50 protein-coding genes and 2 pseudogenes (2 of these 52 cut by a window edge) are annotated in these 57,671 nt (G+C 62.0%); 19 read left to right on the forward strand and 33 right to left on the reverse strand.

What is annotated here, in order from left to right:
* From A0257_02315 to A0257_02355, 9 genes are all read right to left on the reverse strand, one after another.
* Window positions 1–253, reverse strand: partial view of a hypothetical protein gene (locus A0257_02315; GenBank protein AMR29589.1) — the 5' portion only. The gene continues 206 nt to the left of window position 1, outside the view; the window shows 253 of its 459 coding nt (coding positions 1–253); its start codon is at window positions 251–253; its stop codon lies off the left edge, out of view.
* A gap of 70 nt (window positions 254–323) precedes the next feature.
* Window positions 324–1,649 (reverse strand): sigma-54-dependent Fis family transcriptional regulator, encoded by a 1,326-nt coding sequence (locus A0257_02320; GenBank protein ID AMR26046.1) that lies wholly within the window; start codon window positions 1,647–1,649, stop codon window positions 324–326.
* Window positions 1,650–1,664: 15 nt separating this feature from the next.
* The gene (locus A0257_02325; GenBank protein ID AMR26047.1) at window positions 1,665–1,886 is read right to left on the reverse strand and encodes a hypothetical protein; all 222 of its coding nucleotides are present in this window, start codon (window positions 1,884–1,886) and stop codon (window positions 1,665–1,667) included.
* A gap of 276 nt (window positions 1,887–2,162) precedes the next feature.
* A complete protein-coding gene (locus A0257_02330; GenBank protein AMR26048.1) occupies window positions 2,163–3,596 on the reverse strand; it encodes a tRNA-2-methylthio-N(6)-dimethylallyladenosine synthase MiaB in 1,434 nt (477 codons plus the stop codon).
* A gap of 147 nt (window positions 3,597–3,743) precedes the next feature.
* The gene (locus A0257_02335) at window positions 3,744–5,018 is read right to left on the reverse strand and encodes a hypothetical protein (GenBank protein ID AMR26049.1); all 1,275 of its coding nucleotides are present in this window, start codon (window positions 5,016–5,018) and stop codon (window positions 3,744–3,746) included.
* A 9-nt stretch (window positions 5,019–5,027) separates the two neighbouring features.
* Window positions 5,028–6,422, reverse strand: a complete 1,395-nt coding sequence (locus tag A0257_02340) for a hypothetical protein (GenBank protein ID AMR29590.1) — start codon at window positions 6,420–6,422, stop codon at window positions 5,028–5,030.
* Window positions 6,423–6,638: 216 nt separating this feature from the next.
* Window positions 6,639–7,409 (reverse strand): hypothetical protein, encoded by a 771-nt coding sequence (locus A0257_02345; GenBank protein AMR26050.1) that lies wholly within the window; start codon window positions 7,407–7,409, stop codon window positions 6,639–6,641.
* Window positions 7,399–8,514, reverse strand: a complete 1,116-nt coding sequence (locus A0257_02350) for a Nif3-like dinuclear metal center hexameric protein (protein ID AMR26051.1) — start codon at window positions 8,512–8,514, stop codon at window positions 7,399–7,401. The genes A0257_02345 and A0257_02350 overlap by 11 nt, the downstream gene beginning before the upstream one ends.
* Before the next feature lie 69 nt (window positions 8,515–8,583).
* Window positions 8,584–9,270 carry a hypothetical protein gene (locus A0257_02355; protein ID AMR26052.1) on the reverse strand — a complete coding sequence of 229 codons (687 nt, stop codon included), beginning with the start codon at window positions 9,268–9,270 and terminating at the stop codon, window positions 8,584–8,586.
* Window positions 9,271–9,351: 81 nt separating this feature from the next.
* On the opposite strand from A0257_02355, the gene A0257_02360 reads away from it, so the two are divergent.
* The 6 genes from A0257_02360 (at window position 9,352) to A0257_02385 (ending at window position 18,541) form a co-directional block, all read left to right on the forward strand.
* Window positions 9,352–10,449 carry a hypothetical protein gene (locus tag A0257_02360; GenBank protein AMR26053.1) on the forward strand — a complete coding sequence of 366 codons (1,098 nt, stop codon included), beginning with the start codon at window positions 9,352–9,354 and terminating at the stop codon, window positions 10,447–10,449.
* 60 nt (window positions 10,450–10,509) lie between these two features.
* Window positions 10,510–12,558: a hypothetical protein gene (locus A0257_02365; protein AMR26054.1), complete on the forward strand. Its 2,049-nt coding sequence runs from the start codon at window positions 10,510–10,512 to the stop codon at window positions 12,556–12,558.
* Between the two features lie 215 nt (window positions 12,559–12,773).
* Window positions 12,774–13,370 (forward strand): tRNA hydroxylase, encoded by a 597-nt coding sequence (locus tag A0257_02370; protein ID AMR26055.1) that lies wholly within the window; start codon window positions 12,774–12,776, stop codon window positions 13,368–13,370.
* 74 nt (window positions 13,371–13,444) lie between these two features.
* Window positions 13,445–13,882 carry a tRNA threonylcarbamoyladenosine biosynthesis protein TsaE gene (locus tag A0257_02375; GenBank protein AMR26056.1) on the forward strand — a complete coding sequence of 146 codons (438 nt, stop codon included), beginning with the start codon at window positions 13,445–13,447 and terminating at the stop codon, window positions 13,880–13,882.
* A gap of 103 nt (window positions 13,883–13,985) precedes the next feature.
* The gene (locus tag A0257_02380; protein ID AMR26057.1) at window positions 13,986–15,212 is read left to right on the forward strand and encodes an alanine dehydrogenase; all 1,227 of its coding nucleotides are present in this window, start codon (window positions 13,986–13,988) and stop codon (window positions 15,210–15,212) included.
* Between the two features lie 467 nt (window positions 15,213–15,679).
* On the forward strand, window positions 15,680–18,541 hold the full coding sequence (locus A0257_02385; GenBank protein AMR26058.1) for a hypothetical protein: 2,862 nt from the start codon (window positions 15,680–15,682) through the stop codon (window positions 18,539–18,541).
* A 179-nt stretch (window positions 18,542–18,720) separates the two neighbouring features.
* Here the strand turns inward: A0257_02385 and A0257_02390 are convergent, their stop codons facing one another.
* Window positions 18,721–19,644, reverse strand: a complete 924-nt coding sequence (locus A0257_02390; GenBank protein AMR26059.1) for a flavin reductase — start codon at window positions 19,642–19,644, stop codon at window positions 18,721–18,723.
* Window positions 19,645–19,995: 351 nt separating this feature from the next.
* On the opposite strand from A0257_02390, the gene A0257_02395 reads away from it, so the two are divergent.
* The 7 genes from A0257_02395 to A0257_02425 all read left to right on the forward strand — a co-directional run bounded on the left by A0257_02395 (window position 19,996) and on the right by A0257_02425 (window position 29,432).
* Window positions 19,996–20,418, forward strand: coding sequence for a transposase (locus A0257_02395; protein AMR26060.1), 423 nt, complete (start codon window positions 19,996–19,998; stop codon window positions 20,416–20,418).
* A gap of 161 nt (window positions 20,419–20,579) precedes the next feature.
* The gene (locus tag A0257_02400; GenBank protein AMR29591.1) at window positions 20,580–22,070 is read left to right on the forward strand and encodes a hypothetical protein; all 1,491 of its coding nucleotides are present in this window, start codon (window positions 20,580–20,582) and stop codon (window positions 22,068–22,070) included.
* A 131-nt stretch (window positions 22,071–22,201) separates the two neighbouring features.
* Window positions 22,202–23,641 carry an MFS transporter gene (locus tag A0257_02405; GenBank protein AMR26061.1) on the forward strand — a complete coding sequence of 480 codons (1,440 nt, stop codon included), beginning with the start codon at window positions 22,202–22,204 and terminating at the stop codon, window positions 23,639–23,641.
* A 129-nt stretch (window positions 23,642–23,770) separates the two neighbouring features.
* Window positions 23,771–24,004, forward strand: coding sequence for a hypothetical protein (locus A0257_02410; protein ID AMR26062.1), 234 nt, complete (start codon window positions 23,771–23,773; stop codon window positions 24,002–24,004).
* A 124-nt stretch (window positions 24,005–24,128) separates the two neighbouring features.
* Window positions 24,129–26,972 (forward strand): histidine kinase, encoded by a 2,844-nt coding sequence (locus tag A0257_02415; GenBank protein ID AMR26063.1) that lies wholly within the window; start codon window positions 24,129–24,131, stop codon window positions 26,970–26,972.
* Between the two features lie 12 nt (window positions 26,973–26,984).
* Window positions 26,985–27,356: a transcriptional regulator gene (locus tag A0257_02420; protein ID AMR26064.1), complete on the forward strand. Its 372-nt coding sequence runs from the start codon at window positions 26,985–26,987 to the stop codon at window positions 27,354–27,356.
* 162 nt (window positions 27,357–27,518) lie between these two features.
* Entirely contained in the window at window positions 27,519–29,432 is a 1,914-nt protein-coding gene (locus A0257_02425) for an acetyl-coenzyme A synthetase (GenBank protein ID AMR26065.1), read from the forward strand.
* 324 nt (window positions 29,433–29,756) lie between these two features.
* Here A0257_02425 and A0257_02430 read toward each other — a convergent pair whose 3' ends face one another.
* The 7 genes from A0257_02430 to A0257_02460 all read right to left on the reverse strand — a co-directional run bounded on the left by A0257_02430 (window position 29,757) and on the right by A0257_02460 (window position 35,449).
* Entirely contained in the window at window positions 29,757–31,043 is a 1,287-nt protein-coding gene (locus A0257_02430; GenBank protein AMR26066.1) for a hypothetical protein, read from the reverse strand.
* Between the two features lie 136 nt (window positions 31,044–31,179).
* Window positions 31,180–32,097: a cytochrome C gene (locus tag A0257_02435; protein AMR29592.1), complete on the reverse strand. Its 918-nt coding sequence runs from the start codon at window positions 32,095–32,097 to the stop codon at window positions 31,180–31,182.
* 169 nt (window positions 32,098–32,266) lie between these two features.
* The gene (locus tag A0257_02440) at window positions 32,267–32,677 is read right to left on the reverse strand and encodes a transporter (GenBank protein AMR29593.1); all 411 of its coding nucleotides are present in this window, start codon (window positions 32,675–32,677) and stop codon (window positions 32,267–32,269) included.
* Between the two features lie 17 nt (window positions 32,678–32,694).
* On the reverse strand, window positions 32,695–33,255 hold the full coding sequence (locus tag A0257_02445; protein AMR26067.1) for a hypothetical protein: 561 nt from the start codon (window positions 33,253–33,255) through the stop codon (window positions 32,695–32,697).
* Between the two features lie 254 nt (window positions 33,256–33,509).
* Entirely contained in the window at window positions 33,510–34,328 is an 819-nt protein-coding gene (locus A0257_02450) for a permease (GenBank protein AMR26068.1), read from the reverse strand.
* Between the two features lie 68 nt (window positions 34,329–34,396).
* Complete coding sequence (locus A0257_02455; protein ID AMR29594.1) at window positions 34,397–34,666, reverse strand: transcriptional regulator; 270 nt, start codon at window positions 34,664–34,666, stop codon at window positions 34,397–34,399.
* A 501-nt stretch (window positions 34,667–35,167) separates the two neighbouring features.
* Window positions 35,168–35,449 carry a hypothetical protein gene (locus A0257_02460; protein AMR26069.1) on the reverse strand — a complete coding sequence of 94 codons (282 nt, stop codon included), beginning with the start codon at window positions 35,447–35,449 and terminating at the stop codon, window positions 35,168–35,170.
* A gap of 362 nt (window positions 35,450–35,811) precedes the next feature.
* On the opposite strand from A0257_02460, the gene A0257_02465 reads away from it, so the two are divergent.
* The 4 genes from A0257_02465 (at window position 35,812) to A0257_02480 (ending at window position 40,281) form a co-directional block, all read left to right on the forward strand.
* Window positions 35,812–36,921, forward strand: a complete 1,110-nt coding sequence (locus A0257_02465; GenBank protein AMR26070.1) for a hypothetical protein — start codon at window positions 35,812–35,814, stop codon at window positions 36,919–36,921.
* Between the two features lie 133 nt (window positions 36,922–37,054).
* A complete protein-coding gene (locus A0257_02470) occupies window positions 37,055–38,572 on the forward strand; it encodes a magnesium chelatase (GenBank protein ID AMR26071.1) in 1,518 nt (505 codons plus the stop codon).
* A 727-nt stretch (window positions 38,573–39,299) separates the two neighbouring features.
* On the forward strand, window positions 39,300–39,710 hold the full coding sequence (locus A0257_02475) for a hypothetical protein (GenBank protein AMR26072.1): 411 nt from the start codon (window positions 39,300–39,302) through the stop codon (window positions 39,708–39,710).
* Entirely contained in the window at window positions 39,694–40,281 is a 588-nt protein-coding gene (locus A0257_02480; GenBank protein AMR26073.1) for a hypothetical protein, read from the forward strand. The genes A0257_02475 and A0257_02480 overlap by 17 nt, the downstream gene beginning before the upstream one ends.
* 84 nt (window positions 40,282–40,365) lie before the next feature.
* Here the strand turns inward: A0257_02480 and A0257_02485 are convergent, their stop codons facing one another.
* The 12 genes and pseudogenes from A0257_02485 to A0257_02540 form a co-directional block, all read right to left on the reverse strand.
* The gene (locus A0257_02485; protein ID AMR26074.1) at window positions 40,366–41,805 is read right to left on the reverse strand and encodes a bifunctional metallophosphatase/5'-nucleotidase; all 1,440 of its coding nucleotides are present in this window, start codon (window positions 41,803–41,805) and stop codon (window positions 40,366–40,368) included.
* Between the two features lie 179 nt (window positions 41,806–41,984).
* A complete protein-coding gene (locus A0257_02490) occupies window positions 41,985–42,758 on the reverse strand; it encodes a 7-alpha-hydroxysteroid dehydrogenase (GenBank protein AMR26075.1) in 774 nt (257 codons plus the stop codon).
* A 186-nt stretch (window positions 42,759–42,944) separates the two neighbouring features.
* A pseudogene (locus A0257_02495) lies at window positions 42,945–44,291 on the reverse strand (6-aminohexanoate hydrolase).
* A gap of 230 nt (window positions 44,292–44,521) precedes the next feature.
* Window positions 44,522–44,983 carry a hypothetical protein gene (locus tag A0257_02500; GenBank protein AMR26076.1) on the reverse strand — a complete coding sequence of 154 codons (462 nt, stop codon included), beginning with the start codon at window positions 44,981–44,983 and terminating at the stop codon, window positions 44,522–44,524.
* Window positions 44,984–45,163: 180 nt separating this feature from the next.
* Window positions 45,164–45,583: a 5-hydroxyisourate hydrolase gene (locus A0257_02505; GenBank protein AMR26077.1), complete on the reverse strand. Its 420-nt coding sequence runs from the start codon at window positions 45,581–45,583 to the stop codon at window positions 45,164–45,166.
* Between the two features lie 94 nt (window positions 45,584–45,677).
* Window positions 45,678–46,214 carry a hypothetical protein gene (locus A0257_02510; GenBank protein ID AMR26078.1) on the reverse strand — a complete coding sequence of 179 codons (537 nt, stop codon included), beginning with the start codon at window positions 46,212–46,214 and terminating at the stop codon, window positions 45,678–45,680.
* Window positions 46,215–46,264: 50 nt separating this feature from the next.
* Entirely contained in the window at window positions 46,265–46,669 is a 405-nt protein-coding gene (locus A0257_02515) for a transcription elongation factor GreAB (GenBank protein AMR26079.1), read from the reverse strand.
* Window positions 46,670–46,792: 123 nt separating this feature from the next.
* On the reverse strand, window positions 46,793–47,215 hold the full coding sequence (locus A0257_02520; GenBank protein ID AMR26080.1) for a transcription elongation factor GreAB: 423 nt from the start codon (window positions 47,213–47,215) through the stop codon (window positions 46,793–46,795).
* Window positions 47,216–47,286: 71 nt separating this feature from the next.
* A pseudogene (locus tag A0257_02525) lies at window positions 47,287–48,720 on the reverse strand (glutamate synthase).
* A gap of 210 nt (window positions 48,721–48,930) precedes the next feature.
* Entirely contained in the window at window positions 48,931–50,295 is a 1,365-nt protein-coding gene (locus tag A0257_02530; GenBank protein ID AMR26081.1) for a hypothetical protein, read from the reverse strand.
* A gap of 69 nt (window positions 50,296–50,364) precedes the next feature.
* Window positions 50,365–51,039: a DNA-binding response regulator gene (locus A0257_02535; GenBank protein AMR29595.1), complete on the reverse strand. Its 675-nt coding sequence runs from the start codon at window positions 51,037–51,039 to the stop codon at window positions 50,365–50,367.
* A 171-nt stretch (window positions 51,040–51,210) separates the two neighbouring features.
* Window positions 51,211–51,669, reverse strand: coding sequence for a cyclophilin (locus tag A0257_02540; GenBank protein ID AMR26082.1), 459 nt, complete (start codon window positions 51,667–51,669; stop codon window positions 51,211–51,213).
* Between the two features lie 168 nt (window positions 51,670–51,837).
* Between A0257_02540 and A0257_02545 the strand changes: the two genes are divergently transcribed.
* On the forward strand, window positions 51,838–52,491 hold the full coding sequence (locus A0257_02545; GenBank protein ID AMR26083.1) for a hypothetical protein: 654 nt from the start codon (window positions 51,838–51,840) through the stop codon (window positions 52,489–52,491).
* Window positions 52,492–52,614: 123 nt separating this feature from the next.
* On the opposite strand, the gene A0257_02550 is transcribed toward A0257_02545, so the two are convergent.
* The 4 genes from A0257_02550 to A0257_02565 all read right to left on the reverse strand — a co-directional run bounded on the left by A0257_02550 (window position 52,615) and on the right by A0257_02565 (window position 56,788).
* Complete coding sequence (locus tag A0257_02550; protein ID AMR26084.1) at window positions 52,615–53,499, reverse strand: 6-phosphogluconate dehydrogenase; 885 nt, start codon at window positions 53,497–53,499, stop codon at window positions 52,615–52,617.
* A 147-nt stretch (window positions 53,500–53,646) separates the two neighbouring features.
* On the reverse strand, window positions 53,647–54,573 hold the full coding sequence (locus A0257_02555) for a ribosome small subunit-dependent GTPase A (protein ID AMR26085.1): 927 nt from the start codon (window positions 54,571–54,573) through the stop codon (window positions 53,647–53,649).
* 244 nt (window positions 54,574–54,817) lie between these two features.
* Complete coding sequence (locus A0257_02560) at window positions 54,818–56,071, reverse strand: 3-deoxy-D-manno-octulosonic acid transferase (GenBank protein AMR26086.1); 1,254 nt, start codon at window positions 56,069–56,071, stop codon at window positions 54,818–54,820.
* Between the two features lie 138 nt (window positions 56,072–56,209).
* Window positions 56,210–56,788 (reverse strand): alkyl hydroperoxide reductase, encoded by a 579-nt coding sequence (locus A0257_02565; GenBank protein ID AMR26087.1) that lies wholly within the window; start codon window positions 56,786–56,788, stop codon window positions 56,210–56,212.
* Window positions 56,789–57,166: 378 nt separating this feature from the next.
* Here A0257_02565 and A0257_02570 point away from each other — a divergent pair, with 378 nt between their 5' ends.
* Window positions 57,167–57,671 carry the 5' portion of a transposase gene (locus tag A0257_02570; protein AMR29596.1) on the forward strand. Its footprint extends 395 nt past the window's final position, so the window shows 505 of its 900 coding nt (coding positions 1–505); the start codon lies at window positions 57,167–57,169; the stop codon falls past the right edge of the window.

Below are 57,671 nucleotides of genomic sequence, written 5' to 3' on the forward strand. Positions count from 1 at the left end.
CCGCCCCCGGCAGCCCACCGGCCTGCTGAATGGCCGCCGGCGCAAAATCATACGCCGCGATGGTGCCCTCAAACTGCAAATCGCCGTCGCGCGGCACCAGCTTCAGCGTCGTGTTGCGCTGAAAATAGTCCTTGATATCCTCCGTAAACCGCTGCGAGAGGTAGGCCGGCGCGTTGGGCGCGGTATTTTGAAAGGTCTGGATGGAGAGCGTCTTCACGGCCGGGTCAATGTTGGTGCCGTTGAACGAGTACACGCCGCAGCCGCTCGTCAGCAGCGACAGCAGGGGTAGGGCCAGCAGGCCCAACGCGCGCCGCCGCCCCTGGTTAAGCCGATTCGAGGTCATATTGCTTGAGCTTGCGGTACAGGGTGCGCTCCGAAATGCCCAGGTCCTGAGCGGCGTATTTGCGCTTGTTGTGGTGCTTCTTCAATGCTTTCATAATCATCTCTTTCTCAATGGCATCGAGCGAAAGCGTCTCTTCCTCCGTTTCGTGCGAGATGTCTTCGGTCTGGTCGCTGTCGTCGTCATCGGCGTAGTTGGCCGAGGCCATGTCCACGCGCAGCGGCGCGGCCGGGCCGCCGGGCAGGTAGTAGCCGTTGGGCTCGGGTGGGCCGTCGGTGGGGGGGTAGGCCGAGGCTTCCCCTAAGTTATTGAACAGGTGGCTGTTCTGGCGCAGCAGCTCCTGGGTTTCGGCCGGGGCCGGGCGGTTGCCGGTGGCCAGCTCCAGCACCACTTTCTTGAGGTCCGTCATGTCGCGGCGCATGTCAAACAGCAGCCGGTACAGAATATCGCGCTCCGAATACGAGCCGAATTCACCGCCCGCGCCGTGGCCCGGCAGCAGGGCCGGCAACAGCGACGCTTGGGCCGTGGGCAGGTAGGTAGTAAGGCGAGCCGCATCGACCTCGCGGTCCATCTCCAGCACCGAAATCTGCTCGGCTAAGTTCTTGAGCTGGCGAATATTACCCGGAAACCGAAACCGCGTCAGCAGCCGCACCGCGTCGGGCGTCAGGCTGATGGGCTTTACCCGGTGCTTCTCCGAAAAATCGGCGGTAAACTTCCTGAACAGCAAGTAAATATCATCGCCCCGGTCGCGCAGCGGCGGCACCGTAATCGGCACCGTATTGAGGCGGTAGTACAGGTCTTCGCGAAACTTGCCGGCCTGCACCCGGTCGAGCAGGTTCACGTTGGTAGCGGCCACCACGCGCACGTCGGTTTTCTGCACCTTGCTGCTACCCACCCGGATAAACTCGCCGTTTTCCAGCACGCGCAGCAGGCGGGCCTGCGTTCCCAGCGGCATTTCGGCAATCTCATCCAGAAAGATGGTGCCGCCGTCGGTCACTTCAAAGTAGCCCTTGCGCGCCTCATTAGCGCCCGTAAACGCGCCTTTCTCGTGGCCAAACAGCTCCGAGTCAATCGTGCCTTCCGGGATAGCGCCGCAGTTGATGGCAATGAACTGCCCGTGCTTGCGCGGAGACAGCGCGTGGATAATCTTGGAAAACGACTCCTTACCCGACCCGCTTTCGCCGGTGATAAGCACCGTCATGTCAGTCGGCGCAACCTGCGCCGCCACCTGAATGGCGTAGTTCAGCGCCGGCGCATTGCCAATGATGCCAAAGCGCTGCTTGATGGATTGTATTTCTTGGTTGGTCAAGTTCGTAGTCGATGGTTAAGCGGCCAGGCGCAGCCGTTCGCTGGGGGCCGGAATGGGATTGCCCAGCTCTTGGGAAAAGTCGAGCCATTCCTGAATAATAACGCGGGCATTAGCAATAGCTTCGGCCTGGGTGGGGCCATCAGCCATGCAACCAGGCAAGTCAGGTACTTCCACTAAATAGGATTGGTCTTCTTCACTCCAATATACTATGACCGGATAACGAGCTGGATTATACATAATTACTGGCTTATTGGGTAATGGTCAGGTTCAGTACGGCTCGATATTTAAGTAGAAATGCGCGAACTTGTTTGACTTGGTAAGGCTTGGCAGACCCACCTGAGCCAGGTTGTAAATTCAGGGCTTCTGGAATACCCATAAGGCCGAATATATGGTGGCTGCCTCGAATGCGCTGCTGAAGACCAAGTGATACCAGAAATTTACATAACGCCAAAAATTCTACGTTTTGCGCACTGGAAGTGGTCAACAGTAATTGCAAAAACTTTTGCCGCTGGCTCATACCGCCTCGCCAATGAGCGAGCCGCCCGTATTGGTATGCACCAGCACGTTAACGTAGTCGCCTTTCTGGAAATTTTGCTTTGGGAAAATGACCACCTGATTCTGGCTATTACGGCCGCTCAAGTCGTCTTTCGAGCGCTTCGAGAAATTCTCGACCAGCACCTGATGTACGCGCCCTACCCCCCGCTCGTAGCGCAAGCGGCTGTGGGCCTGCTGGCGGTCGATGATTTCCTGGAGGCGGCGCTTCTTGGTTTCCAGCGGGATATCGTCGGTGAGCTTGCGGGCGGCCAGCGTGCCGGGGCGCTCCGAGTAGAAGAACATGTAGGCCATGTCGTAGCGCACGTAGTCGAGCAGGCTCAGCGTATCCTGGTGCTCCGCCTCGGTTTCGGAGCAGAAGCCGGCAATCATATCGGTCGAGATGGCGCAGTCGTCGCCCAGAATGCGGCGCACGGCCGCCACGCGGTCCTCGTACCAGGCGCGGTCGTAGGTGCGGTTCATCAGCTCCAGCACCCGCGAGTTGCCGCTTTGGGCGGGCAGGTGCAAGTACTTGCAGATGTTGTCGTAGCGCGCCATCGTGTGCAGCACCTCGTCGGTAATATCCTTGGGGTGCGAGGTCGAAAAGCGGACGCGTAGTTCGGGGCTGATAAGCGCCACGCGCTCCAGCAGCTGCGCGAAGTTGACGCGCTCGGCACCGTCTTCGCTACCCCACTTGTAGGAGTCCACGTTCTGGCCCAGCAGCGTAACTTCCTTGTAGCCAGCGGCCACCAGGTCGCGGGCTTCCTGCACAATGCTGATGGCATCGCGGCTGCGCTCGCGGCCGCGGGTGAAGGGCACCACGCAAAACGAGCACATATTGTCGCAGCCCCGCATGATGCTGATAAAGGCCGACACGCCGTTCGAGTTGAGGCGCACGGGCGTGATGTCGGCGTAGGTTTCCTCGCGGCTCAGCAGCACGTTCACGGCCTTCTGGCCGCCATCGACCTGCGCAATGAGCTGCGGCAGGTCGCGGTACGCATCGGGACCCACCACGAGGTCCACGATTTTTTCTTCCTCCAAAAACTTGCTTTTCAGGCGCTCGGCCATGCAGCCGAGCACGCCCACCAGCATGCCCGGCCGGCGCTTTTTGTGCGAGTTAATCTGCTTGAGCCGCATGCGCACCGTTTGCTCGGCCTTCTCGCGGATGGAGCACGTGTTGAGCAGCACCAGGTCGGCGGTGGCCAGGTCCTCGGTCGTGTCGAAGCCCTCGCCGGCCAGAATACTGGACACGATTTCAGAATCCGAGAAATTCATCTGGCAGCCGTAGCTCTCTATATAAAGCTTGCGGGCACCGCCGGTGCCGTTGGCCGCACTCACGCGCACCTCGGTGGGTAGGGCCGCCTCGGCAGCGGGCGCTTTATCGAGAAAATCTAACGTAATGAGCGGTTGAGACATAGCAGGCAAAGTGGCCAGGCTAGCCGCCGGGCTGGAAACAAAGATACGAATTAGGGTTGGGAAATGACAGAATGGCAGCCTCCCACTTAGCAGTTAACCTTTAGCAATCTCTATTTTACTTCTCATTGCTTGCTAATCGACGAAGGGTTAACCGATACTGGTCGCCAGCGCCTCTAGCACGCCCTGGGCTTTCAGCAGGCACTCCTGATATTCCTGCTCGGGCACCGAGTCGTAGGTGATGGCCGAGCCCACTTGCAGGCTGAGGTAGCCGGTATCGGCGCGGTAGTTCAGGCTGCGAATCACCACGTTAAACTCAAACTCGCCGTTGGGCCGCACGAAGCCGAACGTGCCACTATATAGCCCGCGCCGGCTGGCTTCGTACTGCTCAATGAGCTGCATGGCCCTGATTTTGGGCGCGCCCGTCATGGAGCCCATTGGGAAGGTGGCGCGCAGAATATCAGCCAGGTCCACATCAGGCCGCAGGTCGGCCGCCACGGTCGAAATCAATTGCCAGACGTGCTTAAAGCCGTAGGTGCCAAATAGTTCGGGCACGCGCACGGTGCCCGTTTCGGCGATGCGGGCCAGGTCGTTGCGCACGAGGTCCACTATCATCAGGTTTTCGGCGCGCTCCTTTTCGTCGCGCAGCAAGGCCAGGCGCTGTTGCTCGTCCTCCGGGGGGGTAGGGCCGCGCCGCCGCGTACCCTTAATTGGTTGCGAGGTGATAACTCCCTGCTGCCGTGTAAGAAAGCACTCCGGCGAGGCGCACAGCAAATAATGGTCGTGGTGGCGCAAAAACCCCGCATAAGGCGCTGGCGACGCCTCATTGAGCCGCCAAAAGGTGGCAACCGGGTCCAGCGCCACGCCTTCGGCATAAAATTCCTGGCAGAGGTTCAGCTCATATACTTCCCCATTAAGAATGTCTTCGCGCACGCTTTCAACGGCTTGCAGATAGTCGGCGCGGGGCATTCGCGCCCGCAGCGGCGGCACGGCGGGGGGTAGGGCCGCCGGCACGGCCGTGGCCAGGATGGCGGCCAGCACATTGGTGGTTCGACCCTGAATAACCAGCGCATCGGCCCGCCAATACAGGCAGGTTTCGGGCAGGAAGAAATGCAGCGCCGGCCAATCAAGCCCCGAAAAATTATCGCTGCTCAGCGCTTCCATCTCATTTTTAACCTCATAGGTGATAAAGCCGCAATGGGGCAGCTGCGAGGTTGAAGCACTCAGGCAAGCGGGCACTTCGGCCAGCGTGCGGGGGGTAGGGGCCGTCGTGCTGGCCACGGCCAGCAGCCGCGTAAACGCGCCGGCCGCCGACGCCTGCAAGTCATTCGGCTCATAATAAGCGCAGTGTGGAAACCGCGCGGCCCATTGCAAGGCGCGAACGCGAAAATCGGCGGGCAGGTCGGCGAGCGGAATCGTTAGCATAAATCGCCTTTACAACCCACGCAGGGCCAGTTTGGCTTTCTGGTCGGTGCTGTTTTTATACTCGTGCCGGGGGTAGGCCAGCGCCTGCTCGAAATAGCCTTTGGCCGCCGCCCGCTGGCCCGCCGCCAGCGCCAGGTAACCGAGTTGCAAAGCTGCCTGCGGCGCGAAATAATAGGCCGGCTCGCCCAGCGCGGCCGAGCGGCGCAGCGTACGCTGGTAGTCGGCGCGGGCCGAGTCGAGGCGGCCCAGGCCCTGCCACACGCGGGCCCGGCGGTAGGGCGCTTCGAGACGGTCGCGGGGGGGGGTAACGGCCACTAGCCGAAACTGCTGCAACACCCCGAGCGCCGGCTCATAATAGCCGCCATCGGTGAGCAGGCGGGCGCGGGTGAGGATGGGGTTGAGCAGCTGCGCATCGTGGTAAAACCGCTGGGCATACCCATCTTCCTCAATCGCGAGCGGGCCGGCGAGGTTGATTTGCTGGCGGTAGCGCTCGGCGGTGGCGGCCGGCGCGCCGCCCAGCCACGCGGCCAGGTAGAGCTTAAAAGCGGCGTCCTTGCGGTAATACTCACCCCGGTAATCGCGCAAAAACTGCTGGTTTTCGGCCGTCGAGCCGGCGTAGTCGCCCCGATACAGCAGCAGGTCGGCCTCCAGGTGGTGCAGGTAGGCCAGCGGCAGGTAGGCCGGGCCGGTGGGCCGGGCGCGGTAGGCTGCCAGTGCCTCTTCGCCACGGTGCTGGCGCTTGTTGAGGCTGATAACCAGGTAGCTGAACAACAGATTGTCGGGCTGCTCGCGGGCCAGCCGGCTGGTGAGCGCCAGGCTTTCATCCCCCTTTTTATAGTACGCCTCCCGGATGAGGGCCAGCAAAATCTGACTTTCGGTTTGAAAGTCGTTGGGCTGCGCGGCGGCGCGGCTCAGGTTCTGCAAACCCGCTTCCACGCTGCCGCTCAGGCCCAGCAGCCGCAAAAGCCAGTGGTAGCCCTCGGGCAGCGAACCAATGCCGAACTGGCACAGGCCCAGCGTCTTGCTCACCGGCAAAAAAGTTGGGTAGCGCCGGGCCGCCGCCTGCGCCAGCAGGGCCGTTTGGCGCAGGTTCCAGGCGCCGCGCACCTCGTGGTGAAACACCAGCTGCGCCAGCGCCTGGTGCAGCCGGATTTCAATCAGCGCGTAGTCGCGCAGCGGGCCGGCCGCCTCGCGCCCCAGCGCGGCCAGGCGCGCATCCTGAGCAGCCACGGCGGCGTCGAAACGGCTGGCGTCCTGGCTGATAATCAGCTCCGTAAAATCGGCGCAATCGGCCACCAGCAGCGTGCCGGGCGCGCCGGCCGGCTCGGGGGCCAGCAGCTGGCGGCAGGCCGTTGCTTTCAGTTTCAGCAGCTCGGCGTAGGCGCGCCGGGCACCCGGCGACAGCGTTTCAGCCGCCGCGCTCGCCGGTTGGGCCACTGCTTGCGGCGGCTGCGCCCTACCCCCTCCCGGCGCGCCGAAGCCAAGCACGCTCACTACCGCGCTCAGCGCACCCCGGCGAATTTTTCTGCGCACCTCTGCGGTAACTTCCAGCACGAAATCAGGAGCTATAAAAAAAGGAACGACCACGGCCGTTCCTTTTTTTAATTGATACACAAAAGCTTACGCCACAACCGGCTTGCCTTCCACGTCGGCCAAAATACGGCCGCAGTGCTCGCACACGATAATTTTCTTGTGCGAAATAATGTCGGCCTGGCGCTGCGGGGGCACCGTGTTGAAGCAGCCGCCGCAGGCGTCGCGGCGCACCAGCACCACCGCCAGGCGGTTGCGCATGTTGCCCCGAATGCGGTCGTAGGCCGAAACCAGGCGGGCTTCAATGGGCGCCACGGCTCCTTCGCGCTCGCTCACGAGCTGCTTTTCCTCAGCCTCATTTTCGGCCACGATGGTGTCGAGCTCGCTCTTTTTGGTGTCGAGGTCCTTGCGGCGCTCATCAAGGCGCAGGCGCGTCACGTTGGCCTCGGTGTTGCGCTGGTCGATGAGGTATTGCGCTTCCTTGATTTTCTTGTCCGAAATCTGAATTTCGAGGCGCTGCAGCTCCACTTCTTTGGCAATGGCCTCGTACTCCCGGTTGTTGCGGACGTTGGTTTGCTGCTCTTCGTAGCGCTTGATGAGGCCTTCGGCTTCTTTAGTAGCGGCTTTGCGCTGCTTGATTTGGTCTTGCAAACCGCTGATTTCGTCGTCGAAACGCTTTACGCGGGCTTCGTAGCCAGCAATTTCATCTTCAAGGTCGCGAACTTCTTCGGGCAGGTCACCGCGCACGCGGCGAATTTCATCAAGTTGGGAATCAATGCGTTGCAGGTTGAGTAACGCTTCGAGCTTGGCGGAAACGGGCGCGTCGGCCGGATTTGCCACGGCGGCGGAATTAGCAGTCATACTGAACGGGATTCGTGGGGGTATCGGCGAATAAGACCGCAAAAGTACGACCGAACGCCGCCAGCAGCAAATCGCGAAAAATCTCGTTCGTAAACTGCTCACTCTCAAAGTGGCCCACGTCGCAGAGCAGCAGCTGGCCCTCGGGCGCGAAAAACTCGTGGTACTTCACGTCGCCCGTCACGTAGGCATCGGCCCCGACCGCCACCGCCGCGCCGGTCAAAAAGCTGCCCGCGCCGCCGCACAGCGCCACCTTCTTGATGTCTTTTTCAAACGCCGTGTGGCGCACCACCGGCACGCCCAGCACCTCTTTCAGGCGCTTGCGGAATTCGGCGGGGGGTAGGGCCTGCGGCAGCTCGCCCACCAGGCCCGCACCCACTTCCTGGTGCTGATTTTCGAGCTTAATCAGCTCATAGGCAACTTCTTCGTAGGGATGCGCCTGGCGCAGAGCGGCCAGCACGGCCGCCTGCCGGTGCAGGGGTAGCAGCACTTCGAGCCGGGTTTCGGCCACGCGCTCGGCCTGGTTTTCGGTCCCGATGGCCGGCCGGGTGCCCGCGCCCGGCGTAAAAGTGCCCAAGCCCTGGCTTTGAAAGCTACAATCCGTATAATTGCCTATCTGGCCCGTGCCGGCGGCGTGGAGCGCGGCCAGCACCTTATCGGCCGCATCAGCATAAGCGGGCGGGCCGGGCACGTAGGTGCTGAGGCGGGCCAGCGTGCCGGTTTGGGGCACCAGAATGCGCGTATTCACCAGGCCCAGCTTTTCGGCCAGCTTGGCGTTCACGCCCTGGCGCACGTTGTCGAGGTTGGTGTGGGCGGCGTAGATGGCTACGTCGGCCTTGAGCGCGGCCATGATGGTTTGCTCCACCAAACCCTTGCCCGTGAGGCGCTTGAGCGGCCGAAAGATAACCGGGTGATGGCACACCACCACATTGCAGCCGCGCCGCGCCGCCTCGGCCACCACGGCCGGCGTGCAGTCGAGGGCGATGAGCACGCCGGTGATTTCGGCTTCGGGCAGGCCGCATTGCAGCCCGGCATTGTCGTAGCTTTCCTGGTAGGCGAGGGGCGCGGCGGCTTCGAGGGCGCGGGCCAGGTCTTGGACGGTAGGCACGTTAGGTTTAGTTAAAATTGTTGAGATATTGTCATTGCCGCGCTGCGCTCGCAATGACAAACGGGGCTTTTATTTTAATAATCCGCCCAGCACTTCCACGTAGCGCGCCACGTTCTCAGCCAGCGCTTTGCGGCGGTATTGCATCAGGAAGCGCGGGTGGTCGAGGATTTCCAGGCGCTCGAATAAGCCCAGCTCGTCGTTGAGCCGGCGCAAAAACTCGCCGTTGCGGCGGCCCAGGCTCACGGCCACGTCGCGGCGCAGATGCAGGCGCTCGGTTTGCTCGGTGAGTGAGCGGCGCATGTCGGGCCACAGGGCTTTGGTGAGGGCCGGCGCGTCGTAATAATTGTAATTCTTGCTCGCGTGCGTCAATTCAAGTGGATACACCGAGCTGAGGAAAAAGTGCTCGTAGAACGCGGCCGGCCCGCCCAGCTCGGTAATAAAATGATACACAAACTCGCTCGACAGCTCGCGGCGCTGCTTGGGCAAGTCGTGGGCAATGCCGCACTCGGCGCTAAGCGCCACCGGGTCGGTGAAGGCCACGCCCGTGCGCCCACCGCCAAAACGACCGGGATTAATGCCAAAAACACCCACCCGCTGGGTATCCGCGGTGTAAAATTTTTGGGCAAACTCGCTGAGAATGGCCCGTACCTCCGGTTCGTGAAACGAGTTGCGCACCACCACCGACCCCGGCAGCGGGGCGGGGGGTAGGGGAAAAGTGGCGAGCAGCTGGAGCAGGCGGGCGGGGAAATCAGACATGGCGCAAAGGTCGGAGTTTCTCGTTTTTTGTTCTCCGTTTCTCGTTGCCGGTGCCAATTTAAATTTCCGACCTTTGACTCCATGCAGGCTGACGACGAAAAACGAAGAGTAAAAAACAAGAAACAAACAGCCCTGCTGCCATTTTCCTGGCTCTACGCCGCCGTGCTGGCGGTGCGCAACTGGCTCTACGACCACGGCTGGAAGCGCTCGGCACCGGGTTGGGTCCCCCTGCTGGGGGTAGGGAATCTGCGGGTGGGCGGCACCGGCAAAACGCCCCACGTGGCCTGGCTGGTGGCCGAATTGCTGCGCCAGGGCCAGCGCCCGGCCATCCTGAGCCGGGGCTACGGCCGCCAAACTGCCGGCCCGCGCCTGGCCACGGCCGCCGACTCGGCCGCCACCGTGGGCGACGAGCCCTGGCAGTATTTCGAAGAATTTGGGGGCCAAAACGTGCCCGTGGCCGTGGCCGAAAACCGCCAGCGGGGCCTCGACCTGCTGCGCTGGCACCACCCCGACCTGACGTGCGTGGTGCTGGACGATGCCTACCAGCACCGCCGCGTGCGTCCTACCCTCAACATTTTGCTCACTGAGCTGGCGCGGCCCTTTTATACCGACCACGTGCTGCCCGCTGGCCGCCTGCGCGAAACCCGCGTCGGGGCCGCCCGCGCCGACGTGGTTATCGTGACCAAATGCCCACCCGACCTGCCCGCCGCGGCCCAGGCGGCCGCCGAGGCCCAGGTGCGGCGCTACGCCCGGCCCGGCGTGCCGGTGCTGTTTTCGGCCTATGAGTATGGCGCGCCGGTGCCGCTCACGGCCGCGGCGCGGGCGCAGGTCCTACCCCCCCCCGGCGGCCCGATGGCGCTGCTCACCGGCATTGCGCAGCCGGGGCCGCTGCGGGCGCAACTGCTGGCCCAGGGCTACCAGCTGGTGGCGGAGCACGTTTTCCCCGACCACCACGCCTTTACCCTGGCCGACCTGGCGGCGGTGCGGGCGCGCTGGCAGCCGGGCCAGGTTATTTTTACTACCGAGAAAGATGCGACGCGCCTGCAAGCGCCGGCCCTGGCCGCCGCGCTGGCTGGGCTGCCCGTGTACACGATTCCGGTGCGGGTCGCGTTGCTGGGCACTGGCGCGGCGCGGCTCACGGCGGCGGTGGCAGCTGCCACCGGGCCGGCCGGGCGCTAGTACCTTTGCCCCTTAAAGAGCCGCGCGCGTGGGCTTTCTTCCTGAGTGTTTTTTCCCTGCATGGTTTCTCTTAAAAATGCTGCTGGCTGGCTGACGCTGCTGCTGGCCCTGGTGCTGGGCGCGCCGCTGGCCGGCCGCGCCCAGATTATCGACGACTCGACCAAAGTGGTGTACGGTCCCAAAACGACCCGCGTCATCTACGAGGCCGAGGTGCTGCGCGACTCCACGGGCGGCACCCTCATCGACAGCACCCTCACGCAGTGGCCGCAGTCGCGGTTTTGGGCGCACGACACCACGTTTCAGCAGGATTTGGGCGTGCTGGGCTCGGCTTCGCGGCCGCTGCTCTACCAGCCCAACTACCAGCTCGGGGCGCGCTTCGGGCGCAATGCGTTTGACCGCAACACGCTGGATGGCAGTCTGGTGCCCTACTACGACAGCCGCTCGCCCTACTCATTTTTTCGCTACGTGCAGGGCTCGGCCGGCGAGCAGGTGTTTGAAATCAGTTACAGCCGCTCGCTGAAGAAAAACTTTAGTATTGGCATTGATTATGAGCGCATTGCCGGCAACCAGGTGCTGGGCGTGGGCTCGTCGCAGTGGCAGACCGAGCACAACAACTTTACCATCTACAGCCGCTTTCAGACCGAAGACGGCCGCTACCACCTGCTCGTCAACTACTCGGCCAGCCGGCAGCGTACCCGCGAGCTAGGCGGCATCTGGCCCACTGCTAAGGAGCAGGTAAACAATCTGCAAGGAGTTACCAGCTTGTTCAATTATAGCGGGGAACGGGTGTATCTCTCGCCGGGCGTCAACATCGACGACCGCGACCAGTTTCACCTGTTTCAGTCGTACCGGCTTCTTACTAAAGGCTTTACCGCCTACCACATCCTCGACGTGCGGCGGCAGTATAACGGCTACACCGACAACGCGCTACCCCGCGATTCGCTCGGCCGCTTGCTCTTTTACCCTGCCACGGGCCTGGCGCAAGGAACGTACCGCAACACTACCGCCACCGACGACCGCGCCACCTACCGGCAGGTAGAAAATACCTTCGGCCTGCTCGGCCGCACCGACCGCATCGAGTACAACGTGTATGCCCGCTACCGCAATTCCAGCTTTTCGGCCCTGACCACCCCGGCCGGGCGCTCGGGGCCGGGGCTGCGCCTGGTCAGGGTGGGCAGCGACTTAGCGCCGGGGGATTCGCTGGCGGCACCGCACCACTTCAATCAGCTGTTCGTGGGCGGCACGGCTTCTTTTAACTACCGCACTATCTACGCCGTGGAGGTGGCCGGCGAGTACCTGCCGCTCGATGGGACAACCGTGCGGTTCATCGGCACCGAAACCGCCGAGTACTGGCTGCGGGGCCGCATCCGCACCGGCCCGCTCTCGGCCGAGCTGCTGCTCAACTCGTATTCGCCCACCATCACGCAGCGGGTTTTCGTGGGCAATAACTACCAGTGGAGCAATGTGCAAAGCACCAGCGACTGGACGAGCATCTTCAAAAATACTACTAGCCAGCAGCTTACGGTGCGCCTCAAGCAGCGCCTACCCCTGCTGGCCGACCACAGCATCGAGCTGAGCGCGGCGGGCGTCAGACTCAATAACCTGGTGTACTACGGGCCCGACGGCACCCCCCAGCAGCTGGGGGGCAGCCAGGGCCAGCAGCTGCTTATCGGCTTTGCGCGCCACCGCTTCCGGGTGGGCAGCGTGTTTTTTGACAATCAGGGCACCTACACGCAGGGTGCCGGCCCCAGTAACCCCGGCCTGCGCGTGCCGTCGCTCGTCACCGAGTCGCGGGTGTATTACCAGCGCCGGGTGTTTGGGCACGCGCTGTTTGCGCAGGTGGGTGCCGAGCTCTACTATCAGTCTCGCTTTCAGGGCTATGGCTACGCGCCGAGCACTCAGCAATTTTACGTGCAGAACAGCTTCACGATGCAAAACTTCGCGGTGGCCAACCTCTTCGTGGCCGCCGACATCAGCACAGCATCGATTTTTATAAAGGTCGCCTACATCAACCAGGGCCTCGTCAGCGACGGCTACTTCGTGACGCCCTACTACACGGGCTACCCCCGCCGCTTGCTGTTTGGCGTGCGCTGGCGGTTCTTCAGCTAATCGCGGATTTTCGCGGATGGCGCGGATTTCGCGGATTTGGTCGGGGTAGTGCGTTGCCGTTATGTTCGTTCTTCCGGCCCATTCGTGCTCGTTGCTTGTTACGCTCACCCGCCCATTCCCTACCCCCCCCTCTCACGCAGGCGAAGGCAAGCCCCCGCCGGACCCGCGCCACCCCGCGCCGTCCGAATCCGCGCCATCCGCTAAATCCGCGATTTATGAAAACCATTCTAAAGCTTAGGCTCAACTCCGACCCGCGCTGGGCCGACCTGGCCAGCAAAAACCTCGAAGAAATCCTCGTGGACCACGCCTACTGCGAGCAGAAAGCGGCCAGCACCGGCATCTCGCTCATCGTGCATTACCCCGAGAAGGAGCGCCTGGTGGAGGAGCTAACGGCTTTAGTGGCCGAAGAATGGGCGCATTTTGACCGGGTAGTGAAGGAGCTGCGCAAGCGGGGGCTGGCCCTGGGCCGCCCCCGGCGCGACGAGTACGTGGTGCAGCTCATGGCGCACATCCGCAAGGGCGGCCCGCGCGAGCGCCAGCTCCTGGACCAGCTCCTGGTGTCGTCGCTCATCGAGGCGCGCTCCTGCGAACGCTTCAAGCTGCTGTGGCTGCACCTGCAGGACCGCGACCCCGAGCTGAGCCAGTTTTACTACGAGCTAATGGCCAGCGAGGCCAGCCATTTCGTGAGCTACGTGGACCTGGCCAAAGAGTACTGCGACCCCGCCGAGGTCGATGCCCGCTTGCAGGAATTGCTCAAAATAGAAGGTGAAATCGTGGTCGGCCTGCCCGTGCGCGACGACCGGATGCATTAAAGTCCGTCGTTTGTCATTGCCGCGCAATATGCTCGCAAGGGCAAACTTTTTTTGTGCGCTATAATTTGGGAAATATGCTCCCCTTAACCCTTGCAATCCCTACCCTTGCCGCGCTGCCCACGGCCGCGCGGCAGCTGGCCACGGCCCTGGCCGGGTCGGGCCAAACCATCGTGGCCTTTGAGGGCGAGATGGGTGCGGGCAAAACCACGCTCATCCGGGCGTTGTGCGCCGAATTGGGGGTAGGCGACGAGGTGAGCAGCCCCACCTTCGCGCTCGTCAACGAATACCGGGGGGGTAGGGGCGAGCCCCTCTATCATTTCGACTTCTACCGCCTCGATTCGGAGGACGAAGCCGCTCGCCTGGGCGTGGCAGAGTACTTCGATTCGGGGTATCTTTGCTTGGTAGAATGGCCCAGCCGGGTGGCCGGCCTGCTACCCCCGCAGCGACTGCTGGTGCAGCTGACCGTAACCGGCCCCGAATCAAGAGAAATTCAATTATCCATTATTAATTAACAGGTATCAGTTTGGCTAGTGAATAGGTAGTTAGCAGGGAAGCGCCTGGCAACGGGCTCTGCGACTGCTGCTTGCTCACTTCTACTTGATAACTGAAAAAGTTATGGCCGAACAGCTACCCTCCGGCTTTGGCGCGCTGGCCACGAGCCGCGCCTACTTCACCCAGGAGTCGATGCTGGCCGTGGAAACGCGCAAGCGCAAGCTGTTTATCGGCCTGCCCAAGGAAACCTCGCTCCAGGAAAACCGCCTGGGCCTCACGCCCGAGGCCGTGCACCACCTCGTTACGGAAGGCCACGAAGTGATGCTGGAAAGCGGTGCCGGCGAACCCAGCAAGTACTCCGACCACGACTATTCGGAAGCGGGCGCCACCATCGCCTACTCCACGGAGGAAGTGTACAAGGCCGATATTATCCTGAAAGTGGCCCCGCCCGTGCTGGAGGAGATTGAGCTGATGCGCGCCGGCCAAACGCTCATCTCGGCCCTGCAAATGGGCACCATGACGCCCGAGTTTATCAATGCCCTGGCCCGCAAAAAGGTCAACGCCATTGGCTTTGAGTTGATAAAGGACCCCAGCGGCGCCCGCCCGGTGGTGCGCGCCATGAGCGAAATCGCGGGCTCCACGGTGATGCTGGTGGCCGCCGAATACCTGGCGCGCTCCAACGAGGGCAAGGGCATTATTTTGGGCGGCATCACGGGCGTGCCGCCGTCGCAGGTCGTGATTCTGGGCGCGGGCACGGTGGCCGAGTACGCCGCCCGCGCCGCCATTGGCCTGGGTGCGGAGGTCAAAGTATTTGATAACCACCTCTATAAGCTGCGCCGCCTCAAGCACAATCTGGGCGCGCAGCTCTACACCAGCACCCTCGATACTTCCGCCCTGAGCCAGCAGATTCGGCGGGCCGACGTGGTGATTGGCGCGCTCGCGGTGGAGGAAGGCCGCATTCCATTCATGGTGCCCGAGCAGATGGTGGCCAGCATGGCGGCTGGCTCCGTCATCATCGACATCAGCATTGACCAGGGCGGCTGCTTCGAAACCAGCGAGCTGACCAGCCACAGCAAGCCGGTTTTTCGCAAGTACGACGTGGTGCATTACTGCGTGCCCAACATCGCCTCGCGCGTGCCGCGCACCGCCACCAACGCGCTCAGCAACATCTTCACGCCCATCCTGCAAGACATCAGCCAGCAGGGCGGCATTAACGAGGCGCTTTTCACTAACGAGCACTTCCGCAGCGGCGTGTACATCTACAAAGGCTCGCTCACCAACGCAGCCATCGCTAAGAAATTTAACATGCGCTACAAGGAATTAGGGCTGCTGATTGCGGTGCGGAACTAGGCGCGCAGCCTCACTTTTTACTTGCTACTAGGAAGGGACCCCGAAGCGCAGTGCTTCGGGGTCCCTTCCTGCTTTTTGCGATGGTGAGCCAGCTGGACCTAGCGCGGCGGCCCGCCGCGCCTACACCCCGACGGCATTGCCCCGAGGCCGGTGGTTTGGGGAGGGGCAGGGAATAAATAGAATTTTTTTGTGAAAAATAGCATCACCTCGCTGCGTGGCAATAACTGCCTGAAAATCAGGGGTCAGGTTGAATTACTAGTTCAGCTAGTTTATTTTTAAGCTCCGCCATACGTTTGCTAACTACTTGTTATATAATGTGAATGTTTTATGAATACCATTGCTTAAAAAAATGGGGGCATATCTTCGCAATAACTAGGCCATAAACGCTTAGTATAAATTTTTTTAATATTTTAACCAATCAGCTTATGAGGGGTAATCATTTTTTTAGCGATAAACTAAAGTCATGGGTGATTTATTGGCTGTGGCTGGGGCTGGTTTCGACCGGGCCAAGCTGGGCTAAAGCACCTCCCGCAACGGGGGTGGCAGCGGCCGAAAACCCAGCTTTGGCGGGCGCGACGTGGGCTACTGGCCCACTGCGCACCGCGCAACCCAAAGCCAGCGAGCGCCCGGACCCGGCGCGGTTAACAACCCCGGCCGGTTCGGCTGTCGGCGGGGCTAAAACCAAGAACGGCGGGCAAGTGCTGGTGGTGGTGCGGGGTAACTCGCAGGCCTACGGCGCCCTCACTACGGGTAACGTCAGCCCCATTGGTAGCCAAAGCACTGGCGCGTGGCCTGACGAGGCGGCCGCTCTGCTGGGCAGCGGCTACGTGTGGCAAAACCGCAGCCATGACGGCGCTACTATCGATTACCTGCGCTTGAGCGACGCCACGGAAGTAGCGCCGCTTTTTCATACCGGCAACTACGGCGAGGAATGGATTGTGCTCCAGGAAACGACCAACCAGATTTTCCAGGCCAACCCCGCGCAGCAAGTGTATAGTAAGATGGCGGCCTGGGCTCAGTACTGGCGGTCGCAGGGCGTGAAGGTGGCAGTAGTAACCTGCTACCCTACCCAGGACGCGCAGTATAATGCCGAAATCGACGCCATTAATGACCTGTACCGCGCCAACTGGTCGTCATTCTGCGATATGCTGCTCGATGCCAAGAGTAGCCCCTACCTGACTCAACTCGGCATGGACCCGAAATATGGCTACTCGCCCGACGGCCTGCATCTGACCGACGCGGGCAACCAGATTCCGGCCCACTGCGCGGCCGACGGCTTCAGCGGCTCCCGCAATGGCATTATTCCGGCCACGTTTGTGCTGCCGGGTATCGCGGTGCCAGGGGGCGTGGCGGCTAAAACTCCTACTGCCCCTGCCTCAACAACTCCTACCCCTACTCCAACTACCCCAACTACTCCTGCCACTCCAACGCCGGTACCGGCGGGCACTAGCCTGCGGGTGCAATACGGCACGAGCACGAGCGACTACGTAACAAACGGCAGCGGCGACATCCAGCAGCGCCTGGACCAGAGCGGGCAAGGCCGCGTGGCCACCGTGACGCCGGGCCAGGATGGCCCGCTGCTGAGCAGCGACAACGGCCGGCAAGTGGCCCTTTTTGACCCCGGCCGCAAGGGCTGGACGCAGAGCCTGACCACCGTGGGCGCGCTGGCCGCCAACGCCGACGCCTCCATCGTGGTGGACCTGGGCCTGCTCTACAAGGGAGCCAACTCGGTGCTATCGGTGGGGCCGGATTTCAGCATCTGGTTTCAGAACTCGACCAAGCTGCAGGTGTTTGACAAGAGCGGCAACTACACGACGCCGGTGGACCTGGACAAGAAAGGGCTGACGCGCCTCATCTTCACCTTTGAGGCGAGCACGCGGCAGATGGTAGTATATGCGAATAACGCTGAGGCATATCGGGTTACCCTGACTGCCCTGCCCTGGGTGGGCGACAACCCGGTGCTGGACCTGGAGCAAGGCAGCTACGCGGGCGGCAAAAATGCGCTGAGCGGGGAGATGGGCGCGCTGGCCGTGTACAGCGGCTTGCTCGGCACCACTGAGCGCACCGCCTGGTTTGCTGACGCGCCGGCGGCCACCACGACTCCTACCACAACTCCTGTCACGACCACGCCTACCCCCATCAGCACGGCCAACCTGCGGGTGCAATACGGCACGGGCACGGGCGACTACGTAACAAACGGCAGCGGCGACATCCAGCAGCGCCTGGACCAGAGCGGGCAAGGCCGCGTGGCCACCGTGACGCCGGGCCAGGATGGCCCGCTGCTGAGCAGCGACAACGGCCGGCAAGTGGCCCTTTTTGACCCCGGCCGCAAGGGCTGGACGCAGAGCCTGACCACCGTGGGCGCGCTGGCCGCCAACGCCGACGCCTCCATCGTGGTGGACCTGGGCCTGCTCTACAAGGGAGCCAACTCGGTGCTATCGGTGGGGCCGGATTTCAGCATCTGGTTTCAGAACTCGACCAAGCTGCAGGTGTTTGACAAGAGCGGCAACTACGCAACGCCGGTGGACCTGGACAAGAAAGGGCTGACGCGCCTCATCTTCACCTTTGAGGCGAGCACGCGGCAGATGGTAGTATATGCGAATAACGCTGAGGCATATCGGGTTACCCTGACTGCCCTGCCCTGGGTGGGCGACAACCCGGTGCTGGACCTGGAGCAAGGCAGCTACGCGGGCGGCAAAAATGCGCTGAGCGGGGAGATGGGCGCGCTGGCCGTGTACAGCGGCTTGCTCGGCACCACTGAGCGCACCGCCTGGTTTGCTGACGCGCCGGCGGCAGCGGCCAACTCGGCCTCGCTCACGGCCTTCACGGCTACGGCCAGCGCCAGCAGCGCCGCGGTGGCCCTGGCCTGGAGTGCCGCACCCCAGACAAGCAACGCGCAGTACCAGGTAGAGCGCAGTAGCGATGGCAGCACGTTCAGGGGGGTAGGACCCGCCACGGGTACTACCGCGGCCGCCAAAAGCTTTGGCCTGACCGACAGCCAATTGCCCACCGCCGCCACTACGCTCTACTACCGCGTGCGCAAAACCGACGCCAGCGGAGTTGCCAGCTACTCGGCGGTACGCACCGTGGAGCTGGCCCCGGCCGCGGCGAGCCTGGTATTATACCCTAACCCCGCCCACACCACCACGCGCCTCCAGAATGCCACGCCCAACACCAAGGTGCAGCTCCTCGATGGCCTGGGCCGGGTAGTAGCCACCGCTACCACCGACGCCACTGGCTCGGTCGAGCTGGCACTGCCTGCTGGCCTGGCCGGCGGGGTCTACATCGTGCGCCAAGGGTCTCGGTTTAGCCGTCTGGTAGTAGAGTAAGCAAGATGCCTGGCACCGCGGCAGGGACAGAATCGTCACTTCCTACCCCAGCCAACAGTGCCAACCCGCAGCCCCCAACGCTTAGCTAACGGACCTGAAAGGCCAGCTGAATTTCTTAAAGAGCCCCGGCCAGCTAATGGTCGGGGCTCTTTTTTAGAAAGCAACTGGTCCATAGTCGTTTACTGAGGCTGTAATAGCACCCGCCAGGCCTCGGCCACGCGGCCTTCTTGCAGCCACTGGCGGGCCAGCAGGGCCAGCTGGTGGCGTAGCGCGGACGGGTCATCGGGGTAGGTGGCGAGCAGCTGCGCCACCTGCGGCTCGTGCCGGACTTCGGCCACCTGGGCGGGGGTAGGGAGAGCAGCGCGCTCGGTATTGGCGAGCCGGGCCAGGTCGTTGCCGGTCAGCACGTTGCTATGGCGAATGTGGGCCGGCAGCTCGTCGAATCCGATGCCCAGCTGGCGGTTGGGGCGCGCCACGGTAAACAGGGTTGAGGGCCGCAGGCGGCTATACCAGTCGCCGCCCAGCCGCGACACCGCCTCAAACTTGTGCGGGTCGATGCCCGGCTTGCCCGCCAGCAAAATATCCGCCCGAAAATGCGCCTGCACTACGCGGCACAGCACTAGATTGCCGTGCCCAGGGCCGTCGCCGAGGGCAATAATCTGCTCCACCACGCACTCGAAGGCGACCGGGCACTCGGCCACGCGCGGCGGCCGCACGCGGTCCGACTTGGCCTCCGTGAGGCCGGCCTTGGTGAACTCATTGACGCCGGCCGGATACTCGGCGCTGGCCAGCGACAGCTGCTCCACCAGGGGGTAGTCGCAAATATTGATGACGACCTCGGGCACCTCGCGCACGTTGCGCAGCGTGTCTTTTTCGGAGTTGTCGCGGCCCCGGCTGGTGGGCGAAAACACCAGCATCGGCGGGTCCATGCTCATCACGTTGAAGAAGCTGTACGGGCTCAGGTTCACCGCCCCCGCCGCCGATATGGTGCTGGCAAAGGCAATGGGCCGCGGGGCCACCGCGCTAATCAGAAACTGGTAAAAATCGTTTGGGGGCAGGTCGGTGGGCGCGATGGTGCGGTAGGCGGGGGTAGGGGCGGGCATGGGGGGGTAGGGGAAATAAGCGCCTCAAAGCTACCTGGCTTTGAGGCGATGAGGGGCCTGCGGGTGCCCTGTTCACTATTCCTGCTCCTGTTGCGGGTGGCTCCGGCGGCTCTATACTCCTCCCGGAGTAGGGTGCGGGGCTGGTCCCCGCCCGTCGTGGCCCGATTAGTACACGACTCGGGCCACGACGGGCGGGGACCAGCCCCGCACCCTACTCGTTTTTGTAACCCACTTCGGAAGAAGTATAACCAGATGACTAACAAGGGGTAGGCGGCCGGGAAAAGCAGGGTTTCTTGCTAAATCAGTATACATTTGCTGATTACCTATCGTTTTACCTCAACTCGCCGCTCCATGACTGCCCCTATCTGCCCCAAATGCGAATCCAAGGAAGCTACCAAGAGCGGGGTAGTCAATGAGCGCCAGCGCTTTCGTTGCAAAGGCTGCGGCTACCACTACACCGTGGCGAAGGTGGGGCGCGAGGTGAATCCGTACTACGTGGTGAAGGCGTTGCAGCTATATATCGAGGGCGTGGGCTACCGCGAAATTGAGCGCTTGTTGGGCGTGAGCCACGTGAGCGTGATGAACTGGGTGAAGAAATACGGCGTGAAAGCGCCCCGGCAGACCGACTACCACCCCACGTATAAAATCCTCAACCAGAAGGAGCTGGCCGAATTCTTTCAGAAGCCGGAAAACCTGAAAAGCGCCGGCCTGGTCGTGACGGAGCTGGGCGATAAGTACATGATGATACGCTGGGAGCGGTTTCGGGCGGGCTAAAGCTATAGCGGCTTTCCAGTACTATAGCTAGGAAGCAGCGGGCGGGCCGGGAATGACTAGGTTTGGATAATTCATTGGGCCGCGCTGGTAGCGGGCACTCATTTCCCATTTCTTACTCACTCCTATTCCCACCCGTGCATATGCAGCCTATTCGCTACGCATTGACTTTGAGCGCGCTACTCGCCGCCTCCGGCGTTATGGCGCAGGTGCAGCCCCCGCCCGCCGGCAACGCCCCCTCGCCGCCCCCAGCGGCCCCGGTTGCGCCCGTAGCCCCACCCGCTCCGGTCAAGTCAGCCCCCTACGGCGGCGGCCTCAAGATGAACCTCTCGCCGGACGGCTCAAAATACGTGCGAATTCTACTCTGGACCCAGGCGTACACGCGCTACACGGAGAACAATACGGGCACGCTGCGCGCGCCCGGCACGCCCAAGTCGAGCCAGGTAGACTTCGGCATCCGGCGCTCGCGCATGGTAATAATGGCCCAGCTCAACCCCCGCTTTCTGGTTTATACCCATTTGGGTATCAACAACCAGAACGCGGTGAGCGGCGGCGTAAGTCCGGCCGTTGATGGCAAGAAGCCGCAGCTCTTCATTCACGAAGCCGTGACGGAGTACAAGGTGAACAAATACCTGAGCCTGGGCGCGGGCCTGCACTACTACAACGGCATTTCGCGCATCACCAGTGCTAGCACCACCAGCATTTTGCCGCTGGACCTGCCGCTGACCAACTTCCCCACCATCGACCAGACCGACCAGTTTGCGCGCTGGCTGGGCGTCTATGCCAAGGGCCGCATCGGCAAGTTTGACTACCGCGTGGCAATGGATGATGCCTTTTTGACCAACCTGACCAGCACGCCGCTTAGCCTGGGCACCACCACGGCGGCCACGGCCACCTCGCCGGCCATGAGCACCGGCACGGGCGTGGCCAACTACAACCCACAGAATACCAACCACGTGTACCAGGGCTACTTCAGCTACAACTTCCTGGAGCCCGAGGCCAACCTGCTGCCCTACACGCAGGGCACTTACCTGGGTACCAAGCGGGTGTTGAGCATCGGCACGGGCTTTTTATATAATAAGGATGCTATGTATTCGCGCGCGGCCGGTAGCGCGGTGCCACTGACGGCGGCCGTCGCGGCCGACCCGTTTGGCACCATCGGCACTACCAAGCACGACATGGTGCTGCTGGGCTTCGATGCCTTTTATGACGCCCCGATTGACACGGCCTCGCGCACGGCCCTCACGCTCTACGGCGTATACTACAACTTCAACATGGGGCCGAACTACGCGCGCTTCGTGGGGGCCGAAAACCCCGGCTACGGCACCAGCGCGCTGCGCGGCAACGCCGTGCCGCAGTCGGGCACGGGGGGCGTGTTCTACGGGCAAGTGGGCCTGCTGCTGCCCAAAAACACGCTCGGTGCCAAGGCCCGGCTCCAGCCCTACGTGGCCTACCAGCACGCCAGCTACGAGGGCCTGAAAACCAGCGACGGTAGCACGCGGGGCGTGAACATCACCGACCTGGGCGCAAACCTGCTGCTCGATGGCCACAATGCCAAGGTGACGCTCAACTACCGCTTCCGGCCCGATTTCACGAACGTCAACGACGTGAAATACCGCCCCGAAATAACCCTGCAAACGCAGGTTTTCTTGTAGCCCGCCGGGGAGCGAGAGGCTGCTAATCAGTCCGTATTGATTAGCAGCTTCTCGCTACTGCTCTTTGCCAGCCACTATTTCCCACCCCCTCTTTTATGAATCCAACCCCAACTCCTGTTTACGCGGCCGACTTGGATGCGCCGGTCGCGCACGACAACAACCAGGTCGATTCCAAAACCATCTGGCAGGTGATTACGGCCTCGTCGGTGGGCACGGTCATCGAGTGGTACGACTTTTATATTTTCGGCTCGCTGGCGGCCATCATCGGGCCGGTGCTGTTTGGGCATTCCGGCAAGATTGAGGATACACTGCTGGGCGCGCTGGCCGTGTTTGGGGCCGGCTTCGTGGTGCGGCCGTTCGGGGCGATGTTCTTCGGCCGCATCGGCGACATGATTGGCCGCAAGTACACGTTTCTGGTGACGCTGCTGCTCATGGGCGGGGCCACGTTCGTGACGGGCCTCATCCCGAGCTACGATTCCATTGGCATCGCGGCCCCCATTATCGTGGTGCTGCTGCGCCTGTTGCAGGGCCTGGCGCTGGGCGGCGAATACGGCGGCGCGGCCACCTACGTGGCCGAGTATGCCCCCGACAAAAAGCGCGGCTACTACACCAGCTTCATCCAGATTACGGCCACCGGGGGCTTTATTCTTAGCATCAGCGTGCTGGTGCTTACCCGCAAGTTTATGGGCGAGGCCGCCTTCAAGGACTGGGGCTGGCGCATTCCGTTTCTGCTCTCGGGCCTGCTGGTCATTGCCTCCTACTACATCCGCAAGCGCCTGCACGAGTCGCCGCTGTTTGCCAGGGCCAAGGCCACCGGCACCACCAGCAAAAGCCCGCTGCGCGACTCGTTCGTGAACCCCGTGAACCGCCGGCTGGTGCTCATCGCCCTGTTTGGGGTCACGATGGGCCAGGGGGTCATTTTCTACACCTCGCAGTTTCAAGCGTATTCCTTTATGAATAGCACCCTGAAGCTCGACATCGTGGACTCCAGCACCATCCTGGTCATCGCGATGGTGCTCGCTACCCCCTTGTTCGTGTATTTCGGCTCGCTTTCCGACCGCATCGGCCGCAAGCGCATCATTATGACGGGCATGATTTGCGGGGCGCTGTTCACCATTCCGCTCTTCTACGGCATCAAAGCCTACGCCGGGCCGCTCACCGAAATCACGCCCGCCACCGTGGATGCCGCCGGCAAGACTATACCGGCCGTCATGAAAGCCCTGGCTCCCAACGTGTTCATGATGACGGTGCTCACCTTCCTGCTGGTATTTTTTGTGACGATGGTGTACGGCCCCATCGCCGCCTACCTCGTCGAACTGTTCCCGACCAGCGTGCGCTACACCTCGCTCTCGGTGCCCTATCACATTGGGAATGGCGTATTTGGCGGTTTTGTGCCGCTCATCGCCACCGGCATCGGCGTGTGGGCCGCCGCGCAGCCGGCCGGCACGTTTGCCAAGGAGCATAGCAGCCTGCTGGGCCTGGTGTATCCGGTCACTATCGCACTCATCTGCTTCTTCGTGGGCATGGCCCTGATGAAGGACACCCGCAACGTGAAGCTGCTGGATAGCTAGGGGGTAGGCCCCTGGCTGTCAGCTTTTCCTCTGACTGGTAGTATCTTGCTTAGGTCCTAAAATAAAAACCCGTCAGGCAATTTGTTTGGCGGGTTTTTAAGTTGACGCGCAATCCTATTCCCGCAACTTATGCCTGCTCCCTACCCCCCCCCGACCGGGCAGGTGGCCCGGCCGCCGCGGCGCGGCCCGCGCCTGCTGTTCGTGGCGGCCGTTTTCACGCTCCTGCTCACCTACCCCCTGCTCGGGGCCTTCGACCGCCCCGTGCGGGTAGGGGGCGTGCCACTGCTATACCTCTACGTGCTGCTGGCCTGGGCGCTGCTCATCGTCCTCACCGGCTGGCTGGCCCGGCGGGGCAGGGGGTGAATGCGTGAATGCGTGAATGAAAAATAAGGCTTGCGTCTGCTTCATTTCCCACGTGTTATTCGCCTAGTTATTAGTTACTCAAACATTCACTCATTCACCCAATCGCCCATTCCCCCCCTACCCCTTGAATAAGTTTCTGGTCTTATTCTTTTCCTTCGGCTACCTGGCCCTGCTCTTCGGCGTAGCCTACGCGGCCGAGCGGCGGTCGGCGGCGCGCAAGAGTCTGGTAGCCAACCCGTATGTGTACGCCCTGAGCATGGCCGTGTACTGCACGGCCTGGGCCTACTACGGCTCGGTGGGGCGGGCGGCGCACCAGGGGCTCAGCTTCGTGGGCATTTACCTGGGGCCGGCGCTGCTGGCCCCGGCCTGGTGGCTGGTGCTGCGCAAAATCATCCGGGTGTGCCGGCAGCAGCGGCTCACCTCCATCGCCGATTTTATTTCGGCCCGCTACGGCAAGAGCGCGGCGCTGGGCGCGCTGGCCACGGCGGGGTGCGTGCTGGGCGTGGTGCCCTACATCGCCCTGCAAATCAAGGCCATCGCCAGCTCCTACGTGGTGCTGACCGGCGCGGGGAGCAGCCAGGCCAGCGGGCCGGCGCTGTTCACGGCAGGCACGCTGGCGGTGTTCACCATCCTGTTTGGGGTGCGCTCGGTGGAGGCCACCGAGCGCCACGAGGGCATGGTGCTGGCCGTGGCCCTGGAAAGCCTGGTGAAGCTGCTGGCCTTTTTGCTGGTGGGCCTGTTCGTGACCTACGGCCTGTTCGGCGGCTTCGCCGACCTCTTCGACCAGGCGGCGGCCGCGCCGGCGTTGCGGCAGCTTTTCACCCTGCGCGGCGCGGGCACGGGCAGCGCCGAGTGGCTCACGCTGCTCGTGCTCAGCATGTCGGCGGTGCTGCTGCTGCCGCGCCAGTTTCAGGTGGCCGTGGTGGAGAACACCAATGAGGACCACTTGCGCAAAGCCATGTGGCTGTTTCCGCTTTATTTACTCATTATCAATGTGTTCGTGCTACCCATCGCCTTCGGCGGAATGCTGAAGCTGGGCGGGCGCGGCCTCGATGCCGACACCTTCGTGCTGGCGCTGCCCCTGGCGGCGGGCCGCCCGTGGCTGGCGCTGCTCACCTACGTGGGGGGCCTGTCGGCGGCCAGCAGCATGATTATCGTCGAAACCATTGCCCTGAGCGTGATGCTCAGCAACCACCTGCTCATGCCCTGGCTGGTGCGGGTGCCGGCCGCCCGGCCCGCGGTGCAGGAGCGCTGGTTTGCCTACCTGCGCCGCGTGGCCCTGCAAAGCCGGCGGCTGGCCGTGGTGGCGGTGCTGGCCCTGGCCTACGGCTACTACGCCGTGGTGGGCCGGCAGCTGCCGCTGGTCAACACCGGCCTGGTGTCGTTCGCGGCGGTGGCGCAGTTTATGCCCGTGGTGCTGGGCGGCCTCTACTGGAAGGGCGGCACCCGGCGCGGGGCCACGCTGGGGCTGCTGGTGGGCTTCGGCATCTGGTTTTTTACGCTGGTGCTGCCCACGCTGGTGGGGCCGGGCCGCCTGCCGGCTTCGCTGCTCACCGAGGGGGTAGGGGGAATAAGCTGGCTGCGGCCGGGCGCGCTCTTTGGCCTCGAAGGGCTCGATTATCTCTCGCACGGCTTGTTCTGGAGCTGGTTTTTTAATATTGGGGGCTACGTGGGGCTGTCGTTGGCCGTGCCGCCTACCCCCCTCGAATTGCGCCAGGCCGACGTGTTCGTGGACGTGTTTCAGCGCCGCAGCCTGGACGAGGAAGTGAGCGGCTGGCCCGGCCGCGCCCCGCTGCCCGACGTGCGCGCCCTGCTGCTGGGCTTCCTGGGAAAAAAGCGCACCAACCAAGCCCTGCGCGCCTTTGCCGAGCGCTTCCCCGATGCCTTGCCGCCTACCCCCCTTTCGCCCGCGCAAGCGCCCGAAACCCGAAATCAGGAACCCGAAACCAGCAGCCAGGAACCCGAAACCTGGCACCCCGAACCCGCCGACCCGCGCCTGCTGCTCTACGCCGAAAAGCTACTGGCCGGCACCCTCGGCCCGGCTTCGGCGCGCCTGCTGCTGGCTTCGGTGGCGGGGGTAGAGGAGGTGAGCTACGGCCAGGTGGTGGGCATTCTGAAAGAAAGCCAGCAACTGCTCGAAGCCAACCGCCAGCTGCACAAGCAAAGCCGCCAACTCCAGCGCCTCACCGACGAGCTGCGCCAGGCTTACGACCAGCTGCAAGTTCTTGCTATGCAGAAGGATGAGTTTCTGTACACCGTGACGCATGAGCTGCGCACGCCGCTCACCAGCATCCGGGCGCTGGCCGAAATCCTGGCCGATAACCCCAATTTAGAAGAAGAAGAGCAACAGCGCTTCCACCTCACCATCGGCCGTGAAGCCGAGCGCCTGACCCGCCTCATTACACTGGTGCTGGACCTCGAAAAGTACGAAAGCGGCCAGGCCACCCTGAGCCGCGCCCCGCTGGCGCTGGCCGACGTGGCCCGCGAGGCCGCCGAGGCCGTGGAGCAGCTGGCCCGCGCGCGCGGCATCACGCTGCGCCTCGACGTGCCGGCCGCCCTACCCCCCCTGCCCGCCGACCACGACCGCCTCATGCAGGTGCTCATCAACCTGCTCTCGAACGCCGTGAAAGCCTGCCCGGACGATGGCACCGGCCGCATCACTCTGCGGGCCTGGTCCGTTGCCAACGCTTTGATAATGTGCGTGGAAGACAATGGCCACGGCATCGCGCGGCCTGAGCAGCACCTTATTTTCGACAAGTTTTTTCAGGCACCCAACCAGACCATGCGCAAGCCCGCCGGCACGGGCCTGGGCCTGGCCATTAGCCGCAACATCGTGGAGCTGCACCGCGGCCGCCTCTGGGTGGAGAGCGCCCCCGGCCAGGGTGCCCGTTTTTTCGTGGAGCTGCCGCTCGCGGTCCCTACCCCCGCCCGCGCACCAGAACCCTTGGCTGCTGCGGCCAAGCCATAAGTTGCCTTTACTATGAAAACGCCGCATATCTTACTGGTTGATGATGAGCCAAATATTGTCATGTCCCTGGAGTTTTTGATGCGCAAGAATGGCTACCAGGTCGGCATTGCGCGCAACGGCACGGAGGCCCTGGCCGCCATCCTCGCCACGCCCTACGACCTGGTGCTGCTCGACGTGATGATGCCCGACGTGGACGGCTACCAGGTGTGCCGCCAACTGCGCCAGCGCCCCGACCGCGCGGCCACCAAAGTCATCCTCCTTTCGGCTAAAAGCCAGCCCGCCGACGTACAGAAAGGCTACGATGCCGGTGCCGATATGTACGTGCCCAAGCCCTTCAGCACCCGCCAGCTCATGCAAAAAGTGCGCGAGCTGCTGGGGCGGTAGGGGGAGTAAAGTCGTCTGTCATTGCGAGCCCGCGAAGCAATCGCACCCGCACGACCTCCGCGCCAGTCGTTCATTTATCGTTCTGGTGCGATTGCTTCGCAGGCTCGCAATGACAACTGCATTCAGATTTAAATTTTTACACATTTAATTCCCCTTTCAAATATGTCCGCCATTCGCACCCGCACGCTCGAAGAATACCACGCTGACTACCAGCATAGCATAGAAGACCCCGATGCCTTCTGGGCCGCCGCGGCCGAGCCGTTTACCTGGCGCAAAAAGTGGGATACTGTGCGCGGCGGCGAGTTTTCGCCGGCCGGCACCAGCACCTGGTACGCGGGCGCTACCCTCAACCTCACCGAAAACTGCCTGGACCGCCACCTGGAGCAGCGCGCCAACAAGCTGGCCATCATCTTTGAGCCTAACGACCCCAAAACCCGCCACCTGCGCCTCACCTACCGCGAGCTGCACACGCGGGTGTGCCAGTTCGCTAACGTGCTGAAAAAGAACGACGTGCGGAAGGGCGACCGCGTGGTGCTCTACATGCCCATGATACCCGAGCTGGCGGTGGCCGTGCTGGCCTGCGCCCGCATTGGGGCGGTGCACGGAGTCATCTTCGCCGGCTTCTCGGCCTCGGCCATCGCCGACCGCGTGAACGACGCCCAGGCCACCTGCATCCTCACGGCCGACGGCCTGAACCGCGGGGCCAAGCAGATTCCGGTGAAAAGCGTGGTGGACGAGGCCCTGGAAAGCTGCTCCTCCGTGCAGCGCGTCATTGTGGTGGAGCACACCGGCTGGCCCGTGCAAATGTGGGAGGGTAGGGACGTGTGGTTTCACGAGGAGGTGCAAGACGTGGCCAGGGACTGCCCTGCCGAAACAATGGCGGCCGAAGACCCGCTGTTCATCCTCTACACCAGCGGCAGCACCGGCAAGCCCAAGGGCGTGGTGCACACCCAGGCCGGCTACATGGTGTGGGCCGATTACACGTTCCGCAACGTGTTTCAAATCGAGGAAAACGACGTGTTCTGGTGCACCGCCGACATTGGCTGGGTCACGGGCCACACCTACGGCCTCTACGGCCCGCTGCTGGCCGGCGGCACCACGCTCTTGTTTGAGGGCGTGCCGACCTACCCCTCGCCGGGCCGGTTTTGGGAGGTCATTGACAAGCACCACGTCACCATTTTTTACACCGCGCCCACCGCCATCCGCTCGCTTATGGCTCACTCCGTGGACCACGTATTGGCCTACTCGCTCAGCAGTTTGCGCATCCTGGGCTCAGTGGGCGAGCCTATTAATGAAGAAGCCTGGCACTGGTATGACCAGCACGTGGGCAAGGGCCGCTGCCCCATCGTGGATACCTGGTGGCAGACCGAAACCGGCGGCATTATGCTGTCGGCCCTGGCCGGCATCACGCCCAGCGTGCCCGCCCGCGCCGGCCTGCCCCTGCCCGGCGTGCAGCCCGTGCTGCTGAACCAGGACGGCACCGAAATCGACGGCAACGACCAAGAGGGTTATTTGGCGATAAAAGCCAGCTGGCCAGGCATTATCCGCACCACTTGGGGCGACCACGAGCGCGCCCGCCAGACGTATTTCCAGCCCTACCCCGGCTACTACTTCACCGGCGACGGCGCGCGGCGCGACGCGCAGGGCCTCTACCGCATCATCGGCCGGGTCGATGACGTGATAAACGTGAGCGGCCACCGCTTCGGCACTGCCGAAATCGAGAACGCCATCAACCAGAGCGACTACGTGGTGGAAAGCGCCGTGGTGGGCTACCCCCACGACGTGAAGGGCCAGGGCATCTACGCCTACGTTATCTGTCGCCACGGCCTGCCCACCACCGACCTGGAAATTCAAAAGGCCGAGGCCAGCATCATCGAAGCCGTGGTGGCCGCCATCGGCCGCATTGCCAAGCCCGATAAAATACAGCTGGTCAGCGGCTTGCCTAAGACCCGCTCCGGTAAAATTATGCGCCGGATATTGCGCAAAGTCGCCGAAGGCGAAACCACTAACCTGGGCGACACCACCACGCTGCTCGACCCACTGGTTGTGGACGAGATTTTGGCGGGTAAAAAGTAGCTGGTTGCCCAGCGAGTGCTAAAAAAGCAGCCTGCCGAACGCTCGTTTAGCAGGCTGCTTTTTACCGTGAAAAACAACTGGCTGCCCTTCCTTTTTCGCGCATCAAGCGGCGTAAGCAGCCGCAAAGTAGGCAGGTACTAAAATAGGTAGGTACTAAAACGAGTTAGGGAAAATAAATTCTCTGGCTGAGTTCTAGTGCCTGCTACCCCGCCCCTGGGCCGGTTTGCTAACCGGAGGGGGGGTAGCCGGCGCATTCTGACTATCAACCAGCAGGCGCACCGCCTGCTGGCTGCCCGCGCGCAGGCTCAGCCAGGCGGCCAGGCGCTACTGCTCGGCAGCGGGGAGCGGGCGGCGGGTGCGCACGGCGACCAGCACGGTGGTATCGGCCCGGAGCGAGTCGGTGGCGGGGCGCACCAGGCGGCTCAGCCCCAGCTGGCGCACGGTGGGGTGCTCTATCTGCACTTCGCGCAGCAGGGCCGCCGCGCCGGGCAGGCCGGCCGTGAGGCTGTCGGGGTGGGCCAGCAGCTGCTGCAGCTGCGCCAGGCGGCCTTCGTAACTCACCAGCGTTTGCTCCTGGCGGCTGCGCACATCCTCGAGCACGCTGCTGCGCAGGGCCCGCGTATCGGCCGAGTCGAGGCGGGCCAGGCCCTGGCGCACGGTTAGAATAGCATCATCCAACCGGTAGCGCGGCAGCTCGGTGCGGGCCTTTTGCAGCTGGGCGGCGGTGAGGCGCTGGCCAGCCAGCAGCACGTTGATGGTGTACGCACGGGGCTGAATGCGGCTGGTGACGACGAACGTGCCGGGCCGGTTCAGCTGCTCATCCACGAAGCGCTGGGCGTTGTGGGAGAAGGTGCCGTCGCGCACGATGCCGATGGCCAGGTACACGCTGGGCGCGGCCGTGAGCAGGGCCAGCGCCCAGATAACGAGCCGCACGCGCCGGGCCCGCCGGTCGCTGTCGAAGGTGTGGCGGGGTAGGGGCAGCACCCGGCACACCAAAAAGGTAGATAGGGCAATAAATACGCAGTTAATCGAAAACAAGTACAGCGCCCCGAACAGAAACGACCAGTGCGCCGTGGCCAGCCCGTAGCCGGCCGTGCACAGCGGCGGCATCAGGGCCGTGGCAATGGCCACGCCGGGAATGGCGTTGCTGTGCTCGCGCCGGGTGAGGGCCACGGCCCCCGCTGCCCCGCCAAACAAGGCAATCAGCACGTCCCAAGTAGTGGGTGTGGTGCGGGCCAGCAGCTCGGAGCCGGCATCGGTGAGGGGCGTGAGGCGGAAGTAGAGCGCCGACACCAGCAGGCTCAGCAGGCTGGCCGTGAGCAGGCTTTTGACCCCGCGCTGAATCAGGTCGATTTCCATCGTGGCGGCCCCGTAGCCGATGCCCACGATGGGCCCCATGAGCGGCGAGATGAGCATAGCCCCAATGATGACGGCCGTAGAATTAACATTCAGCCCCACCGAAGCCACCAGGATGGCAAAAATCAATACCCACAGATTGGTGCCCCGAAAGGCAATTCCCGCCTCTACGTCGGCTCGAATCTCGACTGCCTCCGCCATGTCGTCGGTGAGCAGGAAGCGGGTACGCAGAAAGCGGAGCAGAACGTCGAACATGGGGTAAGCTGAGAAAATGACTCAGGAAATCGCCCCGCCGCGCGGTTGGCAGGCAGCGATACGTGGGCGCAAAGGTGCGGGTAATTTAACCAAAGCTGCCGCCAGCTTCATGCACCGCTCATTCAATTAGCAACTGCTAGTTGGCGCTGGCCAGCTGCGGGTGGGCGGCCACGATGGGCAGCCACGGCCCAAACTTGTGCTGCCGCTCCGAAAAGGCGTCAGTGTAAGGCCCAAACGGGTGGTCCACCGGCTTGCGGCTGACATCGGGCCAATCGAGGGGGGTAGGCAGGTGGGGGCGGGGCTGCGAGTTGATGAAGGCCGCCACGTCCCAGGCCTGCTCGTTGGTGAGTTGAGGCTGGTCGAAAGTTGCGCCCAAAGGCATGGCCGCTTTCACGTAGCGCGCCAGGCTGCCCACGCGAAACAAGCCCGCGCCGTCGTTGTAGCTGTGCGGGCCCCACAGCGGCGGATACTGGTAGCCGCCGCTGGCCAGCGGCTGGCCCTGGCCGGCGGGCCCGTGGCAGCGCTGGCACTTGCTGGCAAACACGGCCTTGCCAATCACCGGGTCGGCGGCCCGGTCCAGGTAAGGCAGTTTCACGAGGCCCGTGCCATATACCTTTCTACCCTTCGGAATTCCCTGCCCCAGCCACGTCATATAGGCCACGATGGCGCGCAGCTCGCGGCTGCTATCGGGCAGCACCCGGCCGTTGAGGCTGCGCGCCAGGCAGTCGTTCACGCGCTTCCCGATGCCTTCTACGGCACCCGAGCGCGCCCGCCGCTTGGGGTAGGTGGCGGCCACGGCCAGGTAGTTGTTGGCGAAGCCCTGGGTGCCGGCCTGCAGGTGGCAGTTCTGGCAGTTCATGCCGTTGGTGAGGTGCGCCACCGTGCCCTGCGGCCCCAGATACGCCGCCGTGCGGGCCACCAGCGCCCGCCCGTAGCGGATGGCGCGGCCGGCCGCGGTGTGCGGCAGCCGGGCCGTATCGGGGGCCGGGGTGGCCGGCCGGTGGTAGCTGCCGGGCGGCGGCGGGCCCAGCTGGGCTTCATCTAGCTGGGCCACGGCCGGCGGCGGGCTGGCGGGCCCGTAAAGCTGAGCGAACACTACCCCCACTACCAGCCCCACCACGGCCGTGAGCAGCATCAGCAGCCGGGCCAGCTGCGGCAGGTGGGGCACCGGGTCTTGCGGAGGTTTCATGCGCTGAGGAGGGTAAGGAGGCGGTCGGGCAGGCTTACAGGGGCAGCTTGTCGCGCAGGGCGCTGTAGGTCCAGGTGCCGGCCAGCGCGGCCACAAGCATCACTGCCGCCCCGCCCACGCCGCTGCCGAGCTGCGCGAACAAGGGGCCGGGGCAGGCCCCCGTGATGGCCCAGCCCAGCCCGAAAATAATGCCGCCCAGCCAGGTGCCGTGGGTGTACTTTTTATCGGCGATAACGATGGGCTCCCCCTTAATGGTTTTGATATGAGCACGCTTGATTAGCTGAATCGAAATCAAGCCCACCACAATGGCCGAGCCAATGATGCCGTACATATGAAAGCTCTGGAAGCGGAACATCTCCTGAATCCGAAACCAGCTGATAACCTCGCTCTTGGTTAGGATGACGCCGAACAACGTGCCCAGCACCAGATACTTAACGTTTTTCATAAAGCCCAAAAGTTCATTTAAAACAGCAGCGGATAAATTACCCAGGTCATGAGCAGCCCACCCACGAAGAAGCCAACCACGGCCACCAGCGACACCCACTGCAAATTTGAAAGCCCCGAAATGGCGTGGCCCGAGGTGCAGCCCCCGGCGTAGCGCGTGCCAAAGCCCACCAGAAAGCCGCCCAGCACCAGAAACACCCAGCCCTTCCAGTTGGCCAGGTTGTCGAGCGCAAACAGCTCGCGCGGCAGCAGGCCCGAAAAGTCAGTGAGGTGGAGCTGGGTTTGGAGGTCGTGCACCGTGGCGGGCGAGATGCCCACCACGGCGGGGTGGCCCAGCACGCGGTAGCCAATAAATCCGCCAATGGTGATGCCGAGCACAAAAAACAGGTTCCAGCTTTCGGCCCGCCAGTTATAAGTCAAAAACGGGATGCCGGCCGGCACGCAGGCCGCGCACAGGTGGCGCAGCGAGCTGCTGATGCCCAGCGCTTTATTACCAGTAAGCAGCAGCGCCGGCACCGTTAGGCCAATGAGCGGCCCGGCCACGTACCAGGGCCAGGGCTGGCGAAGTAAGTCCAACATGGGGGGGTAGGGATAGGAAAAAATAAAGACTGCCGGGCGGCTGGCGCGCACTTAGTGAGCCGCCTCGGCCAGCTGGCAGCATGGTGCTGCCGGGCAACGTCGTAGCCGGGCCGCTGGGCGCGCGCCGGGCCTGCCAGCACGATTTCGCGGGCGCAGTCGCTCCGAATGGCGTAGGAAAAACGAGCCAGAGTTTTATCAACAAACGGTTGAGTTTTCAGGAAAATAAAAAAAGAGAAAAGTTGAAAATCAAAAGCTTAGCCGTGATGAAACAGCAGCTCCTTCGTAAGAATAAACGTGCCCATAGCCAGCGTAAACCAGCCAAACGCGGGCTTGAGCCTGGCCCCCGGAATGAAACGCGCCAGGTAAGTGCCCAGCACGATGCCGACCAGCGCGAAGGCCAGGAAGCCCAGCAAAAACGACCACGCGATGGGCGTGCCCGCGCTCAGGTCGCCGGTGAAGCCGATGAGCGAGTTCAGGGCGATGATGGTCAGGGAGGTGCCCACCGCCAGCTTCATGGGTAGCCGCGCGCCCAGCACCAGCGCCGGAATGATGAGAAAGCCGCCCCCCGCGCCCACGAAGCCCGTGAGCATACCCACCACCAGCCCAATGCCCAGGATGAGCGGGTAGTTGAAGGCCTGGTTGGAGAGCCGCTCCGCCTCCGGCACCTGGGCGGCCGGCTGGGTGCGAATCATGGAGGTGGCCGCCCCCACCATCAGCACGGCGAAGGCCACCAGCACCAGCAGGTCTTTGGTAAAAACGAGGCCGCCCACCGTGAACAGCTCGTGCGGAATGGCCGGCAGCAGCACCTTGCGCACCAGAAACACGGCCAGCAGCGAAGGAATCAGAAAGACCACGGCCGTTTTCAGCGACACCAGCCCCTTGCGGAAGTAGCCCGAAGCCCCCACCACCGAAGTCGAGCCCACCACAAACAGTGAATAGGCCGTGCTCAGCACCGGGTTCACGCCCATTAGGTACACCAGCACCGGCACGGTTAGAATGGACCCGCCTCCACCCATAATACCCAGCGAAAGGCCGATGAAAATAGCTGCGAAATAGCCAAGATAATGGAGCATGCCGCAAGAAGAAAACGTATGAAGTTATGAAAATTTGTTCAGGTAGTTGAGCAAAAAAGCGCGTCAGCTTACAGAAAAGTGCATCCGGCCAGGCACTGAATCACCTCAATAATTTCCCGCATTTTCAGCGAATAATAGCTGTTTTTGCCTTCCCGCGTGCTACTGAGAATGCCCTTGAGCTTCATGACCGCGAGGTGGTGCGAGAGCAGGCTCTGCTCCACGTTCAGCCGCCCGCTGATTTCCGTCACCGACAGGCTTTCCTGGGCAGCCAGCAGCTGCACGATGGCGATGCGCGTAGGATGGGCCGTGGTCTTGAGCAGAAAAGCCACCTTCTCCATCTTCTCAGTGGTCAGGTTCAGGTCGGCAGGGGGGGTAGGAGCTGGCATAATCAGGACAAACGTATGAAAGCTTGTTCATCTGTGCAAGTAGTGTCCCGGTGGTAGTGCCCCGCGTATCTCAAATACGCAGCCGCTTTGCTTTCGGCACTATCTCCTTCCGGCTGAACCAACTTAACCAAACCACCGCGCCGCCGCACCCAGAAGAGCGGGGTAGTATATGGATAGAAATGACTGGCCGGGCAGGTTTAGCACGTAATGGCGCAGCCCAGCGTGCCCGACCTCATTCACCTGGGCGAATTGGCCAACGCCGGCAAGCTCGAAGTGCCAATTGCCACCACCTCCCTGCTGGCTGAGGTAAAAAAGGCCTTTGAGCAGATTGAAACCAAACACACCACGGGCAAGGTAGTGACTATGCCGTAATGTAAAGTGGTCATTAGTAGCTTATAAAAAAGCCCCGCTGTGCTTGACACGGCGGGGCTTTTTTATAAATGCGCTACTTGGCTATTTCTCAATTTTAACGCCCTTCCAGAACGCTACCCGGTCCTTGATATTCGTGGCGGCGGGGCTGGCTTCGGGATAATACCAGGCAGCATCTTTGTTCAGCTCGCCGTTCACGCGCAGTGAGTAGTAGCTGGCACGGCCTTTCCAAGGGCAGGAAGTATGGGCGATGCTGTCCTCAAAAAACTCCTTTTTAATAGAGTCGGCGGGAAAATAGTGGTTATTCTCCACCACTACGGTGTCGTTGCTCTCGGCCACGACGGTATTGTTCCAGATGGCTTTCATAGGGTTGGCGCGCAGTTAGGGGGTAGCCCGCCAAGAGTAAACGCGCTACTTTGCCGGATGTTTACGTTCGCTTACCTACATGATACGCTACCTCAAGTAACCCGCGTTTGCGCAGCTTCGGGTCGGTTCCGACGCCATTTCTGACTATTACCGCCGACCGCCTGCCCTGGCCGGTGCGCCAGCTCAAGGCGGCGCGCATGGCGCTGTACCGGCGGCTACGCCCGCGCCCGGCCGCCAATGGCGCTTGAGAGGGGGGTAGGGAAACATTCCCGGCGCGGGCGTTGTTGGCCGCAGTAGCTTATTCAGGTGCCCGCAACTACGGCGAAATTCGCCGGGCACCTCACGTATTTACCTGGAAAATTATGGCTATTGGCGTTCGCTTTCGTGATTTTGTGCCCGATGAAAATGCGGGCGATAAGGGCTTCGAGCAGCTGTTCAAGCTCTTTATGCAGCTCATTACTATTACCAGCGGCGACGTGGGTGAGGCTTTGCAGTGGCTCAATGAGCTGGATAAGCAGTATAGCCTCACCGACAACGACTACGGCATGGGCAATTTTATCGATGACCTCAAGAAAAAAGGCTACATCGATGAGAATGAGCAGGAGCGGGGCGAGCTGAAAATCACGCCCAAAACGGAGCAGAAAATCCGTAAGTCGGCGCTCGAAGAGGTGTTTGGCAAGCTCAAGCGCGGCAACAGCGGCAACCACCGCACGCCCCACACCGGGCAGGGCGACGAGCAGAGCACCGACCTGCGCGAGTTTCGCTTCGGCGACTCGCTGGAGCAGATTCAAATGACCGAATCTATCCGCAATGCCCAGCTCAACCACGGCATGGACGACGACAATTTTATGCTGACCGAGGGCGACCTCGAAGTGCGCGAAAACGAGCATAAGTCGCAGACCAGCACGGTGCTGATGATTGATATTTCGCACTCCATGATACTCTACGGCGAGGACCGCATCACGCCCGCCAAGAAGGTGGCGATGGCCCTGGCCGAGCTCGTGAAGCAGAAATACCCCAAGGATTCGCTCGACGTCATCGTGTTTGGCAATGATGCCTGGCAGATTGAAGTGAAAGATTTGCCCTACCTGCAAGTCGGCCCCTACCACACTAACACCGTGGCCGGCCTGGAGCTGGCAATGGACCTGCTGCGCAAGCGCAAAACGCCGAACAAGCAGATTTTTATGATAACCGACGGCAAGCCGACCTGCCTCAAAGAAGGCAACGGCTACTACAAAAACTCATTTGGCCTCGACCGCAAGGTGGTGAACAAAACGCTGAACCTGGCCGCTGCCGCCCGCCGCATCAAGATTCCGATTACCACTTTTATGATTACTTCCGACCCGTACTTGCAGAAATTCGTGGAGGAGTTCACGGAGGTAAATCAGGGCAAGGCCTACTATTCGGGCCTGAAAGGACTGGGGCAACTGGTATTTGAAGACTACAAGAAGAACCGGCGCAAAAGCCTTTAAAACTGTCGATTGCGAGCGAAAGGCTCTTGCGGGCGCGCTGAGCGCGCCGCAGGAGCCTTTTTGCACGTAGCCGGTCCTAAAACTCCCTTTTCGTAAGCTGAACCTCCACCCCGCTCGGCGGGTTTACTTCCTAATGAAGCACGAAACTATCCGCACCCTGGGCCAATTGCGCGCCAGCGGCTACCAGCCCCGCACCGTCAAGCAAGAATTGCGGGATAACCTCATTCAAAAACTTAAAAACAAGGAAGACGTGTTTCCCGGCATCTTCGGCTACGAAGAAACCGTGATACCGGAGTTGCAGCGCGCCATTCTGGCCGGGCACCACATCAATTTGCTGGGCCTGCGCGGGCAGGCCAAAACGCGCATCGCGCGCCTGCTCATCAACCTGCTCGATGCCTACGTGCCGGTGGTGAAGGGCTCGGAGCTGAATGACGACCCGTTGCAGCCGCTGTCGATTTACGCCAAAAACCTCATTGCCGAGAAGGGCGATGACACGCCCGTTGACTGGCTGTACCGCGACGACCGCTACACCGAGAAGCTGGCGACGCCCGATGTGACGGTGGCCGACCTCATCGGCGACGCCGACCCCATTAAAGCTGCCACGCTCAAGCTGCCGTACTCGGACGAGCGCGTGATTCACTTTGGCCTGATTCCGCGGGCGCACCGGGGCATTTTTGTGATTAACGAATTGCCTGACCTGCAGGCCCGCATTCAGGTGTCGCTGTTTAATATTTTGCAGGAAGGCGACATCCAAATTCGGGGCTTTAAGGTGCGCCTACCCCTCGATATTCAGTTCGTGTTCACGGCCAACCCCGAGGACTACACCAACCGCGGCAGCATCGTGACGCCGCTCAAGGACCGGATTGACGCGCAGATTATCACGCACTATCCCAAGTCGATTGAAATCGGCAAGCGCATTACCAAGCAGGAAGCCCGCATCAAAGAGGAGCAGAAAGGCATGGTGACGACCAACGAAATCACCCACGACCTCGTGGAGCAGGTGGCTATCGAGGCCCGCGGCTCGGAGTTCGTGGATGCCAAGTCGGGCGTGTCGGCCCGCCTCACCATCTCGGCCTACGAGCAGGTGATTGCCGGTGCCGAGCGCCGCGCGCTCATCAATGGCGAGCAGAAGACTTATGTGCGCGTGGCCGATTTCGTCTCGGCCGTGCCCGCCATCACGGGCAAGGTGGAACTGGTGTACGAAGGCGAGCAGGAGGGCGCGGGCATCGTGGCCGAAAAGCTCATGGGCAAGGCCATTCGCACGCTGTTTCTCAACTACTTCCCCGACCCCGACAAGTCGAAGAAGCTCAAGAATCGTCCCTCGCCCTACAAGGCGGTGCAGGAGTGGTTTAGCAATGGCAACACGCTCGACATCCTCAGCGATGCCAGCACCGCCGACTACCGCGCCGCCCTCGACAAAGTGCCCGGCCTGCGCGACATCGTGACGGAGCTGCACCCCAAAGAGGACGTCGAAACCACGTATTTCCTCATGGAATTTCTGCTGCACGGCCTGGCCGAGCACTCGCTCATCTCGCGCAATAAGCTCACGGGCGGCGCGCAGTTCAAGGACCTGCTGGCCTCCATGTTCACCATGCCCAGCTTCGGCGATGACGACGATGAGGAGGAAGAGAAGCCCCGCAAGCGCCGCTAGCCCTACCCCCCTTGTTTAGCACAAAGCCCCGCGTATCGGCCGATACGCGGGGCTTTTTACGTAGCTTCGTGATATGTTAAAGCGCCTGCACCTCCGCAATTTTACCGTCTTCGCCGATGCCGAATTTGAATTTGGCGCGGGGCTCAATGTGTTAGTGGGGGCGAACGGGACGGGGAAGACGCATGTGCTGAAGGCGGGTTATGTCGCACTAAATAGCTTGCATAACACAATTAGTAGAAATACGTTTGACTCACAAGAAAAAGGCAAGTATATAAGAGAAAAACTAAGGGATGTTTTTCAGCCAAATGATGGAGACGAAGAACTAATTCGTCGAGGAATAGGAGAAAAAGAGGCGACAGTAGAAATAGTTGCCTCTTACCCTCATGGTCAATTCAGTTACTTATTCGCTTTCTCCAAGAATAAATCTCATGCGACTTATACTCCTCCCCAAATAGGTGATTATAGTATAAACTATCCAGATACTGTTTTTATTCCTGCTAAAGAAGTTTTAACAATGAGTTGGATTCTAGCATTTTATGATTATCGTAGAGTTGCAATAGATGAAACTTATCCAGACTTATTAAGGCTATTGTCAGTTCCGGCTCTTAAATTTCCTGCAATTAATACAGTAGTAATTCTAGAAACATTAAGTCAATTAATTGGTGGTGAAGTTGAAGAAGTAATTGGCCATTTCTACCTCACCGCGCCCGACCAGCCGCGCTTAGAAATGAACCTCGTAGCTGAGGGAATGCGCAAATTTGCTACCCTCTATAAACTACTTGCTAATGGCACGCTCACGCCAGAAACCACGCTGTTTTGGGATGAGCCGGAGGCCAACCTGAACCCGGCGCTGCTCAAGGATATGGCGGTTATATTGACTGATTTGGCCGAGGCGGGCTTTCAGATTATTCTGGCGACGCACAGCCTATTTTTGATGAAGGAATTGCATATTCTGGCGCAGAAAAAGCAAAAGCCAGTTCGGTATTTCGGTCTTTATTCAGGCGAAAAAGGTGATATTCAGGTGGAAACCAAGAACGATTTTATTCAATTGGAGCACATTACTGCACTGGATGCGGAACTGGCGCAGACATTCGATTTTGAGGAAGCTTTAGACCAGGATTATGCCGGCGATTCCTGAGGGTAAGCATACATTTGACTTTCCTAACAGCGATGATTGGTACGCCTTCAAATACGACGAAATAGACCCAACCAAGCCGGGCTTTTACCAAGCCCGGCTGGAAAAAATCGACGGGCTCAAGGGCGTTGATATCGTTGCTGGCATCCGGCCGGCGTTTCACACGCTGACGCTAATTGAAGTGAAGGATTTTCGGCACCACGCGCACGCCTTGAAAGAGGAAATGCGCCTGGGCACCCTCCTGTTAGAAATAATGCAGAAGGCAATACACACGTGCGGTGGCCTGTATCTGGGCGCGCGTAGCAACGATGCTTTGCTGGATGCCGAGCTGCTAGCAGCCATGCTACGGCCTACTCAGCGCATTACCCTGGTGTTATTTCTGGCCCAGGATGCCGTGCGGCCCTCGCTACCCGTCTGGGAGAAAGCCAAGCAAGAACAAAACCGCCAGGTGCGGCGGCAGGATATGCTGAAGAAGCTGCGCGAGAAACTAGGGCCGCTGGGTATTGTATGTGCTTTGGCAGAAAGCAATAATCTGCCCAAGCACTGCGGCTGGACGGTGAAGGAATTACCCTAAACCAAAAAAGCCGCCCCAGCTATTCTGGAGCGGCTTCGTGCTTTGCAAGGGGGGTAGGGGCTGAATCAGATAAGCGCTGCCGGCTCACACCACCACGAACGACTCGGGGCAGCCCACGGCCAGCGGGCGGTGCTGGTCGAGGTAGGCGCGCATGGCAGCCACGGCGTGCTGGCCGGTGCCCCGGCGCTGCCGGCCCAGCGCTGCCGGCACGGCCTGCACCGTCACGAAGGCCACCGTGTAGGTACGCTTCGGGTCGAGCAGCTCGCCCCGCACGAAGGCCCGCTGCACGCGGCTGCCCGATTGGTTTTCTATTTTGAAATACACCTTCAGGCCCAGCGTGCGCTTCACGTAGCCGCCCATTTGGGCGAAGGGGTCGGGGCTGTAGGTGCTTTCCAGGTTGTGTTCGAGCAGCTGGTGCAGCTCGGCCCCGGTCAGCATTACGGTTTCGATTTCGGGGTCCATCGGCGTGATGTTGTAGAGGTCGTCGAGGCGCACGGGGCCGGGCAGCACGGGCGCGCCGTAGCGCCAGCCGTTGGCAAAATACACGTCGGCTGGCACGCGGGCGCGCAGGCTTTCGAGCAGAAAATCATCCATCGGCGCGTTTATCGACGTGGCCCGGTGCAGCGCCCCGCGCACAATGCCCACCGCCTCGCGCAGGTGGGGGTAGGGCCGCAACGCCTGGTCGATGAGGGCCTGCACCACCGGGTCAGGCACGATATCGGCCCCGATTTCGCGCAACTCATGGTCGTGGCCGACGATGCGGCCATCTTCTAATGTGAGTGTGAGCCGCCCCGCGAACGAACCGTGCGCGCCCGACTGCATCACCAGGCACTCGCCCACCCGCACGGGGGCGTAGAGGCGGTGGTGGGTGTGGCTGCTCAGGCACACATCCACGCCCGCGTGGCGCGTGAGCAGGTCCACATCCTGCGGAAAGCCGCAGTGCGAAAGCAGCACCACCAGGTCGGCGCGCTCGGTTTCGCGCAGGTGGGCCACGTAGCGCGGCAGCTCGGCGTCGCCGTTGCTAAAGCGCAGGCCCTCACTGAAATGGGCCGGCATATTGGAACCCACGATGGGGCAGGCCAGCCCCACCACGCCCACGCGCAGCCCGCCGGCCTCATACACGCGGCAGGCCGGAAAAGCCAGCTCGCCCGAGGCTTCGTCATAGACGTTGGCCGCCAGCAGCGGGTAATTAAGCTGGCTCACCAGCTGATGCAGCTGGGCCGGGCCGTAGGCAAAATCCCAGTGTGCGGTCATGCCTGCAATGTCCAGCTCGCGCAGAATGGGCAGCAGAATCTCTCCCTTGGTTTCCACCACCGGCCGCGTGCCGTGGAACGTGTCGCCACCATCAAACAACAGGCTGGCGGGGTACTGCGCCCGCCACTCGTGCAGCACGGTGGCCAGGCGGGCGTAGCCGCCGCAGGGCCGATAGGTAAAGCCTTCCGGGCCAGGAAATATCTCCTGGTGCAGGTTGAGGTAGCCGTGAACGTCGTTGAGCTGGAAAAAAGTAAACGTGGTGGGATTCATAAGGAGCTAAAGACCGGAGGAAATTTTAATCAAAAATATTTATAATTTTATCACAATGTCATGCTGACGAAGGAAGCATCTCGCCCGCGTAACTAACTATAAACGTTGAGGTTACTTGCGTGGTAGAGATGCTTCTTTCGTCAGCATGACGTTCTTCTTTAACCTATTCAGACAGAAACCTAATCCAGCGTTTGCTCGCCGCCGCCGTTCACGAACAGCACCTGCCCGCTCACCCAGGCCGACACCGGGGCCGCGAAGTAGAGCACCGCGCCGGCGATGTCGTCCACCTCGCCCAGGCGTTGCAGGGGCGTGTGGGCCAGCATCCGCTTCTCGATTTCGGGGGTGAGCACGGTGGCCAGCGCGCCGGTGCGCACCGCCCCCGGCCCGATGGCGTTCAGGCGCACGATGGGGCCGTAGTCAAAGGCCAGGTTGCGGGTCATGTGGTTGATGGCCGCCTTGGACGAAGCGTAGGCGCTGATGGCTGGGCTGTGGTTGATGCTGGCCATCGACGACATGTTGATGATGGAGCCGTAGCCGGCCGCTCGCATGTGGGGCGCGCACAGCTGGCACAAGCGCCACATGCTGAACACGTTCAGCTCAAAGACCCGCGCAAACTGCGCCACTGTAATCTGGTCGGGGCCTTCCTTGCCCGCGCCGCCGCCGCCCACGTTATTCACTAGAATGTGCAGGCCGCCGAACTCCTTTAGCGTCTGGTCCACCAGCGCGGTTAGGTCCTCGTCCTTGGTCACGTTGCAGGCCACGGCCAGGGTCTTGCCGCCGTCGGCTTTGATGGCATCCGCTGCCTTTTGGGCATCTTCCAGCTTGAGGTCGGCCACTACTACCTGGGAGCCGAAGGCAGCCAGCATCTTGCTGCTGGCCAGGCCGATGCCGTTGGCTCCGCCGGTGACGATGGCAGTTTTGCCGGTCAGGTCAAATAATTCAGCAGGCTTCATGAGTTCGGGGTTTAGGGTTGAGGAAAAGGAAATGGTTTTAGTTTCGCTAAAACGGCATGCTTAATCTGGCGTTCCGAAGGAAGCATCTCTACCGCTTTGTGTGAGCCGTTCAACGAAGCGGCAGAGATGCTTCCTTCGGAACGCCAGATTAAGCATGACGCTCTAATAACGAGTAGCAAAACCTGCTTACTTCTGCCGCATCAGGTACTCGGCCACGGCTTCGTAGGCGGGGAGGGAAGTGGGGTCGTTGGCCGCGTTGGCGGCCACGGGGTGCGAGGCCAGGCGCACGATGACCATCTCGGCGGCGGGGTCGATGTAAATGGTCTGGCCATACACGCCGCGGGCGGCGAAGGCCCCGTGCGCGTTTTCCGTCATCCACCACATATCGCGGTACGACCAGCCTTTCAGCTACGGGTGGCCCGATTTGGCGAATGCCGCCCGGCTGCCGCCCTGGCGGATATCCCGCACGGTGGCGGCGGGCAGCACCTGCTGGCCCTGGTAGCGGCCCTCGTTGCGAATCAGCTCGCCAAAGCGCGCCAAATCGCGTAGGCCCGCGTTCAGGCCGCCCCCGGCAAAGGGCGTTCCCAGCGCATCCGTCTGGTAATAAGCCGCTTGCTCGGCCCCGATTTTGCGCCAGATGCGCTCCGATACCAGCTCGGCCACCGACTTGCCCGAAACCCGCGCCACAATCCAACCCAGGGCATCGGCATTGATGGTGCGGTAACCAAAAGCTTCGCCGTGCTGACCCTGCTTCTGCACGGTTTCGAGGTAGGCGTAGTAGCCATTGGGACCGGTGTAGCCCTGGGGCTTGGGGTAGGGATTACCGGCCGCCGAAAACTGCCAGACCTCGGCTTTGGGGTCGGCGTAGTCCTCGCTGTATTTCAGGCCCGTCGTCATGTCCATCACCTGCCGCACGGTCGCATCGCTGAAGCCCGAATGTTGAAGCTCCGGCACGTAGGAGGCCACGGTGCGGGTTTCGTCCAGCTTGCCCTCCGCCACCAACATAGCGGCCAGCGTGCCGGTGAAGGACTTGGTAAGCGACATCACCGCGTGGACGTCGGTCGGCGTAAGCGCTCCGAAGTAGCGCTCGTACACCACCTTGCCGCGGTGCATAATCAGCATCCCATCGGTGTAGTTCTCACCCAGCGAAGCCTGCCAGGTCATGGGCTTGGTCGAATTCCAGGGCCGGAACGTGAGCGCGTCAATGCGCGCCATATCCAGGGCCTGGGGCAGCGGCGCGGGCGCGCCCAGGCCCGGCGACACGTCCACGGTGGGCAGCAGCTGGCGCATGTGCACCACGCTCCAGCGCAGCGCCGGAAACTTCAGAAACGAGCCGTCTTCTACGCTCAGCACCTTGTCGGGCGGCGGCGGGAAGCCCTGCATCCAGCCCAGCTTAAGCGGGTCGCTGGCGGCGGCCGAGGGGTAGGGCGGGCCGGTTTGAGCCTGCGCGTTGGGCATGGCAATGGTTGTTAGCAGGCCCGCCAACAGCAGTAAGGCAGCCGCTTGCGGACGCGGTGCAAAGAAAGTAGTCATAGCTGAGGCGGGTTGAGCTTAGGTAGCCATTAATTAGTAAAGTCAACTGGTTTTTACTAAAGCCGTTCAGGAAGCGAATCTGAGCGGCGCAACCAATGAGCGGGCTGCCGGCTTTTGGGCCGGCTGTCCGCTCGTTGGTCGCGCCGCTTGTTCTCGCGGGGAGCGGACAGCCGGCCCAAAAGCCGGCAGCCCGCCGCAAGGCCAACTCCTTAAAAGCCATCAGCCAAAACCTAGAAATACACGGCGTGAAACACGGCCAGCGGGGCGCGGCGGCCCACGTTCAGCATCAGCGTGTCGCCCCGCATGGTGTAGTTGTCGGCCTGGTTGAGCACTTCCAGAAACGCGTGCTCCGTGTCGGGGCCGGGGCAGGCTTTGAGGGTCGTCAGCAGGTTGGTGAAGCGCAGGCGCAGCTGGCTCTCGTTCAGCTCGTAGCGACCGTTGAGCACGTTGCAGCCGCCGAAGCCCGTCACGCGGCTGCTGTCTTTCAGCATAAAATACGCCTCGCGCTCCTGGTCGGGAGCCATCGTTACGGGCCGACCTTCCAGAGTCACCAGCTTCCAGTATTTATTCACGATGCCGTTGGTCCTCTGGCTCGTGCTGGTGGGGGGGGTAGGGATGGTAGTTTTCTTAGCTGATTCGCAGCCGGCCAGCAGGGCGGGCGCGAGCAGCAGGGCAAACAAAGCGTTTTTCATAACTCACAGATTTAGGACTTACGCAAGTGCCGTTTGTCATTGCGAGCGAAGCGCGGCAATCGCATTAGGACGACACCCACGCCAGTCGTTCAGCCATCGTTCTGGTGCGATTGCCGCGCTTCGCTCGCAATGACAAACGGCACTTGCGTAAGTCCTAAGATTAATAAAAACTACTCACGTTCAACTGCCCCGGTAAGTAGAGTAGCCGAAGGCCGATAACGTGATAGGTACGTGGTAATGAGCCCCGTCGGCCAATTCAAACACCACTTCTATGAAGGGGTAGAAGGACGTTTGATGCCGCGCCGCGAAGTAGGGCTTAGTCATAAAAACGAGCTTATAGATGCCGGTGGCGGGCGCTTTCTGGCCGGCCGTGGGCAAGAAATCGCCGATGCGGCCGGCCGCGTCGGTCTGCTTTTCGGCTACCTGGCTCCAGGTCTTTTTGGCGGCATCGTACTTTTCGAGGCGCACCAACACGCCGGGCGCGGGCTTGCCCTGGCCAATGTCGAGAATGTGGGTGCTAAGCTGGTAGGCGGGCAGCGTAGTCTGGGCCAGGCCCAGCAGCGGCAGCAGACTCAAAAGGCAAATAATCAGGGTTTTCAAAAGGAAAAGGAAAAAAGTGGAAAAAGTGGGTTTACGCTAAAGCCGTTTGTCATTGCGAGCAAAGCGAAGCAATGACAAACGGCGCTGGAAGCATCTAAGGAATGGTAATGCCAGCCTCCGGCAAGGCGGCGGCGTGGCCAAACAGGTCGTCGTTTTCGGCGCTGCCGCCGCCCGCTACCCCTACGCCGCCCACCACCTGCCCGTTGTGCCAGAGCGGCACGCCGCCGCCCAGCAGCAGCAGCTCGGGCAGGGTGTTGAGGTTTTGGGTATCGGGGTTGGCGCGGGCGTTGCGGCCCAGCAGCAGGGTAGGGGTTTTGGTGGAGAGGGCCGTGTAGGCCTTGCGCCGGGCGGCCTCCGTGTTGTGCGGCCCTACCCCGTCGCCGCGGCTCAGCAGCACCAGCTGCCCGCTGGCATCTACCACGGCCACTGATACTTGCTTGTCAAGCGTAGCGGCTTTGGCGCGTACCCGCTCGGCTATTTCCAGCGCTGCCCGCAGCGTGAGCTGGGCGGCCGGGGCCAGGTAGCGATTCAGCGCTGATGCCGTGCCGGCCGACGCGGGTTGGGGGCGGGTCTGGGCTACGGCCAGGGTAGGCCCCAGCCACAGGCCCAGCCCAAGCAGAAAATAATTCATCAAGTAGATGTTGAGGTAATGCGGGCTCACCGAGCCCGCGCTACGAAAGCTTAGCAAGTCAGGTCGCCGGCCGCTTCGGGCTGATACAGAATGGCTTCGACCTCATACGTGGCCGTGCCTTTGGGCACGGGCCAGAGTATCTGGCCGCCCACCCGGCAGCCGAGCACGGCGGTAGCCACCGGGGCCAGAATAGAGATTTTGCGCTGGGCCACGTTGGCATCCTTCGGAAATACGAGCGTAATTTCCAGCTCCGTCTTGCTTTGCAGCTCGCGCAGCCGCACCACCGAGTTCATGGTGATAACATCGGGCGGAATGGCCGTGGACTCGACCAGCTTGGCGCGCTTCAGCTCGTTGCCCAGCGGCATAACGCTCTCGTTGCCGCTAACCTGGCGCTCGGCCTGCACCAGGGCCAGTAGTTTGGCGTGGTCAGCTTTGGTCAAATAAATGGGTTTCATGTCTGATTTTGAGAATTTAGTTAGTGATAGCCGAGTAATTGCTACCTAAAAAGTGTGCCCTACCCCCCTGCTGCCGGGTAACCCGGCTAAGCCGAACATCCCGCGCGCGGGAGGGGGTAGGGGCTAGCTGACCCAGTCGCCGGCGGCCTCCGGCTGGTGCATAATGGCTTCGACCCAGTAGCTGGCCGGGCCTTCGGGGTGGCCCAGCTGAAACTGGTCGCCCAGGCGGCAGCCCAGCACCGCTACCCCCACCTGGCTCAGCACCGAGAGCCGCTCCCTGGCTGCGTCGGCCTCGGGCGGGTACACCAGGGTGAAGTGCAGCTCGTCGTCGCTCCGCATTTTGCGCAGCTTGAGGCGCGAATTCATCGTGACAACGTGCGGCAGAATGTCGTACGACTCCACCAAATGCGCGCGCTTCAATTCCTTTTGCAGCGCTGCTACCAGCGGGGTGGCGCCAGCCGCCGGCTCCTGCCGCACCAGGTCGGTCAGGCGCTCGTAGTCCAGCTTGGTCACGTAAATATCACCGGGAGTGTGTTGTATGCTCATTATATTCAAATGGTTACGGTTGAAGACGTGGCGTAGGTGTTGGCGGTTGGCGCGGCGGTGCCGGCCAGGCCGTAGATATCCTCGAAGCTGCGCACGGCATCGCTGCCTACCCGCCGGAAAACGCTGGCGGGGCTGACTTCGCGCAGGGTGCGGAAGCCGCAGGCCGCCATCAGCTCCACCGTGGCTTGCAGGGTGTGCTTGTGAAAATTGGCCACCCGCACGCGCTTGTCGGTCACGTCGAGGCCCCGGTACAGGCTTTTGTCCTGGGTGGCCACGCCCACCGGGCAGCGGCCCGAGTCGCACTTCAGGGCCTGAATGCAGCCCAGCGCGAACATCATACCCCTGGCGCTGTAGCAGGCGTCGGCCCCCAGCGCCAGCGCCTTGAGAATATCGACGCCGGTGATGATTTTGCCGGCCGCCAGCAGCGACACTTCCGGCCGCAGGCCGTAGTGACGCAGGCGGCGGTGGGCAAACGCGAGGGCATCGTAGAGCGGCGTGCCCAGGCTGTCGGCAAACTCCAGGGGCGCGGCCCCGGTGCCGCCCTCAGCCCCGTCAATAGCGATAAAATCGGGGTAGAGGCGGGCCACGTGCATGCCTTGGCACAGCGCCTCAAACTCGCCCTGACTGCCCACGCACAGCTTGATGCCCACCGGCTTACCCCCCGACAAGTGCCGAAGCTTATCCACAAACACCAGCAGCGAAAATACGTCGTGAAACGCCGCGTGGCCCGGCGGCGAGGCCACCGTGGTGTAGGGCACCACCCGGCGAATAGCCGCCACCTCGGGCGTGTTTTTGGCCGCCGGCAAAATGCCGCCGTGCCCCGGCTTGGCCCCTTGCGAGAGCTTCAGCTCCACCATTTTGATGTTAGGGTGGGCCGCCTGCTGCTTATACAGCTCCTCGCTGAACTGCCCGGCAGCATCGCGGCAGCCGAAGTAGCCGGTGCCGATTTGCCAGATTAAGTCGCCGCCGCCCGCTAGGTGGTAGGGGCTCACGCCGACCTCGCCGGTGTTGTGGGCAAAGCCGCCCAGCCGGGCCCCGCCGCTCAGGGCCTCAATGGCCGTCTGACTCAGCGAGCCGTAGCTCATGGCCGAAATATTGAAAATGCTGGCGCTATACGGCTGCCGGCAGCGCCTACCCCCAATGCGCACGCGCAGCTCGGGCTGGCGCACGGCCACCGGAAACAGGCTGTGCGCCAGCCACTCGTAGCCCACGGCCTGGCTGTTGGCCAGCATCCCGAAGGGCACGGTCTGGCGCACATCCTTGGCCCGCTGGTACACAATGGCGCGCTGCCGGCGGCTGAAGGGCTGGCCATCGAGGTCCGACTCGAAGAAATACTGCCGCAGCTCGGGCCGGATGCGCTCCAGCAGAAAGCGCAGGTTGCCCAGCACCGGGTAGAGGCGCAGCAGCGTGTGCTGCCGCTGCCGGATATTGTGCCAGTAGAGCAGATGCAGCGGCACCAGCACCAGCAGCCCCCACAGCGCCGCCGGCGCAGCAAGCGCGGCCACCGCCACCAATAAGTAGCCGCTTGCCAGCAGCAGGCCAGTCGTTTGGCGCACACTCAGGGAAGTTACCATAAGCAAGGGGGGTAGGGAGAAAAGCCAACGCGCCGCCCGCCAGTGTGGCCGGCGGGCAACTGGGGCAAAGGTGCCAACCCGACTTAAGAACGAGATGAGAAGCGTATGAGAAATGATGAGAACGCTTCTCACGCGGCTGCCTTACTGCGGCAACGCCGGCAGCCACACCTGCGCCACCGTGCCCTGGCCGGGTACAGAGGCCAGCTCCAGCCGGCCGCCGTGGCGCTGAATAATGCGCTGGGTGAGGGGTAGGCCCAGGCCGTAGCCGGGCCGGCCCAGCGCCCCGGCCGAGTGGTACAGCGGCTCGTAGATGTGGCCCAGCTCCTCGGCCGAGAGGCCGGGGCCTTCGTCGCTGATGCCCACATGCAGGGTGTGCGCGTCGGTGTACCCGACCTCGGTGTGTACCGGGCCAACCGAGTATTTGCCCGCGTTATCGAGCAAATTGAGCAGGGCTGTGGTCAGCAGCTCGGCATTGCCGGCCAGCATAAAGAGGTCGGCCTCGGTTTCGGCGGGTAGGTGCCGGAACGCCAGCCGCCACTCGCGGCCGGGGTAGGTGGCGCGCGCCAGCCGCAGGGCCTGGTTCAGGCACTCATCGAGGCGCACGGGCGCAAAGGCCGGCAGCGCGCCATCCACTTTGGCCAGGTTGAGCAGGCCGGTGGTGAGGTCACCGAGGCGGCGGGCGGCGGCCAGGCTTTCCGCCAGGCTTTGGCGGGCCTCGGGTAGCGTGGTGTCATATTCCAGGGCCGTTTCGAGGGTGCCCACCAGGCCCGTGAGGGGCGTGCGCAGCTCGTGCGAAGCGTGGGAAAGAAAGCTTTTCTGCGCGTCAAAGGCCTGCTCCAGCCCGGCCAGCACGCTGTTAAAATCCTGCGCCAGCTGGGCCAGCTCGTCGCGCCCGTTGCCTTCGGCCAGCCGCTGCCCCAGGCTGGTAGCCGAAATGCGCCGCGCCTGCCGGCTCAGGCGCGTGAAGGGCCGCAGCGCGCTGCGCGCAAACAGCCACGCGGCGGCCAGCGTCAGCAGCAGCGCGCCCACGTTGGCAAGCAGCAGCAGCCACCCCAGCTGCCGCTGCTGCGCCTGGCCCACCCGGTCTTCCGCCGACACAAAAATGCGGTAGTAGCCCGCCGCCGCGCCCAGCGGAAAAGCCATCCCCAGCGTTTCTTGGCCGTTTTGAGAGGGGTAGGAAAGTTGTTGGCCGGCGCCCAGCCCGGCGAGCCGCTCCCGGTTGGCGGCCTGGTCAAGGTGCTCGGCGCTGCGGTAGCGCAGCGAGTTGTCGGAGCCATAGAGGCTGATTTCCTCGCGGGGCAGCGTGAGCAGGTCGGGGCTGCGGGCCGGCTGCGGGGGCAGGTGCGCCAGCAGGCGGCCGGCCAGCGTGGCGCTGTTAGCCAGGCGCAGCTGAAAGCGCTCCGCCCGCATGGTCGCGTTGACGTAGTACACGCAGGCCGATAAGCTTAGCTGAATGCCCAGGGCCAGCAGGGTAAAGCGCAGCATCAGCTTATGGCGAATCAGCATGCTGGGTAGTACGAGTATAGTGGGTTGCTGAGGAAGGGCTGCGGCACGGATTGCCGCGCCCGCGCCGCCCTACCCCTCGCGCATGACGTAGCCCATGCCCACAACGGTGTGAATAAGCTTGGGCGTGAATTCGCGGTCAATTTTTTTGCGCAGGTAGCCGATATATACGTCAATAATATTGGTGGTCGTGTCAAAGTCCACTTCCCACACCCGCTCGGCAATATCCACCCGCGACACGATGCGGCCCTGGTTGAGCAGCAAGTGTTCCAGCAGCGAGTATTCGCAGCTGGTGAGGTCGATGCGCTGCCCGGCGCGGCACACAATCTTGGCATCCAGGTTCAGCTCCAAATCGGCCAGGCGCAGCAGCTGCGGGGTGCTGGTTTCGGCGTAGCGCTTGGTGAGCGCCCGCACGCGCAGCAGCAACTCCCGAAACGCGAAGGGCTTCACCAGGTAGTCGTCGGCCCCGGCCGCAAAGCCGGCCTCTTTGTCGGCCAGGCTGTCGAGGGAAGTGAGCAGCAGAATGGGCACCCGCTGCTGCCCGCCGCGCAGCAAGTGGCACAGCTCCACCCCGTTAAGGTAGGGTAGGTTCACGTCCAGAATCACCATGTCGTAGGGCTGCTGCTGGTAGAGCGACCAGCCCGAGCGCCCATCATAGGCCACGGTTAGCTCATAGCCCTCGTGCACAAACCCTTTCTTGACGAATGACGCCACCTGCGGGTCGTCTTCTACCAATAAAACTTTCATTTTTTTCAGGATTAGGTAACTGGTCAACCCAGACCCGGCCTGGTACTAACTGGTCAACTTAGCTCAGGGCGAGCCATATTCCGCTCGTGGTAAAACTTTATACACCAGCCTGGGAACCACTCCAAAGCGGTTCCCAGGCTGGTGTATGGCTTGAGGAAGTTAAAAAACCGACTACTCGTCTTTCACCACAATTTTGGTAATCTCGTCATTAGCGCTAATCTGGTCAATCACGTCCAGGCCGTCCACTACTTTGCCAAATACGGTATGCACGCGGTCGAGGTGAGCGGTATTCTGGCGGTCATGCACGATAAAAAACTGCGAGCCACCGGTGTCTTTGCCGGCGTGCGCCATGCTCAGCACGCCGCGCTCGTGGTGCTGGTTGTTGCCGCTGGTTTCGCACTTTATTTTGTAGCCGGGGCCGCCGGTGCCGGGCTGGCCCTTGGCGCCGGGCTTGGTGTTGGGGTCGCCGCCCTGAATCATGAAATTCGGGATAACGCGGTGAAACTTAGTGCCGTCGTAGAAGCCTTTGCTGGCCAGGTCGGTAAAGTTTTTAACGGTGTTGGGCGCGTCCTGCTCGTAGAACTCAACTTTCATTACCCCTTTGGGGGTGTGGATTTCAGCGGTTTTCATCAGAAAATAACCTGCGTAAAGGGTGGGAAAACAGCCCGGCTTTTTTGGCCTGGGCACTACGAAGGTAAAACAAGCGGCGGCGGGCGGGGTTTGCAGAACCAAACAGTCCAGCTACTAGGTGTGCCTGGGCTGGACTTTTCCCTACCCCCTCTTTTTTATCCTTTCCCCATGAAGAAGCTTTTCTTCCCCCTCGCCACCGCCTTCGCCCTCAGCCTCGGCCTCGGCCTTACTAGCTGCGGCAGCGACAAGACGGCCGAAACCACGACTACAACCACGCAAACGGAGGTCGGCACTGCTAACCCCGCCGACTCGGTAGCCGCGATGGCCGGCGACTCGGCCCGCATGGCCAAGCCCGGCGGCGTAATGGTGGACGGCGTGGCCATGACGGCCGACAAGAACATCGTGCAGAACGCGATGGCCGCCAAAAGCGTGAGCACGCTCGTGTCGCTGGTGAAGCAGGCCGGCCTGGTGCCGACGCTGGAAAGCGCGGGTCCGTTCACGGTTTTTGCCCCCACCAACGCCGCGTTCGATAAGCTGCCCAAGGCCGCCGTGGCCGCGCTTACCTCGCCCGCCGAAGCCGCCAAGCTCAAGGGCGTGCTGACCTACCACGTCATCGCCGGCCGCCTGCTGGCCGCCGACCTCAAAGATGGCCAGGAGCTAACCACCGTGAACGGCGAGAAGCTGCACGTCATGATTAAAGACGGCAAAGTGATGATTGGCAACGGCAAAGATGCCCCCGCCACCGTGCAAATCGCCGACGTAATTTCGAGCAACGGCGTTACCCACGTCATCGATACGGTAGTGCTGCCGCTGGCTAAGTAGCCTATTGTCCTTGCGAGCGCAACGAAGTGAAGCGCGGCAATCCTTACTTTTCGCTGAGGTAGTAACCCAACGTTGAGGAAGGATTGACGCGCTTCACTTCGTTGCGCTCGCAAGGACCAACGCTTACATTCCCGCGTCTTCTGACACGCGCTGGGCGAAACTGGCCCAGTCCACGTTGGGTTCGCCCAGCGCCACCGTGGCCGTGAGGCGGTCGCGGATGATGTTGGCGAAGGGCATGGGCACTTCGTTTTTGTAAGCCTCCTGCACCACCAGGTTCATATCCTTACGGATGATGGCGGGCGGCGCGCCCACCGGCTGGTAGTGCTGCTCGGCAATGAGCTTGCCGTAGCCTTTATAAATCGGGTTGTTGAAAAGCGTGCTGGTGAGCATGTTGTAAAAGTCCACGCGGTCGAGGCCGCACTTTTCGGCCAGCGTCAGCGCCTCGGCCAGGCCTTCAATCACGGTGCCGAGCAGGAAATTGCCGCAGAGCTTGGCCACGCTGGCCGCGCCGGGGTCGTCGCCAAAATCGTGGGTGCCCTGGCCAATGGCCGCCTGCGCTACCTTCAGCCGCTCGCGGGCTTCGGCCGGACCCGACGAACCCACCCAAAGCTTACCCGTAGCGGCCACATCGGGCTTGCCAAATACCGGCGAGGCCACCAGCACCGAGCCGTGGGCGGCGTGCGCCTCGGCCAGGCGGCGGTTGGTATCGGGCGCCACGGTGCTGCACGAAGCATGAATCGCGCCCTTCGGCAGGGCGCTCAGAATACCGTCGGGGCCGGTGGTCAGCTCTTCAAGCGCGTGGTCGTCGGTGACCATCGTGAAGACGATGGCGGCACCTTGCACCGCCGCGGCGGGGGTAGGGGCCACGGTGGCGCCCTGCTCCCGCAGCGGCTCGGCCTTGTCGGCCGTGCGATTATAAACGGTGAGCGGGAAGCCGGCTTTGAGCAGGTTGGCGGCCATCGCCGCGCCCATGCTGCCTAAGCCTAAAAAGGCAATCTTATCAGCCATAAAGAGAGGGGTAGGAAATTACTAAATCCGGCGATTGTACGCAGGAAACCGGCAGTTGGCTGGCCCTCTGCCAGCGTTCAGCCAAGTCGGTCATGCGCGTCTTTCAATGACCAGGGTCAAGAAATCGTAATTGCCCGGCGGCGGCCGTTAATGGCGGTTGTCCTCGTCGGCCAGCATACTCAGGTAGCTCTCGTAGCGGGGCACGGCCAGGCGGCCCTGGTCCACGGCCTCGCGCACGGCGCAGCCGGGCTCGTGCGTGTGCTGGCAGTTGTGGTACCGGCACTGGCCCAGCAGGGCGCGCATTTCCGGGAAGTAGCCCGCCAGCTCGGCGGCGGGCACGTCCACGAGGCCCAGCTCCTTGATGCCGGGCGTGTCGATGAGGTAGGTGCCGGGCACCACTTCCAGCATTTCGGCGAAGGTGGTCGTGTGCTTGCCCTTATCCGAAAAGGCGCTAATTTCGGCGGTTTTCAGGTCCAAATCCGGCACCAGCTCGTTGATAAGCGTGCTTTTGCCCACGCCCGAATGGCCCGAGAGTAGCGAGATTTTATTGGGCAGCAGCGCCGCTACGTCGGCCACATGCGCGCCGGTTTCGGCCGAGCACAGCACGCTGGCATAACCCAGGCTGGCGTACATTCCGGCAATCTGCTGCTGGTAATCGAGCGTGTCCGCGTCGTATAAATCGGACTTATTGAAAATCAGCAAAGCCGGCAGATGATACGCCTCGGCCGTGACCAGAAAGCGGTCGATAAACCCGAACGACGTGGCCGGCGACACCAGCGTGACCACCAGCAGCGCCTGGTCGAGGTTGGCCGCCACAATGTGGGCGTGCTCACTCTTGTGTACCGAGCGCCGGATAATGTAGTTGCGCCGCGGCTGAATGGTATGAATCACGCCCGCGCCCTCCGATTGCGCGGGCACTTCAAACTCCACCACGTCGCCCACGGCCAGCGGGTTGCTCACTTTCAGGCCCTGATTCTTGAACTTGCCGCGCAGCCGGCAGCGGTGCAACTGCCCGCCGGGCGTCTCGCGCACCACGTACCACGAGCCAGTAGATTTAACAACGACACCAGTCATTCTATTTAATTATGATAGGACTTACGCAGAAGACGTTTGTCATTGCGAGCATGTGGCGCATTAAGCAAGGTCGCGGCAATCGCACCAGAACGACTGGTGCGAGTATCGTTCGGGTGCGATTGCTTCGCTTTGCTCGCAATGACAGACGATTTGCGTAAGTCCTGTATGAATTATGAATTATAAATTATGAGTTGAGAATTGATTGCTTTGCCACTTTGCCAAAGCAAGCGGCGCAATTCATAATTCATAATTCATAATTCATAATTTTTAATTGCCGCAAAATGCGGCCCGTAGCCCCCGCGTGCGTATGCACGTACTCCAAGCTCATATCCTGCACCTTGAGGCGCGCCTCCTCATTATAATATAACCGGTCAAACGCCGCTTCCAGCTGCCGGGCCGAGGCCACCGAAAAGGCGCAGCCCAGCTCCACCAGCTCCACGGCCTCCTGAAATCGCTCGTAGCGCGGCCCGAAAAACACCGGCAGCCCGAACGCCGCCGCCTCCAGCGTGTTGTGCAGCCCCGCCCCAAACGCCCCACCGATGTACGCAAAACGCCCAAACCGGTAGAGCTGGCTCAGCATCCCCACGTTGTCGATGAGCAGCAGGCGGGCGTCGGCCACGGCGAGGGGGGTAGCGCGCGAGTAGCGCACCGTGAGGCCCGGCAGCGCTGCCTCAATCTCCAGCAAATGCGCCTCGCTCACCTCGTGGGGCGCGATGATGAAGCGCATGGCGCGGGCGTGCTTGCGCAACAGCGGGGCCAGCGCGGGCAGGTCTTCGGGCCAGATGCTGCCAGCCACCAGCGTGGGCGCGCCGTCGGCCCCGAAGGCTTCGGCGAGGGGTAGGGGCCGGGCGGGAGCCAGCGCCGTGGCCGCCACAGTGTCGAAGCGCGTGTCGCCGGCCACCGTCACGCCCGTTAGGCCAATGCCGCGCAGCAGCTCGGCCGAGGCCTCATTCTGCGTGAAAATATGGCTGAGCTGGCCCAATATCTTCCGAAAAAAGCCACCCCAGGGCCGGAAGAAAATCTGGTTGGGTCGAAAAATCGCCGCTACTACCACCGCCGGAATTCCCCGCTCGCGCAATTCGCGCAGGTAGTAATACCAGAATTCATACTTCACGAAAACGGCCAGCCGTGGCCGCACCAGGCGCACAAACTCGCGGGCATTGCCGGCCGAGTCGAGCGGCAGGTAGAAGACGTAATCGGCCCCCGGCCAGCTCTTACGCACCTCGTAGCCCGAGGGTGAGAAAAACGTGAGCACAATTTTGTGCGTGGGATATTGCCGCCGCAGGCCCTCGATGAGTGGCCTGCCCTGCTCAAACTCGCCCAGCGAGGCGCAATGCACCCACAGGCGCGGGGCCGCATCGGCGGCCAGCGCCCGCTCAATGTGGGGTAGCAGCCCCGCGCGGCCCGCCACCCAGGCGGCAGCCTTGGGTACGAATGGCGCTACCAGCCTAAGCAGCAGCGCATAAAGCGAAAGTCCTACAGAATATAGAAAGCGCAAAAAAGGCCGCCCCCAGTAACAAAATGCCCGAGTGCGGCCCCAAAATTACTTTCCAGTTCGTAGTTTCTGGTTCGTAGTTCCTGGTTTCTAGTTCCTAGTTGTCGTTCAAACTAGGAACTAGGAACAAGAAACCAGAAACTAGGAACCTGCCTCCCAGTCGGCGGGGCAGGTTTCGCCGTGTTCTTCGAAGTGACGCAGGGCATCAACTATGCGCAAGGAGTCGGAAATGCGGCGGCCCAGCGGCCGGTCGTTCACGAGCTGGTGGCGCACGATGCCGTCGCGGTCAATCAAAAACACCGCGCGGTAGGCCTGCGGCGTGCCCACAAACACCATCTCGCCGGTTTCGCTGTAGTCGAAGTGGCCGGCCAGCACGTCGTAGTTGGCCGAAATCGTCTTGGTTGCGTCGGCCACCAGGGGGTAGGTCACGCCCGCCACGCCGCCCTCGTCGATGGGCGTGCGCAGCCAGGCCTGATGCACCTGGTGCGAATCGGTGCTGCACCCAATCACGGCCACGCCCCGGCGCTCAAACTCAGGCAGCAGCTTTTGAAACGCTAGCAGCTCGGTAGGGCAGAGGCCCGAAAAATCGGCGGGGTAAAAAAACAGCAGCACGTAGCGCTTGCCAAGGTAGCGGTCGAGCGAAAATTCTTCTTCCAGCTGCTGGCCAATAACGGCGGTGGCCTTGAAAGCAGGCGCGCGCTTCCCAACGAGAACAGGCATCTTTTTAAGTTATGAAGTAGAAATTATGAATTAGCGCTCTGCGAACTTCTGCGTAAGCCTCTGCGCCTTCTGCGGGAAATGACGCCCGCGCCTACTACTCCAAAACCTACCCAACAGTTATTCACGCACCAAAAACTGAAACGTGCTGCGCGTGCGCTGCTCCAGCAGCAGCGTGCGCCCGGCCGTCAGCCGCGCAATGCTACCCTCGTCGTAATGCTTTAGGACTTACGCACTTGGTGGTAACTTGAGAAAAAGCCTAGCCCAATGGTGACGCAAGCAACCTACATCGAGTACCTGCTCAGTACGCCCCGCAATTATACGTGCACGCACCTTGCCGAGCACTTGCCGCAGGTGAGCCACGACCAAGTGAACCGGTTTTTGCGCCGCAGCTCGTTCTCACCCACGCAGTTGCGGGAGTTGGTGCTACCCTTGTTGAGTGACTCGCCCGAGGCCTTTTTGTTCGTCGACGACAGTGTGCAGGACAAGCGCTACAGCCGTTTTATCGAGGTGGCCAAGCGCCAGTACTCCGGCGCCGCCCACGGCTTGGTGACCGGCATCTGCTTGGTCAACCTGGTGCACAGCAGTGGGGAGGCCGGTGATTTTCTGCCCCTGGACTACCGCGTGTACGCCCCGCAGCAGGATGCGCTGAGCAAGAACGAGCATTTCCAGGCCATGTTCGCCCACGTGGTGGCCGAAGACAAAATCCAGGCCCGCACCCTCTTGTTCGATGCCTGGTACAGCGGCAGCGAGAACCTGAAGCGCATTCACCGCGCCGGTTGGACGTTTTTCACGACCCTGAAAAGCAACCGGTTGGTGAGTGCGAACAAGGAGACGGGCTATCAAGCCCTGGACGCAGTGGACCCGCCGCCGGGCGGGTGGAGCA

It is taken from the genome of Hymenobacter psoromatis (assembly GCA_001596155.1).
Lineage (GTDB): Bacteria > Bacteroidota > Bacteroidia > Cytophagales > Hymenobacteraceae > Hymenobacter.

Coding starts and splice junctions, on each gene's coding strand:
- A0257_02515 (AMR26079.1), bottom strand. CDS start 46,669: ATGAAACCCATTTATTTGACCAAAGCTGACCACGCCAAACTACTGGCC.
- A0257_02375 (AMR26056.1), top strand. CDS start 13,445: ATGCTCCCCTTAACCCTTGCAATCCCTACCCTTGCCGCGCTGCCCACG.
- A0257_02480 (AMR26073.1), top strand. CDS start 39,694: ATGCCGGCGATTCCTGAGGGTAAGCATACATTTGACTTTCCTAACAGC.
- A0257_02325 (AMR26047.1), bottom strand. CDS start 1,886: ATGTATAATCCAGCTCGTTATCCGGTCATAGTATATTGGAGTGAAGAA.
- A0257_02545 (AMR26083.1), top strand. CDS start 51,838: ATGAAGAAGCTTTTCTTCCCCCTCGCCACCGCCTTCGCCCTCAGCCTC.
- A0257_02485 (AMR26074.1), bottom strand. CDS start 41,805: ATGAATCCCACCACGTTTACTTTTTTCCAGCTCAACGACGTTCACGGC.
- A0257_02360 (AMR26053.1), top strand. CDS start 9,352: ATGCAGGCTGACGACGAAAAACGAAGAGTAAAAAACAAGAAACAAACA.
- A0257_02345 (AMR26050.1), bottom strand. CDS start 7,409: ATGACTGCTAATTCCGCCGCCGTGGCAAATCCGGCCGACGCGCCCGTT.
- A0257_02465 (AMR26070.1), top strand. CDS start 35,812: ATGGCTATTGGCGTTCGCTTTCGTGATTTTGTGCCCGATGAAAATGCG.
- A0257_02365 (AMR26054.1), top strand. CDS start 10,510: ATGGTTTCTCTTAAAAATGCTGCTGGCTGGCTGACGCTGCTGCTGGCC.
- A0257_02445 (AMR26067.1), bottom strand. CDS start 33,255: ATGTTGGACTTACTTCGCCAGCCCTGGCCCTGGTACGTGGCCGGGCCG.
- A0257_02335 (AMR26049.1), bottom strand. CDS start 5,018: ATGCTAACGATTCCGCTCGCCGACCTGCCCGCCGATTTTCGCGTTCGC.
- A0257_02440 (AMR29593.1), bottom strand. CDS start 32,677: ATGAAAAACGTTAAGTATCTGGTGCTGGGCACGTTGTTCGGCGTCATC.
- A0257_02330 (AMR26048.1), bottom strand. CDS start 3,596: ATGTCTCAACCGCTCATTACGTTAGATTTTCTCGATAAAGCGCCCGCT.
- A0257_02395 (AMR26060.1), top strand. CDS start 19,996: ATGACTGCCCCTATCTGCCCCAAATGCGAATCCAAGGAAGCTACCAAG.
- A0257_02530 (AMR26081.1), bottom strand. CDS start 50,295: ATGCTGATTCGCCATAAGCTGATGCTGCGCTTTACCCTGCTGGCCCTG.
- A0257_02500 (AMR26076.1), bottom strand. CDS start 44,983: ATGAAAAACGCTTTGTTTGCCCTGCTGCTCGCGCCCGCCCTGCTGGCC.
- A0257_02470 (AMR26071.1), top strand. CDS start 37,055: ATGAAGCACGAAACTATCCGCACCCTGGGCCAATTGCGCGCCAGCGGC.
- A0257_02410 (AMR26062.1), top strand. CDS start 23,771: ATGCCTGCTCCCTACCCCCCCCCGACCGGGCAGGTGGCCCGGCCGCCG.
- A0257_02425 (AMR26065.1), top strand. CDS start 27,519: ATGTCCGCCATTCGCACCCGCACGCTCGAAGAATACCACGCTGACTAC.
- A0257_02355 (AMR26052.1), bottom strand. CDS start 9,270: ATGTCTGATTTCCCCGCCCGCCTGCTCCAGCTGCTCGCCACTTTTCCC.
- A0257_02535 (AMR29595.1), bottom strand. CDS start 51,039: ATGAAAGTTTTATTGGTAGAAGACGACCCGCAGGTGGCGTCATTCGTC.
- A0257_02520 (AMR26080.1), bottom strand. CDS start 47,215: ATGAGCATACAACACACTCCCGGTGATATTTACGTGACCAAGCTGGAC.
- A0257_02540 (AMR26082.1), bottom strand. CDS start 51,669: ATGAAAACCGCTGAAATCCACACCCCCAAAGGGGTAATGAAAGTTGAG.
- A0257_02510 (AMR26078.1), bottom strand. CDS start 46,214: ATGAATTATTTTCTGCTTGGGCTGGGCCTGTGGCTGGGGCCTACCCTG.
- A0257_02370 (AMR26055.1), top strand. CDS start 12,774: ATGAAAACCATTCTAAAGCTTAGGCTCAACTCCGACCCGCGCTGGGCC.
- A0257_02450 (AMR26068.1), bottom strand. CDS start 34,328: ATGCTCCATTATCTTGGCTATTTCGCAGCTATTTTCATCGGCCTTTCG.
- A0257_02390 (AMR26059.1), bottom strand. CDS start 19,644: ATGCCCGCCCCTACCCCCGCCTACCGCACCATCGCGCCCACCGACCTG.
- A0257_02550 (AMR26084.1), bottom strand. CDS start 53,499: ATGGCTGATAAGATTGCCTTTTTAGGCTTAGGCAGCATGGGCGCGGCG.
- A0257_02380 (AMR26057.1), top strand. CDS start 13,986: ATGGCCGAACAGCTACCCTCCGGCTTTGGCGCGCTGGCCACGAGCCGC.
- A0257_02430 (AMR26066.1), bottom strand. CDS start 31,043: ATGTTCGACGTTCTGCTCCGCTTTCTGCGTACCCGCTTCCTGCTCACC.
- A0257_02475 (AMR26072.1), top strand. CDS start 39,300: ATGAACCTCGTAGCTGAGGGAATGCGCAAATTTGCTACCCTCTATAAA.
- A0257_02420 (AMR26064.1), top strand. CDS start 26,985: ATGAAAACGCCGCATATCTTACTGGTTGATGATGAGCCAAATATTGTC.
- A0257_02490 (AMR26075.1), bottom strand. CDS start 42,758: ATGAAGCCTGCTGAATTATTTGACCTGACCGGCAAAACTGCCATCGTC.
- A0257_02555 (AMR26085.1), bottom strand. CDS start 54,573: ATGACTGGTGTCGTTGTTAAATCTACTGGCTCGTGGTACGTGGTGCGC.
- A0257_02565 (AMR26087.1), bottom strand. CDS start 56,788: ATGCCTGTTCTCGTTGGGAAGCGCGCGCCTGCTTTCAAGGCCACCGCC.
- A0257_02455 (AMR29594.1), bottom strand. CDS start 34,666: ATGGAGAAGGTGGCTTTTCTGCTCAAGACCACGGCCCATCCTACGCGC.
- A0257_02460 (AMR26069.1), bottom strand. CDS start 35,449: ATGAAAGCCATCTGGAACAATACCGTCGTGGCCGAGAGCAACGACACC.